Source organism: Streptosporangium sp. G12 (assembly GCF_052983175.1).
Genome location: NZ_JBRIQO010000044.1, coordinates 1 through 54,190, shown reverse-complemented (window position 1 = coordinate 54,190; position 54,190 = coordinate 1). Strand labels below are relative to the sequence as shown.

56 protein-coding genes and 6 pseudogenes are annotated in these 54,190 nt (G+C 69.5%); 26 read left to right on the top strand and 36 right to left on the bottom strand.

Features of this window, described 5'->3' with window-relative positions:
* The first annotated feature begins 86 nt into the window (after positions 1 to 86).
* Positions 87 to 1,313 (top strand): amidohydrolase family protein, encoded by a 1,227-nt coding sequence (locus tag ACVCAG_RS42565; protein ID WP_447191511.1) that lies wholly within the window; start codon positions 87 to 89, stop codon positions 1,311 to 1,313.
* A gap of 193 nt (positions 1,314 to 1,506) precedes the next feature.
* On the opposite strand, the gene ACVCAG_RS42560 is transcribed toward ACVCAG_RS42565, so the two are convergent.
* The 3 genes from ACVCAG_RS42560 to ACVCAG_RS42550 form a co-directional block, all read right to left on the bottom strand.
* The gene (locus ACVCAG_RS42560) at positions 1,507 to 1,767 is read right to left on the bottom strand and encodes a DUF1883 domain-containing protein (protein ID WP_447191510.1); all 261 of its coding nucleotides are present in this window, start codon (positions 1,765 to 1,767) and stop codon (positions 1,507 to 1,509) included.
* Positions 1,768 to 1,957: 190 nt separating this feature from the next.
* Positions 1,958 to 2,596 (bottom strand): DUF4158 domain-containing protein, encoded by a 639-nt coding sequence (locus ACVCAG_RS42555; protein WP_447191509.1) that lies wholly within the window; start codon positions 2,594 to 2,596, stop codon positions 1,958 to 1,960.
* Between the two features lie 495 nt (positions 2,597 to 3,091).
* Entirely contained in the window at positions 3,092 to 3,595 is a 504-nt protein-coding gene (locus ACVCAG_RS42550; RefSeq protein WP_440088982.1) for a MarR family transcriptional regulator, read from the bottom strand.
* A 109-nt stretch (positions 3,596 to 3,704) separates the two neighbouring features.
* Between ACVCAG_RS42550 and ACVCAG_RS42545 the strand changes: the two genes are divergently transcribed.
* Positions 3,705 to 4,145 (top strand): MarR family winged helix-turn-helix transcriptional regulator, encoded by a 441-nt coding sequence (locus tag ACVCAG_RS42545; RefSeq protein ID WP_440088980.1) that lies wholly within the window; start codon positions 3,705 to 3,707, stop codon positions 4,143 to 4,145.
* Between the two features lie 73 nt (positions 4,146 to 4,218).
* The gene (locus ACVCAG_RS42540; protein ID WP_447191508.1) at positions 4,219 to 4,632 is read left to right on the top strand and encodes a nuclear transport factor 2 family protein; all 414 of its coding nucleotides are present in this window, start codon (positions 4,219 to 4,221) and stop codon (positions 4,630 to 4,632) included.
* A 411-nt stretch (positions 4,633 to 5,043) separates the two neighbouring features.
* Here the strand turns inward: ACVCAG_RS42540 and lepB are convergent, their stop codons facing one another.
* The 3 genes from lepB to ACVCAG_RS42525 all read right to left on the bottom strand — a co-directional run bounded on the left by lepB (position 5,044) and on the right by ACVCAG_RS42525 (position 6,555).
* Positions 5,044 to 5,646 (bottom strand): signal peptidase I, encoded by a 603-nt coding sequence (gene lepB / locus ACVCAG_RS42535; RefSeq protein ID WP_447191507.1) that lies wholly within the window; start codon positions 5,644 to 5,646, stop codon positions 5,044 to 5,046.
* Positions 5,630 to 5,803, bottom strand: coding sequence for a hypothetical protein (locus tag ACVCAG_RS42530; RefSeq protein WP_440088975.1), 174 nt, complete (start codon positions 5,801 to 5,803; stop codon positions 5,630 to 5,632). The genes lepB and ACVCAG_RS42530 overlap by 17 nt, the downstream gene beginning before the upstream one ends.
* Before the next feature lie 353 nt (positions 5,804 to 6,156).
* Entirely contained in the window at positions 6,157 to 6,555 is a 399-nt protein-coding gene (locus ACVCAG_RS42525; RefSeq protein ID WP_440088974.1) for a winged helix-turn-helix transcriptional regulator, read from the bottom strand.
* Between the two features lie 103 nt (positions 6,556 to 6,658).
* Between ACVCAG_RS42525 and ACVCAG_RS42520 the strand changes: the two genes are divergently transcribed.
* On the top strand, positions 6,659 to 7,561 hold the full coding sequence (locus ACVCAG_RS42520; protein ID WP_447191506.1) for an NADP-dependent oxidoreductase: 903 nt from the start codon (positions 6,659 to 6,661) through the stop codon (positions 7,559 to 7,561).
* Between the two features lie 611 nt (positions 7,562 to 8,172).
* Here the strand turns inward: ACVCAG_RS42520 and ACVCAG_RS42515 are convergent.
* From ACVCAG_RS42515 to ACVCAG_RS42500, 4 genes and pseudogenes are all read right to left on the bottom strand, one after another.
* Positions 8,173 to 8,493: a hypothetical protein gene (locus tag ACVCAG_RS42515; RefSeq protein ID WP_447191505.1), complete on the bottom strand. Its 321-nt coding sequence runs from the start codon at positions 8,491 to 8,493 to the stop codon at positions 8,173 to 8,175.
* A gap of 454 nt (positions 8,494 to 8,947) precedes the next feature.
* On the bottom strand, positions 8,948 to 9,472 hold the full coding sequence (locus ACVCAG_RS42510; protein WP_440088971.1) for a ricin-type beta-trefoil lectin domain protein: 525 nt from the start codon (positions 9,470 to 9,472) through the stop codon (positions 8,948 to 8,950).
* Between the two features lie 532 nt (positions 9,473 to 10,004).
* Positions 10,005 to 10,337 (bottom strand): relaxase domain-containing protein, encoded by a 333-nt coding sequence (locus ACVCAG_RS42505; RefSeq protein WP_447191504.1) that lies wholly within the window; start codon positions 10,335 to 10,337, stop codon positions 10,005 to 10,007.
* Positions 10,330 to 10,422: pseudogene (locus ACVCAG_RS42500) on the bottom strand (hypothetical protein); the annotation flags it as partial. The gene ACVCAG_RS42505 and the pseudogene ACVCAG_RS42500, both read right to left, overlap by 8 nt.
* On the opposite strand from ACVCAG_RS42500, the pseudogene ACVCAG_RS42495 reads away from it, so the two are divergent.
* A pseudogene (locus ACVCAG_RS42495) lies at positions 10,396 to 10,623 on the top strand (DUF4158 domain-containing protein); the annotation flags it as partial. The pseudogenes ACVCAG_RS42500 and ACVCAG_RS42495 overlap by 27 nt on opposite strands.
* Before the next feature lie 61 nt (positions 10,624 to 10,684).
* Here the strand turns inward: ACVCAG_RS42495 and ACVCAG_RS42490 are convergent.
* The gene (locus tag ACVCAG_RS42490; protein ID WP_440088968.1) at positions 10,685 to 11,548 is read right to left on the bottom strand and encodes an NmrA family NAD(P)-binding protein; all 864 of its coding nucleotides are present in this window, start codon (positions 11,546 to 11,548) and stop codon (positions 10,685 to 10,687) included.
* Positions 11,549 to 11,637: 89 nt separating this feature from the next.
* On the opposite strand from ACVCAG_RS42490, the pseudogene ACVCAG_RS42485 reads away from it, so the two are divergent.
* Positions 11,638 to 12,553, top strand: a pseudogene (locus ACVCAG_RS42485) (helix-turn-helix transcriptional regulator); the annotation flags it as partial.
* A 30-nt stretch (positions 12,554 to 12,583) separates the two neighbouring features.
* On the opposite strand, the gene ACVCAG_RS42480 reads toward ACVCAG_RS42485, so the two are convergent.
* Positions 12,584 to 12,988 carry a recombinase family protein gene (locus tag ACVCAG_RS42480; protein WP_440089008.1) on the bottom strand — a complete coding sequence of 135 codons (405 nt, stop codon included), beginning with the start codon at positions 12,986 to 12,988 and terminating at the stop codon, positions 12,584 to 12,586.
* Between the two features lie 420 nt (positions 12,989 to 13,408).
* Between ACVCAG_RS42480 and ACVCAG_RS42475 the strand changes: the two genes are divergently transcribed.
* On the top strand, positions 13,409 to 13,918 hold the full coding sequence (locus ACVCAG_RS42475; protein WP_447191503.1) for a pentapeptide repeat-containing protein: 510 nt from the start codon (positions 13,409 to 13,411) through the stop codon (positions 13,916 to 13,918).
* 207 nt (positions 13,919 to 14,125) lie between these two features.
* Here ACVCAG_RS42475 and ACVCAG_RS42470 read toward each other — a convergent pair whose 3' ends face one another.
* The 3 genes from ACVCAG_RS42470 to ACVCAG_RS42460 are packed head-to-tail and all read right to left on the bottom strand — an operon-like array spanning position 14,126 to position 16,481.
* Positions 14,126 to 15,121 carry an RNA polymerase subunit sigma-70 gene (locus ACVCAG_RS42470; protein WP_440088966.1) on the bottom strand — a complete coding sequence of 332 codons (996 nt, stop codon included), beginning with the start codon at positions 15,119 to 15,121 and terminating at the stop codon, positions 14,126 to 14,128.
* Positions 15,122 to 15,149: 28 nt separating this feature from the next.
* The gene (locus ACVCAG_RS42465; RefSeq protein ID WP_447191502.1) at positions 15,150 to 16,052 is read right to left on the bottom strand and encodes an alpha/beta hydrolase; all 903 of its coding nucleotides are present in this window, start codon (positions 16,050 to 16,052) and stop codon (positions 15,150 to 15,152) included.
* A gap of 15 nt (positions 16,053 to 16,067) precedes the next feature.
* Complete coding sequence (locus ACVCAG_RS42460; RefSeq protein ID WP_440088963.1) at positions 16,068 to 16,481, bottom strand: SgcJ/EcaC family oxidoreductase; 414 nt, start codon at positions 16,479 to 16,481, stop codon at positions 16,068 to 16,070.
* 79 nt (positions 16,482 to 16,560) lie between these two features.
* Between ACVCAG_RS42460 and ACVCAG_RS42455 the strand changes: the two genes are divergently transcribed.
* On the top strand, positions 16,561 to 16,995 hold the full coding sequence (locus ACVCAG_RS42455; RefSeq protein WP_447191501.1) for a Tn3 family transposase: 435 nt from the start codon (positions 16,561 to 16,563) through the stop codon (positions 16,993 to 16,995).
* A gap of 278 nt (positions 16,996 to 17,273) precedes the next feature.
* Here the strand turns inward: ACVCAG_RS42455 and ACVCAG_RS42450 are convergent, their stop codons facing one another.
* From ACVCAG_RS42450 to ACVCAG_RS42415, 8 genes are all read right to left on the bottom strand, one after another.
* Entirely contained in the window at positions 17,274 to 18,509 is a 1,236-nt protein-coding gene (locus ACVCAG_RS42450) for an iron-containing alcohol dehydrogenase (RefSeq protein WP_440088960.1), read from the bottom strand.
* Complete coding sequence (locus ACVCAG_RS42445; protein WP_447191500.1) at positions 18,502 to 18,903, bottom strand: Ldh family oxidoreductase; 402 nt, start codon at positions 18,901 to 18,903, stop codon at positions 18,502 to 18,504. The genes ACVCAG_RS42450 and ACVCAG_RS42445 overlap by 8 nt, the downstream gene beginning before the upstream one ends.
* Positions 18,904 to 18,995: 92 nt before the next feature.
* Entirely contained in the window at positions 18,996 to 20,456 is a 1,461-nt protein-coding gene (locus ACVCAG_RS42440; RefSeq protein ID WP_440088959.1) for an NAD-dependent succinate-semialdehyde dehydrogenase, read from the bottom strand.
* A gap of 285 nt (positions 20,457 to 20,741) precedes the next feature.
* Complete coding sequence (locus ACVCAG_RS42435) at positions 20,742 to 21,818, bottom strand: ATP-binding cassette domain-containing protein (protein WP_440088958.1); 1,077 nt, start codon at positions 21,816 to 21,818, stop codon at positions 20,742 to 20,744.
* Positions 21,818 to 22,885, bottom strand: coding sequence for an ABC transporter ATP-binding protein (locus ACVCAG_RS42430; RefSeq protein WP_447191499.1), 1,068 nt, complete (start codon positions 22,883 to 22,885; stop codon positions 21,818 to 21,820). The genes ACVCAG_RS42435 and ACVCAG_RS42430 overlap by 1 nt, the downstream gene beginning before the upstream one ends.
* A complete protein-coding gene (locus ACVCAG_RS42425; RefSeq protein WP_440088954.1) occupies positions 22,885 to 23,796 on the bottom strand; it encodes an ABC transporter permease subunit in 912 nt (303 codons plus the stop codon). The genes ACVCAG_RS42430 and ACVCAG_RS42425 overlap by 1 nt, the downstream gene beginning before the upstream one ends.
* On the bottom strand, positions 23,796 to 24,662 hold the full coding sequence (locus ACVCAG_RS42420) for an ABC transporter permease subunit (protein ID WP_440088953.1): 867 nt from the start codon (positions 24,660 to 24,662) through the stop codon (positions 23,796 to 23,798). Before ACVCAG_RS42420 ends, ACVCAG_RS42425 begins: the two co-directional genes overlap by 1 nt.
* An 80-nt stretch (positions 24,663 to 24,742) precedes the next feature.
* The gene (locus tag ACVCAG_RS42415) at positions 24,743 to 26,116 is read right to left on the bottom strand and encodes an extracellular solute-binding protein (RefSeq protein WP_440088951.1); all 1,374 of its coding nucleotides are present in this window, start codon (positions 26,114 to 26,116) and stop codon (positions 24,743 to 24,745) included.
* 441 nt (positions 26,117 to 26,557) lie between these two features.
* Here ACVCAG_RS42415 and ACVCAG_RS42410 point away from each other — a divergent pair, with 441 nt between their 5' ends.
* The 6 genes and pseudogenes from ACVCAG_RS42410 to ACVCAG_RS42385 all read left to right on the top strand — a co-directional run.
* Positions 26,558 to 27,301, top strand: a complete 744-nt coding sequence (locus ACVCAG_RS42410) for an FCD domain-containing protein (protein WP_440088950.1) — start codon at positions 26,558 to 26,560, stop codon at positions 27,299 to 27,301.
* A gap of 92 nt (positions 27,302 to 27,393) precedes the next feature.
* On the top strand, positions 27,394 to 27,963 hold the full coding sequence (locus tag ACVCAG_RS42405) for a DJ-1/PfpI family protein (protein ID WP_350738673.1): 570 nt from the start codon (positions 27,394 to 27,396) through the stop codon (positions 27,961 to 27,963).
* A gap of 19 nt (positions 27,964 to 27,982) precedes the next feature.
* The gene (locus ACVCAG_RS42400) at positions 27,983 to 28,804 is read left to right on the top strand and encodes an alpha/beta fold hydrolase (protein ID WP_440088948.1); all 822 of its coding nucleotides are present in this window, start codon (positions 27,983 to 27,985) and stop codon (positions 28,802 to 28,804) included.
* A gap of 16 nt (positions 28,805 to 28,820) precedes the next feature.
* A pseudogene (locus tag ACVCAG_RS42395) lies at positions 28,821 to 29,326 on the top strand (IS5 family transposase); the annotation flags it as partial.
* 6 nt (positions 29,327 to 29,332) lie between these two features.
* Positions 29,333 to 29,725 (top strand): SDR family NAD(P)-dependent oxidoreductase, encoded by a 393-nt coding sequence (locus tag ACVCAG_RS42390; RefSeq protein WP_440089005.1) that lies wholly within the window; start codon positions 29,333 to 29,335, stop codon positions 29,723 to 29,725.
* 217 nt (positions 29,726 to 29,942) lie between these two features.
* Positions 29,943 to 30,161: pseudogene (locus ACVCAG_RS42385) on the top strand (DUF4158 domain-containing protein); the annotation flags it as partial.
* A gap of 45 nt (positions 30,162 to 30,206) precedes the next feature.
* On the opposite strand, the gene ACVCAG_RS42380 reads toward ACVCAG_RS42385, so the two are convergent.
* Complete coding sequence (locus ACVCAG_RS42380; protein ID WP_447191498.1) at positions 30,207 to 31,193, bottom strand: NAD-dependent epimerase/dehydratase family protein; 987 nt, start codon at positions 31,191 to 31,193, stop codon at positions 30,207 to 30,209.
* A gap of 65 nt (positions 31,194 to 31,258) precedes the next feature.
* Between ACVCAG_RS42380 and ACVCAG_RS42375 the strand changes: the two genes are divergently transcribed.
* The 3 genes from ACVCAG_RS42375 to ACVCAG_RS42365 all read left to right on the top strand — a co-directional run bounded on the left by ACVCAG_RS42375 (position 31,259) and on the right by ACVCAG_RS42365 (position 33,451).
* Positions 31,259 to 31,861 carry a WHG domain-containing protein gene (locus ACVCAG_RS42375; protein WP_440088945.1) on the top strand — a complete coding sequence of 201 codons (603 nt, stop codon included), beginning with the start codon at positions 31,259 to 31,261 and terminating at the stop codon, positions 31,859 to 31,861.
* Positions 31,862 to 32,213: 352 nt separating this feature from the next.
* A complete protein-coding gene (locus tag ACVCAG_RS42370) occupies positions 32,214 to 32,585 on the top strand; it encodes an AAA family ATPase (RefSeq protein WP_440089004.1) in 372 nt (123 codons plus the stop codon).
* A 206-nt stretch (positions 32,586 to 32,791) separates the two neighbouring features.
* Positions 32,792 to 33,451: a hypothetical protein gene (locus ACVCAG_RS42365; protein WP_440088944.1), complete on the top strand. Its 660-nt coding sequence runs from the start codon at positions 32,792 to 32,794 to the stop codon at positions 33,449 to 33,451.
* A gap of 65 nt (positions 33,452 to 33,516) precedes the next feature.
* Here ACVCAG_RS42365 and ACVCAG_RS42360 read toward each other — a convergent pair whose 3' ends face one another.
* On the bottom strand, positions 33,517 to 33,783 hold the full coding sequence (locus ACVCAG_RS42360) for a DUF1883 domain-containing protein (RefSeq protein ID WP_440088943.1): 267 nt from the start codon (positions 33,781 to 33,783) through the stop codon (positions 33,517 to 33,519).
* 80 nt (positions 33,784 to 33,863) lie between these two features.
* A complete protein-coding gene (locus ACVCAG_RS42355) occupies positions 33,864 to 34,097 on the bottom strand; it encodes a hypothetical protein (protein WP_440088942.1) in 234 nt (77 codons plus the stop codon).
* Positions 34,098 to 34,143: 46 nt separating this feature from the next.
* On the opposite strand from ACVCAG_RS42355, the gene ACVCAG_RS42350 reads away from it, so the two are divergent.
* Together ACVCAG_RS42350 and ACVCAG_RS42345 are read left to right on the top strand one after the other, a co-directional pair.
* Positions 34,144 to 34,497, top strand: a complete 354-nt coding sequence (locus tag ACVCAG_RS42350) for a hypothetical protein (protein ID WP_440088940.1) — start codon at positions 34,144 to 34,146, stop codon at positions 34,495 to 34,497.
* Positions 34,498 to 35,179: 682 nt separating this feature from the next.
* Positions 35,180 to 38,005, top strand: coding sequence for an AAA family ATPase (locus tag ACVCAG_RS42345; protein ID WP_440089002.1), 2,826 nt, complete (start codon positions 35,180 to 35,182; stop codon positions 38,003 to 38,005).
* 145 nt (positions 38,006 to 38,150) lie between these two features.
* Here the strand turns inward: ACVCAG_RS42345 and ACVCAG_RS42340 are convergent, their stop codons facing one another.
* The 3 genes from ACVCAG_RS42340 to ACVCAG_RS42330 form a co-directional block, all read right to left on the bottom strand.
* Complete coding sequence (locus tag ACVCAG_RS42340) at positions 38,151 to 39,512, bottom strand: S1 family peptidase (protein ID WP_447191497.1); 1,362 nt, start codon at positions 39,510 to 39,512, stop codon at positions 38,151 to 38,153.
* 235 nt (positions 39,513 to 39,747) lie between these two features.
* Entirely contained in the window at positions 39,748 to 39,909 is a 162-nt protein-coding gene (locus tag ACVCAG_RS42335; RefSeq protein WP_447191496.1) for a hypothetical protein, read from the bottom strand.
* A 58-nt stretch (positions 39,910 to 39,967) separates the two neighbouring features.
* Positions 39,968 to 40,198 carry a hypothetical protein gene (locus ACVCAG_RS42330; RefSeq protein ID WP_440088937.1) on the bottom strand — a complete coding sequence of 77 codons (231 nt, stop codon included), beginning with the start codon at positions 40,196 to 40,198 and terminating at the stop codon, positions 39,968 to 39,970.
* A gap of 131 nt (positions 40,199 to 40,329) precedes the next feature.
* On the opposite strand from ACVCAG_RS42330, the gene ACVCAG_RS42325 reads away from it, so the two are divergent.
* Complete coding sequence (locus ACVCAG_RS42325; RefSeq protein ID WP_447191495.1) at positions 40,330 to 41,994, top strand: YncE family protein; 1,665 nt, start codon at positions 40,330 to 40,332, stop codon at positions 41,992 to 41,994.
* 356 nt (positions 41,995 to 42,350) lie between these two features.
* On the top strand, positions 42,351 to 43,154 hold the full coding sequence (locus tag ACVCAG_RS42320) for a phosphotransferase (protein WP_440088935.1): 804 nt from the start codon (positions 42,351 to 42,353) through the stop codon (positions 43,152 to 43,154).
* A 288-nt stretch (positions 43,155 to 43,442) separates the two neighbouring features.
* Here the strand turns inward: ACVCAG_RS42320 and ACVCAG_RS42315 are convergent, their stop codons facing one another.
* A complete protein-coding gene (locus ACVCAG_RS42315; protein WP_440088933.1) occupies positions 43,443 to 43,616 on the bottom strand; it encodes a calcium-binding protein in 174 nt (57 codons plus the stop codon).
* Positions 43,617 to 44,007: 391 nt separating this feature from the next.
* Between ACVCAG_RS42315 and ACVCAG_RS42310 the strand changes: the two genes are divergently transcribed.
* Entirely contained in the window at positions 44,008 to 44,370 is a 363-nt protein-coding gene (locus ACVCAG_RS42310; protein ID WP_440088932.1) for a hypothetical protein, read from the top strand.
* Here the strand turns inward: ACVCAG_RS42310 and ACVCAG_RS42305 are convergent.
* A complete protein-coding gene (locus ACVCAG_RS42305) occupies positions 44,367 to 44,753 on the bottom strand; it encodes a hypothetical protein (RefSeq protein ID WP_440088931.1) in 387 nt (128 codons plus the stop codon). The genes ACVCAG_RS42310 and ACVCAG_RS42305 overlap by 4 nt on opposite strands.
* 155 nt (positions 44,754 to 44,908) lie before the next feature.
* On the opposite strand from ACVCAG_RS42305, the pseudogene ACVCAG_RS42300 reads away from it, so the two are divergent.
* Positions 44,909 to 45,307 (top strand): annotated as a pseudogene (locus ACVCAG_RS42300) (arsenate-mycothiol transferase ArsC); the annotation flags it as partial.
* 593 nt (positions 45,308 to 45,900) lie between these two features.
* Here ACVCAG_RS42300 and ACVCAG_RS42295 read toward each other — a convergent pair.
* From ACVCAG_RS42295 to ACVCAG_RS42285, 3 genes are all read right to left on the bottom strand, one after another.
* A complete protein-coding gene (locus ACVCAG_RS42295; protein ID WP_447191494.1) occupies positions 45,901 to 47,316 on the bottom strand; it encodes an MFS transporter in 1,416 nt (471 codons plus the stop codon).
* Positions 47,313 to 47,897 (bottom strand): WHG domain-containing protein, encoded by a 585-nt coding sequence (locus tag ACVCAG_RS42290; protein ID WP_440089000.1) that lies wholly within the window; start codon positions 47,895 to 47,897, stop codon positions 47,313 to 47,315. The genes ACVCAG_RS42295 and ACVCAG_RS42290 overlap by 4 nt, the downstream gene beginning before the upstream one ends.
* Before the next feature lie 129 nt (positions 47,898 to 48,026).
* Positions 48,027 to 48,809 carry a cellulose binding domain-containing protein gene (locus ACVCAG_RS42285; RefSeq protein WP_447191493.1) on the bottom strand — a complete coding sequence of 261 codons (783 nt, stop codon included), beginning with the start codon at positions 48,807 to 48,809 and terminating at the stop codon, positions 48,027 to 48,029.
* A gap of 237 nt (positions 48,810 to 49,046) precedes the next feature.
* Here ACVCAG_RS42285 and ACVCAG_RS42280 point away from each other — a divergent pair, with 237 nt between their 5' ends.
* A complete protein-coding gene (locus ACVCAG_RS42280) occupies positions 49,047 to 49,199 on the top strand; it encodes a hypothetical protein (RefSeq protein WP_447191492.1) in 153 nt (50 codons plus the stop codon).
* Positions 49,200 to 49,399: 200 nt separating this feature from the next.
* Here the strand turns inward: ACVCAG_RS42280 and ACVCAG_RS42275 are convergent, their stop codons facing one another.
* Positions 49,400 to 50,365, bottom strand: coding sequence for a WYL domain-containing protein (locus ACVCAG_RS42275; protein ID WP_440088925.1), 966 nt, complete (start codon positions 50,363 to 50,365; stop codon positions 49,400 to 49,402).
* Positions 50,366 to 50,607: 242 nt separating this feature from the next.
* Here ACVCAG_RS42275 and ACVCAG_RS42270 point away from each other — a divergent pair, with 242 nt between their 5' ends.
* Positions 50,608 to 51,729: an epoxide hydrolase family protein gene (locus tag ACVCAG_RS42270; RefSeq protein ID WP_447191491.1), complete on the top strand. Its 1,122-nt coding sequence runs from the start codon at positions 50,608 to 50,610 to the stop codon at positions 51,727 to 51,729.
* 347 nt (positions 51,730 to 52,076) lie between these two features.
* Here the strand turns inward: ACVCAG_RS42270 and ACVCAG_RS42265 are convergent, their stop codons facing one another.
* Positions 52,077 to 52,559, bottom strand: coding sequence for a hypothetical protein (locus tag ACVCAG_RS42265; protein ID WP_440088921.1), 483 nt, complete (start codon positions 52,557 to 52,559; stop codon positions 52,077 to 52,079).
* 168 nt (positions 52,560 to 52,727) lie between these two features.
* Here ACVCAG_RS42265 and ACVCAG_RS42260 point away from each other — a divergent pair.
* Positions 52,728 to 54,190 (top strand): BTAD domain-containing putative transcriptional regulator (locus tag ACVCAG_RS42260; RefSeq protein WP_447191490.1); only part of this gene is annotated, 1,463 nt, incomplete at its 3' end.

Below are 54,190 nucleotides of genomic sequence, written 5' to 3'. Positions count from 1 at the left end.
ACCCAACACAGATGCATGTCGTAGGTATTTGCATATCAACTGATATACGATTGGGTGGCGAGAACCAACCATGAGCGAGGTACTTCATGACTGTAACCGCCATCACCGGGGCCAAGGTGTTCGACGGGATCGACACCCACGCGCCGACCACGGTGCTCATCGACGGCAGGCAGATCGTCTCCGTCGGCGGCCCGGTCCCCGGGGGAGCCGATGTGGTCGACGGATCGGGCGGCACCCTGTTGCCCGGTCTGATCGACGCCCATGTCCATACCAACGCCGGCGCGCTCGCGCTGGCCCTGACCTTCGGCGTGACGACCGAGCTGGAGATGCAGGGCACCAACACCCGCGACAACCGTCGGCACATCAGCGACAACGACGCCCTGGCCGATGTGCGCTCCTCCGGGTTCGGCATCACCCCGCCCGGTGGGCATCCCAGCGAACTGTTCCCCGAGGGCTCCCGCCCCGGCCCGCCGCCCGGTGCCAGGCCCGCCGGCGAGCCGCCGCTCATGCCCTTCTCCACCACTCCGGAGGAAGCGGTCGCGTTCATTCCCCAGCTGATCGAGCGCGGCTCGGACTACATCAAGTTCATGGTCGACGACGGCAGCGTCGAAGGACACCCCGGCCTGCCCATGCTCGACCAGGCCACCCTGAACGCGGGCGTGGCCGAGGCCAAACGGCACGGCATGCTCACCGTCGCCCACACCCTCACCCTGGACGCCACCCGCATGGCCATCGAGGCGGGCATCGACGGCCTGGCCCACGTCTTCATGGACCAGCCGCACACCGATGAGATCATCTCCCTGCTCAAGGACTCCGACACCTTCGTCGTCCCCTGCATCGTCCTGAACGCCTCCATGATGGGCATCACCGGCGACGAACTCGCCGACGACCCCCGAGTCGCCTCCCGCCTGGACGACGACTGGATGACCACACTGCGCTCCAGCTTCGGCCACTACCCCCAGGGCAAGATCTCCCACGTCCTGGACACCGTGCGCGCCCTGCACGACGCAGGCGTCGACATCCTCGCCGGAACCGACGTCTCCGTCCCTCTACCCTTCCTCGGCGGCCTCGCCCACGGCGCCAGCATCCACCACGAACTCCACTACCTCACCCGCGCCGGCCTGAGCCCACTCCAGGCCCTGCGCGCAGCCACCTCCACCACCGCACGCCGCTTCAACCTCACCGACCGAGGCCGCATCGCCGAAGGCCTGCGCGCCGACCTTCTCCTCGTCGACGGCGACCCCACCACTACCATCACCGACACCCTCAACACCCGCGCCATCTGGCGCCGCGGCACCCTCCTCAAAGCCTAATGGGAGCTACCGGTTCTGCTGTTCGGGCAGACTCGGTGCCTGGTAGCCACTGGTGAGTGAGCACTCTCATCGCCTGGGCCTTGAGTCCTGGGGTCAGATCGTGCCCTCGGGGTTGGGGAACCTGCGGACAGCCGTTGGCGCTGAGAACGATCACGATCCTTGGCGCTGGCGGGCTGAGGGCGGAACCGCGCTGTCAGTCGAAGATCTCAGCGACCCCGACCTTGATCCGGTGGGCGTTGGTGTCGACGAGATACCAATAGTCGTCGTAGGGGACCTCCAGGACGACAGGGCTGACGTTGCAGAAGCCGTCGTGGTAGTTGTACGCGTTCCCGTCGAGATATACCTGGTAGTCGTCGACATCCATGAGACACACCCGGGCGGCCGAACCGCGCAGCTCCACCTCAAAGCAGGCGCCGCCCGCGCACGATCCGATGTCCCAGTAGAGATGGTCCACACGTCATTGGTAGCCGCTCGCGCGGTGAGCGGGAAGCCGTCCCCGGGGATGGCTCTCTGTCCAGCTAGGGCCTCGTCGACCGCGCGGGGCACCGGGGAGCGGCGCGGTCATCGTGAGCGGCGGCCGACGTGGCGCTGCAGGTGCCCCATGCCGCCGGGGTAGGCCTCGCCGAGCGCGGCCGCGACGTCGGTCAGGCGCCGGTACAGCTTCTCGTGGTGCCAGTGCGGCCCAGCTCGCCTTCGCGCAGCTGCTCGGCGAGCTCCTGCAGCAGCGCCATCCACCCGGCCGCAGTCGAGACGGCCGGTGCGCTCCGCTCGGCAGGCGAAGGAGCCGGGCGGGTCTGCGCGACGGTCTGGCGGATCACCTCGCGTACCGGCTCGCTGCGCGCGGCGCCGACGGCGATGTCGCGCTGCAGCCGGGCCTCGGCCGAACGCACCTCCCAGGCGCGGTTGCGGCACGATTTGGAGCAATAGTCGAAGTCGTGATAGCCGTAGACATCGCGGATCATCCACGCGTGCTCATAGACCGTCTTCGGCCGCTCCCCGTATCGTTTCACCTGCGAGGGGTCCCCGATGCCCAACTGTTCGGCCAGGTAGTCCACCACCGGCCACGGCACCGCCGGGGGGTCCTCCAGGAACAAGCCCTTGTGCCGGGCCGTCCCGATCTGGATCGCCACGCCGAGGCGGTGTGAATCCTGGCGTGAGCGCGCGATCACTTCCCGGTCGAAGGCGTCCAGGAAGAAGAACTTCTCCATGTCCGGCAGCGACGGCATCTCACTGAGGGTCGCGTACGCCGACCTCTGCTCATCAGACAGAAACTCTGCGGGCATGACCGACGACCGTAGGCACACCACCCAGCGCCCGGTAACAACCGGAAGCACACCACACGTCCAGATCTTGAACGGAAATGATCACCCGCAGGACGACCTGCCGGAGCGTCCACCTAAGTTACTCGCGGGTACCGCCAACGGCTGTCCGCAGGTTCCTCAACCCCGATGTCCGCGCCGACCGTTATCTGGGGTTCTCAAGCGAAGTAGCTGGTCAACGGCTTGAAGGTCGATAAGGCACGTAAGGCAAGTAGGCCACCGCGGCTGCCCGCCAGTGGGCCGGGAGGAGCGGGTGATGCAGCGTCCGCGGGCGAAGCCGAGGGCCAACGGTCTTGACTTGCGAAGTCCGCGACCAGATGCAGGAGCTGCGAGAACAGTGTAAAAGCAGGCTCGTGCCGACACGATCCTCTTCCGCTCCGCGCGGCTGAGGTTCGTCGCCGCTCGAACTTCGCAGGTGACAACTGCAGGACGAATGTTGTCGCCAGGGCTGGTTTCGTGTCAGGAGGTTGGGGGGTGCGGTGCCTGCTGGGCATGGTGGTCCAGTAGGCGGGTGAGCAACTGCACGAACTGGTCGCGTTCGGCAAAGGTCAGCGGGGCGAGCAGTTCGTCGTGGAGGTCGTCCAGGACCTTGTCGAGGCGACGCAGGTGCCGGCGGCCTTGGGCGGTGATCGTGATGACGTTGCGGCGGCGGTCGTCGGGATCCGGTGCCCGCCCGACGAGGCCGCGCTCGGCCAGTTCGTTGAGGACGCCGACCATGTCGCTGCGGTAGATGCCGGTGCGTCGGCTCAGCGTCGCCTGGCTGCCCGGACCGTGCTCCTGCAACGAAGCCAGCACGGCGTAGTGCCACTTGCGGGCGTCAACCTGGGCCAGTCCCTCGTTTATCAGCCGGTCCGACTGCGCGGTCATGCTTGACAGCAGGCGGCTGGCCCGTCGGCGCAGTCTGTCCGGCGTCTTCGTCTCGCCGTGGTGGGTCATGTCCGCGGCTTCGGCTCTGCTGGTCATGAAACCGATCCTACCGGGTTGCGTTAGTCGGACTAACGATGTAATTTCGTTCGTGGGAGAAACGTTAGTGGACTAAACGTTAGTTACGGAAACGGATTGGAAGGTCATCGTGACGACCGCAGCCCAGACCTTCAGTACCGCTCTCATCGGCCAGACCGAGAAGGCGCTCAACGCGATCCTGGACCGGCAGCTCGCCGGGACCGGCATCACCGAGCCCCAGTGGGTGACCCTCACGCTGACCGTGATCGGCGGCGGGACCATCGACCGGGCCGAGCTCATCCACCGGGTCAGCGGCGCCACGCAGTTCAGCCAGACGTCGGTGGCCGAACGCATCGCCGAACTGACCGCCGCAGGATTCCTGCGCGACGGAGGGGATGGCCGCGTCCAGGTCACCGACGAAGGGCACAGGCGCTGGACGCAGGTCCGCGCCGCGATCGGCCCGATCACCCAGGAACTGTGGGGCGACCTGCGGACCGAGGACCTGGCCGCCGCAGGCCGCGTCCTGAGCACCATCCTGGGCAGGGCCAACGCGGTGCTGGCCGCCCCCTGAACCCCTTACTCCTCGAAACCCGCCACCCGGCACGAAGACAACATCGCCACCCTGCAGAAAGAAAGAGGAAGTCATGTCCACGGACATTCTGATCGCCGACCGTATCGAAATCGCCGACCTGCTCACCCGCTTCGCGCTCCTGCTCGACGAGAAGCGGTGGGAGGACGCGGGCACCGTCTTCGCCGACGATGTGGCCGTGCACTCCCCCCGCGGGGGCGAACTCCACGGGATCGACAAGGTTGTCGACTTCATGCGCCAGAGCGAGGTCGAGGGGCAGGACACCCAGCACACGACCACCGACCTCTTGGTGGACGTCAACGGCGATCAGGCGGCCGTCTCGGCGAACTCGACCGTGTACTACTACCGCGATGGCCAGGCACCCCACTTCACCGGCGGCCTGCGACAGCACTTCACCGCAGCCCGGACGCCGGCAGGCTGGCGTCTGCGCGAGGTGCGGATCACGCCCGCCTGGACACGTGAGAACTGATCTCTTCCAGGAGGTTGTGGACGTCGCGGCGTGTGGCACATGTCTGACTACAAAGAGTCATCCAAGATAGCCTCATGTCCCCTGACGTGACCTACTTGCCTGACAACCCCAGATAACGACCGCGCCGACCGCGGCACCCTTACCGCCAATGATCGTGCTCGGCCGCCTGATTGTGTACAGAACCGCGTTCCGTCCCTGGTACTGGTCGCACGTCCGCTCGCGGCCCGCTGCTCGCGTTTCGTCGCCCGGGCCGCGCGTGGGCCGACACAATGGCCCGGCGCTCGGGTCGGTGTCACCAGGGGCAAAGTAGCTCAGCGTGAGGTCTGACCGGACAGGACGTTAGCTCTGTCCGGTCTTCCGAAACGCATCCGCCCAGCTCAGCGCCCTAGTATCAGTTCTCATTAGAATCAGTCATTTGTCTCCGGTGAACGCCTGGGCGAACGTGTCCGGCGTCGAGAGGACGGTCACCCGGGATAGGGGCCACCAGATCGCCACGGCGCGGCCGGTCACATCGTCCTGCGCGATCGTCCCACCGCCTTCCTGCTCCTTGTGGTCGCGGGAGTCCCGGGAGGCCGAACGACGGTCGCCCATGACCCACAGACGACCCTCGGGAACGACCTTCTCGAACTCTTCCTTCGAGGGGAAGTCGTCGGGATGGAGGTGGTTTCTCTCGTCGAGCGGGATCCCGTTCACGGTGATTCTCTTCTTGGCGTCGCAGCACGTGACGGTGTCACCGCCGACCGCCATGACTCGCTTGATGGTGTCCTCTCCGTCCCAGCCCTTGAAGACCACCACATCACCACGCTCGGCCGCGCCATGCAGCTTGTTGACGACCACACCGTCGCCCTCGCGCAGGGTGTTCTCCATCGACTCCGACGGGATCCAAAACAGCCGAAAGACGAACACCTGCAGCAGCATCGCCACCATGACACTGCAGACCAGCAGAAACAGGCTCTCGCGCACGCGCCCCTTGCGGAACGGCTTTTTCTGCTTGTTCTCAGACCCGGCCGTCATGAGACGCCTCCATCGCGGGTTCGATCCCGGAGCGGGCGGCGGTGAGGGTCTTGTGGACGACGCCGATCGAGACCTTCACCCCGGCGGCGATGGTGCGGATGGATTCGCCACGCTGGTGGCGGGCGAGGATCGCGGCGCGCTTGTCGTCGTCGACCACGGGGCGGCGGCCGCCGACGCGGCCGCGCTTGCGGGAAAACGAACGGCCGGATGAACACTTTGACAAGATACGGCGGCTCGCTTGGACGTACTTCCGCCGACGTGCATCAAACGACCGTTAAATGAACGCCCCAACAGGCCGTCAGCCCGCCTCCCGAGCGGGAAACGGGCCGGTGGCCAAGGCATACCGCGTCGCGGGCATCAAGGGGCCGAAAACCCCTGCCGGCCTTCTTGCCGGGGCTTGACGAGCATCGGAACGGAAATCCGCGCCAGCGAACCGTCGTGACTGACGTTGGCGTGACTTTTCGTTCGGATGCGTCTGAGGCCGCTATGAGGTGGTCGGCGTCCTGTGTTTCAGGGGCGTGCGTCGAATTGGGTGCGGGCTTCGAAGACGCGGTCCATGTGCGTCTCCGCCCAGTCCTTGATCGCGATCATGACCGGGAACAGTTCATGGCCGAGCGGGGTGAGCGCGTAGTCGACGCGGACCGGTACCGAGGCGGTGACCGTGCGGGTGACCAGTCCGTCGCGCTCCAGCGTCCGCAGGGTCTGGGTGAGCATCTTCTGGCTGACGCCGGCGATGCGGTGGGCGAGCTCGCCGTGCCGCTGCGGGCCGCCGGCGAGCGCCGGGATCACCAGCGCGACCCACTTGTCGGTGAGTCTGCTCAGCAGCTCACGGGTCGGACAGCCTGCCAGGAACGCGTCGTAGTCGCGTTTGGCCTGTTCACGGCGTTGTGCCGCGGTCGTCGTCGCCATTTTCCCTCCTGCGGTGCCCTAGGCACTTTACGGTGCCTACTTTCTCACAGTTCCTTTGATTCGTACGGTCGTGTGATCACGAGGTCCCACGAAGGAGACGGCGATGCGCGCAGTCAGCTATTCACAGTTCGGAGGGCCGGAGGTCCTGCACGTGGCCGACGTGCCGGTGCCTGAGCCCGGGCCGGGGCAGGTGCGGGTGCGGGTCGCCGCGTCCGTTGTGCACCCGGTCGACCTGATGGTCCGCTCCGGCCGGTTCCCGGCTCCGCTGCCGACCGGTTTGCCGTACACGCCCGGCTGGGACGTGGCCGGCACCGTCGACGCTGTCGGCCCATCGGTTGAGGAGTTCGCGATCGGCGACGAGGTCATCGGCTTCTCGCCATGGCTGCAAACCACGGTCGGTGCCCACGCGGAGTACGTGGTGCTCGATGCCGCCTGGCTGGCCTCCGCACCCACCGGCGTCCCCGCCACCGAGGCGGCGACTCTGCCGACCAACGGCCTCGCCGCCGCCCAGGCGCTCAACCTGCTGGCGCTCCCGGCGGGTTCGACCGTGCTCGTCACCGGCGCCGCCGGGCAGGTCGGCGGGTTCGTCCTGGCGCTGGCCCGGGCGAGCGGCCTGCACGCCACGGGACTCGCCGGAGCCGACGACCGTGAGTTCGTCGAGGCGCTGGGCGCGGCTTTCCTGCCGCGCTCCGGCGATCCGATGGGGACGTTCGACGCGGTCATCGACCTGGCGGTGATCGGCCCCTCGCTGCTGGACGTCATCCGCGACGGCGGCGGCTACGTGGCCGCGTCACCCCCGCTTCGCCCGGAATCGGTGCGGGGAATCCGGACGTTCGCGCTGGAGGTGCGACCCGACGGATGCCGGCTGAGCGAACTGGTCAAACTCGTCACCAGCGGCGACATCCCGCTCCGGGTTGCTGGCGTGTACCCCTTCGCTGACGCGGCGGCCGCCCACGACCGGCTGGCCCAAGGCGGCGTGCGCGGCGGCGTGGTGATCGTCCCCTGACCCGCAGCGAAGTCAGGCCGTCGTGATCATGCTCGCGGACCGCCCGAGCACCTGAATTACGACACAGTCCAATACGACAGGGCACCAGACTGGGGTTGCGCAGGCCCGTCCGGACGGAGGCCGGCGGTGTGGTCGGCCCCGTCTTCGTTCACGAGGACTCTTCCTGTTCGGCGGCGGTCTCGGCGGGGTCGGCAGGGTCGACCAGGGTCGACCAGGGTCAGCGCCTGATCGAGCATGCGCCTGGTCTCGGCGGCCAGGGCGGCGCGGACGGGGTGGCCGGCGGGCAGGAACTCAAGCACCTCGTCCTCGATCCTTGCGGAGAGGCCGTTGAGCAGCCCAGCGGTGCCGCGTAGGGCGTCAGCGATGCGGTTGTGGCCCTGGAGTTCGAGGCCCGGAACGAATCCCTCCCATCCGTCAGGGTAGGCGGGCCCGGCCGCCCACTCGATCGGGTCGAGATGGACGCTCATGTCGCGGGGCAGCGCGGCCAGCAGGTCGGCGAGCTAGCCGTTGTGGCTCGGTGGCACGCCGACGACGAAGGAGTTGGCGTGGCGTCGATCGCCGTCGACCGTCACAGCGAGCACCGAAGTGGCGATCGCAGACGGTTCCACCCCCTACGCACCCGCCGACAAATCCCCTGGCGCCTGGCATCGGCAGGGCGTCATCACCAGCGTGCGGGTGCTCTCGTCCAGGTGGGCCACCGTCTTCGATCCCAGGCAGTAGCGGCATCCCAGGACGGCGGCGGCCGCCGAGTCGGACCAGATGCGGTGCTCCCAGGCCGGTGGTGGCTCAGCGGGCGATGGGGGAGGTTCGGCGGGCTCGTGCTCGGCACCGGCCCAGCCCCGGCCGTGGCAGAACCGGCACGCGATGCGCAGCCGGCCCAGCCGCCGGCCGCCTTCGCCCTCGCATTCGGGGCAGGTGATCGGGTCGCTCATCGCCGCCCCGCCCCGGCGCACACGGTACACGCCACCCAGACGCTCTGCTTGGGGCCGCTGCCGTTGCCATCATTTGGCTCAGCGCAGCGCCCCGCCCAAAACGAGCAGGCTCCAGACCGGTTACCTCATCCGCTCCGGCCCTCCCTGCGCTCTAGTTGACCTGGGACGACGCGAAATTAGGCCCGGTACTCCCGAAGCTGCCACCAATTGACAAGTAACTCTCTGCAACAAGCTCACGCAGACTAGAAGCCTGGTCTGACCTGGGGTGTCCTCGAACAGGCGCATGCACCTCGCGCAGGACACGACGATGGGGTCGATCTCGGTGTCGGCAGGCTGCTCGATGGTCGCCGCGGCCGCGATTGGCGCCCGGGACCTCCTTCGGCGGCCTCGGCCGAAGAAGGAGGTCCGCTCCTGGAGCTGGAACAGGCCGTGTGGCTGAGCGTGAGTCAGCCGATCAGGCCAGGGTGTCCTCGATCTTGATCTGGCCGCCGTCGATCACGAACTTCTGGTTGTTGTTGTTCTGGCATTGATACAGGTAGACCTTGGTGTCGTTGGTCCTGACGTTGCTGACGTCCAGGCATATCGGGGTGGCGGAGGCGAGGGTGTCCTTGAGGACGATCTCGCCCTTCCTGATGACCCAGAGCTGATTGTTGTTGTTGTTCTGGCATTCATACAGGTAGACCTTGGTGAGATTGGCTCGGGCGTTGCTGGCGTCCAGGCACATCGGGGTGGCGGAGGCGAGGGTGTCCTTGACCTTGATCTGGCCGCCGTCGATCACGAACTTCTGGTTGGTGTGGTCCATGCACTGCCACAGACGCACCCCGGTGAGATTGGCTCGGGCGTTGCTGGCGTCCAGGCACACCGGGGTGCCGGCGAGAGCAGCGGGGGTAGCCGACTGTTGGGCGGCGGCCGTGGCGGGCAGGGCGGTGGCCGCACTCACGACGATGGCGGCGGCCAGTAGATGGCGTGCAAGCAGCATGGTGCCTCCTGTGCAGGTTGATCAGAACCTGAACACCATCTCGCAACCAACCGTACGCGATCAATTACCGTCGGTTAGAGTCTGGTTATTTGCGAACTCGCTCTCACAGCGGAGTTCGTTGCCGGGCGAGTCGGCCCAGTACTCCCGAAGCTACGGCCAAGTGACCAGCAACTTTCTGTAGTGATCCGGCCTCGGGGAACAATGGGGCAGCCAATAGCGCTAAACGGCGTTAGACCTGGTCAGGGGACCTTCGGATCCGACGTTCCCACTCGCGATAACCGTGCTTATCGCGGGCCAGAAAGCCCTTCCGAACGAGACTGCCAGAGCCTCACGATTCGTAACCGCCTCCTGCTGTCGCTCGCGCGGAGGGCTACTTGTCACTTGGCCGTAGCTTCGGGAGCACCGGGCCAATTAAGGGGGGCGCGCCCCCCTGTGCGCCTCCCGTGCGCGCCCCCCTTGGGCCGCGACGACCATGCCCTGACCGACGCGCCCGCAGCAGGCTTCGAACGCTCCGCCACGTCCGTCGCTCGACTTACCTGCCGAACCCCTGGCTGGGGCCCTTGGTGGTGGGTGGCCGGTGAGAAGGTGTCCGGCTGGCGGCCCAGGCGGCGGCCACCTTGCGCGCGTGCGGGTGCGTCTCCTCATAGGTGAGGCCGTGTTCGGCCGGCAGCTCTTTGATCTGGCCGTCGCGTTTGGAAAAGCGGGTGCGCATCGCCTCGTCGATGCCGACGATTTTCCACGCGTCGGTGTGCGCGTCGCGCTCCCAGCGCAGCCTGAGGTCGACGGTCGACGGTCGACCGGCGCCGGAGGCGGGCCTTGAGGAAGGCGTCGGCGGCGTGGGCGTGGCGGTGCAGGTCCTTGCCACCGGCCGCGACGGCCAACCGTTTCCCGTCACCTCCGCGCACCAGGTTGGCGATCGAGATGTGGGCGTGCAGGTGCGGATCAGACACCTGCCCGTCGACGGGGCGGGCTGTGGCCGGGGGCCGACCGACCGGCTCGGTCTTGCTGTTCAGCTCTCGACGTTGCCGTGGCTGGGGTTCGTGCCGGATGACGTGGTGTCGGCGCCGCCGGTGGCGGTGGCCCGGCTGGCGGAGCAGCTGCGGCTGAATCCTGGGGACCTGGAGGGGTACGGGCAGCGGTCGCACACGCGGTCGGATCATCTCGGAGGTGGGCGTCCCGTTCGAGGGGGGACGTCAGGCAGGTCGGTGACGGTCAGCGGAAGTCGGCGAGGTGGTCGCGGGCCCATTCGGCGTAGCTGCGCGGGGGGCGTCCGGTGGCCTGCTCCACGTCCGGCCAGACCCGCATCAGCGCCGACCAGTCCTGGTCGGCGTAGCCGTCGTCGCCGGTGGCGGCGTCGCCGCCGTACTCGACGAAGCCCAGCATCAGGTCGGCCGACTCGGCGGCGAACCCTCCCTGTGCCTTCATCAGCTCACGGGCGCGCTCGCGGCTGACCTCCTCGTAGCGGACCGGTTCGCCGAGCGCTTCGCCGATGGCCGTCACCTGCTCGCGCACGGTGACCAACCCCGGCCCGGTCAAGGTGTACGCCCTGCCATGGTGGCCGTCCTGCAGCAGCGCGGCGACGGCGACCGCGGCGATGTCGGCCTCGTGGATCAGGTTCATCGGCTCGTCCGCGTACGGGTAGCGGACCACCCGCTCGGCCCGGATGGACGGCGCCCAGATCTGCAGCATGTTCGCCATGAACCCGCACGGCCGTACGTGCGTCCATTCCAGCCCGGATTCCTCAGCCGCCCGCTCCACCCCGTTGGTGTGCAGGCCGGCGGTGACCGACGCCGCCGACAGCACCACGACGCGCTTCACTCCCGCCTGCTTGGCCAGCTCGAGGACCTCGCGGGCACCCTCCTCCACCGAAAACAGGTACATCCGTTCCACGCCGTCCAGCGCGGCGGCCACGCTCGCGGGTGCGGTCAGGTCGCCCTTGACCACCTCAACCTGGGGCGGCAGCTTGGCCGCCGCGGGGTTACGGGTCAGCGCCCGCACGTTCACGCCCGCTTGTACGAGCTGGTCCACCACGTGGCGGCCGACGATTCCCGTCGCCCCGGTCACCAAGATGTTCATGTGCGTTCCTTCCGCTGTGTCGTTCACGAAAGCAACACTGGAGGAAATTCCGGTCAGTTCCTGGCCGGAATGTGAGGGAGTCTGGAATCATGGCGAACACGAGCTCACGCACGCTGCGATTGCCGTCCCTGCTGCAGACCCACCGGTACTGGCCCGGCCTCGAACTGGCCGACCAGTTCGCCGGGAGCGAGCGCACCCTGCGCCGCGACATCGACCGGCTCCGCGAGCCGGGTTACCCGGTCGACGCCAACTGCGGCGTCGCCGGCGGCGGCTACCAGCTGCGATCCGGTACGGCGATGCCGCCCCTGCTGCTCGACGACGAGGAGCCGTCGCCATCGCGGTCAGCCTGCGCACCGCCGCCGGCGGCACCGTCGAAGGCATCCAGGAGACCTCGCTGCGCGCTCTGACCAAAGTCGTCCAGGTGATGCCCCTCACCTGCGCCGCCGCGTGGACGCCCTCCGCGCCTACACGGTCACCGCCCCGGCGGACGGCCCTCAGGTGAACGCCGCCACGCTCACCGTGATCGCTCAGGCGTGCCGCGACGACGAACGGCTCGTCTTCACCTATGCCACCCCATCCGGTGAGCCGGCCGCCAGGCTGGTCGAGCCGCACCGGCTCGTCTCGCTCAAGCGCCGCTGGTACCTGGTCGCCTGAGACCTCGACCGCGCCGACTGGCGCGTCTTCCGCCTCGACCGCCTCACCGATCCGGCCGCCACCGGAGCCCGCTTCCGTTCGCGCGACCTGCCCGCCGCCGACGCCGCCTTCGTCGCCGACCGGCTCGGCTCCCGCCCCACCCGGCACGACATCACCGTCTTCCTCCACGCACCGGCCGACGCGGTCGAGCAGGTCGTCGCCGTCACCGGCGGCCGGGTCGAGCCCGTCGACGACCATTCCTGCCACCTGCGCCTGCAAGTGGACGCCTTCGACTGGCCGGTGCTCATCCTCGCCGCGGTGGGCGCGGAATTCGACGTCATCGATTCCCCCGAGTTCCGCCACCACCTTCGCGACCCAGGCGGGCTCTTCATCGTTCTGTTCCTACTGGACCTCCAGCATCTCCAGGGCAATGCCGTGCGCGGTGAGGTGGTCGGCCAGCGCGGTCAGCTCGGCCGAGTCCCGGCCCAGCCGCTTCATCTCGTACACGGTGAGGATGACTCGGCAGTGCGGGGCGTGCGCCTTGATCTCGCGGCAGGCCTGCAGGGCGGCTTCGAACTTCGGGCGGACCCGCACGCGGGTGGATACCTTCTCGGCGAAGATCTTCTCGCGCGGGATGCCGTGCGCGGCCAGCGCGACCAGCTGGGACTGAAGTTCCTGGGTGAGGTGGGAGCAGCGGGCATAGGCGACGCGGATGTCCGTGGCCGGGGTGTCGGCGGGGATCGACGCCGGCGGCGGGGTGCCTGGCCGCCACAGCCGCCTCGGCCCGCGGTCGGTCGGGGTCGGCACGCGCAGCAGCTTCGCCAGCCGAGGGACTTTGGTGAACCGCCCGGTGTGATAGGTGCCGGAGCGCGACCGACACGGCCCTCCGCTCGGGTCGCTGCCAGCAGCCGCAAAGGAGCGCAGAGCAATAAGTGTCACGCTGTGTGATCGCGAGGGTCGATCATCTCCTGTTCCACTGGGGCCAGCGGACCTGGTGCAATGATCAGCATGGCTGGTAAACCCCTGCTTCTCCGCGCAGCCCTCACGCTGGCCGCGCTCCTCACATCGGCCGCGGCCGGAGCCGCCCTCGCCTCCTCGACCAGGAGGCGGACACCGCCCTTACCCCCACCGGCGGAGCCAGAACCAGCACGGCCGTCCGACGACCTCCCACTCCCCGCGCCGCCGCGCCGCAGGTGGAGGCGGCGCGGGCTGTGGCTGGTCCCGCTCTTGGCATTGATCGCCGCCTGCGCCTGTGCCGCGATCATGTGGACAGGAGGACCAAGTTGGGCGCGCTGGGTCTTAGGCGGCGTTGCGGTTGTGCTGGCGGCCTGCCTCGCGCTCGCAGCCCTCATCGGGCCGGCCGCCCGATGCAACGCGATCCTGACCGGCGCGGAGCCGATGGAAGTGATCCTGACCGGCGCAATCCTGATTGGCGCGGACCTGACCGAGGCGTACCTGTACGGGGCGAACCTGACTGGCGCGACCCTGACCGGCGCGGACCTGACCAAGGCGGACCTGACCGAGGCGTACCTGTACGGCGCGGACCTGGCTGGCGCGACCCTGATCGATGCGAACCTGCGCAACGCGAACCTGACCGGCACGGACCTGACTGGCGCGATCCTGACCGGCGCGGACCTGATTGGCGCGGATTTGAGGGGTGTGCGCGGGATAACTGAGCAGCAGGTGCGGGCGGTGGCCAAGGTTGACTCGGACACGAAGTTCGGGCCGCTGAAGTAGCTCACCACGAGGCTCGGGGGCTCGTCCTGCTCCCCGCGGGAGAGATGGAGCGGGTTGCCCCGCTAACAAGCTGTCCGGGAACACCCGGTTACTCTCAGCTACTTTGCGCCTGGTGGCGGCGACCCGAGCGGAGGGCCTTGAGGACCTGCGTTGGCCGGGTCAACGGCTGTCTCAACTAGACCTACTCCCGCCTCAGCGCGGGGAGTCTCATGACCCCGGGTGCATGGGTGGGAGGCCGAACTTGGCGACCAGGTCGGCGCCGCCGTCGAAGACGAGGATACGGGCGATGCCCGAGTCGGTGACGGTGAGGACGCCGAGTCCGTAAGCGCGGTGGTTCCCGTGGCCGTCGCGGAGGTAGGCGGCAGCAGCGGGCTGTGCGTTGGCGGTGATGGGAGTCATCCGCCAGTCGCCGGGGGATCCGACCGCGTGGGTGAGGTAGCGCAGGCAGGTCAGGCGGCCGGAGAACCAGGTGCGGGTGCCGACCATTTCTATCGCGGCGTCGGCGCGCAGGGCCCGTTCCAGGGCTGTTGTGTCGGCGTTCTGGAAGCCGACGATGTATTGGTCGAGCAGGGCCCGGGCGTGCGGCTCGGTGGGGTCGGTGAGGTGGTTGCGTTCCGGTGCCACCTCGTCGAGGCGGGCGCGGGCCCGCTGTAGGGCGCTCTTGACCGCCGCGGTCGAGGTGCCGAGCATCGCCGCGACCTCGGTGGCGGGGAAACCGAGGACCTCTCGGAGGATGAGTACAGCCCGCTGCCGTGTCGGTAGGTACTGCAGGCTCGCGATGAGCGCGAGCCGGAGACTCTCGCGTGTCTCGACGATCATCGCGGGGTCTGCTGACGGCGGGGTTACCAGCGTGTCCGCGATCGGCTGCAGCCACGCCACGCTGGTGTCGGGCGGATCCGGGGCGGCGTCGGGGTCGTCGGCCGGACCGCCCAGACCGGACGGCAACGCCCGCCGACCGCCCTGCTGCAGCGCGGTCAGGCAGGCGTTGGTGGCGATGCGGTACAGCCAGACCCGCAGCGACGACCGGCCCTCGAAGGTGCCGTAGGACCGCCACGCCCGCAGGTAGGTTTCCTGGACGAGGTCCTCGGCCTCGTCCGCCGACCCGAGCATTCGGTAGCAGTGCGCCAGCAACTCGCGCCGGTACTGCTCGGTTCGGCGGGCGAACTCGCCGGCCTCGGCGACGGCACCCGCTCTGTCCGCCATCACCGCCTCCTGTCCCCCGCCCAGCCAATCACAGGCCGATCCTGGGGCAGACCCAGTGGGCCATCCTACGGATCGCCTCGTCGGCCTCTGGCGCTCGGCCGGCGGCCATTTGGAAGGTGTGCTGCATGCCGGGGAAGACGTCGAGCCGGACGTCGACGCCGGCCCGGCGGGCGTGTTCGGTCAGTCGGCGGGCGTCGTCGAGCAGGACCTCGTCTCCTCCCGCCTGGATGTAGACCGGGCCGAGACCGGACAGGTCGGCACACAGCGGACTGACCAGCGGGTCGCTGGGGTCGCCGCCCTCACCCAGGAAGGTGCCGGCCAACTCACGCACGACTTCGGCGGAGAAGAACGCATCCCGGTCTCGATTGGTCTTGTACGACTCGCCGGTAGCCCGCATGTCCACCCACGGTGAGAAAAGCATCGCCGCAGCCGGCAGGGGCAGTCCTTGTTCGCGGGCCCGCAGCTGGGTGGTGATCGACAGTCCGCCGCCGCAGGAATCACCGGTGAACGCCACGTGGTCGGCGCTGATCCCCCGGTCGTGCAGCAGCCACCGGTAGACAGCGGTCGCGTCATCGACCTGCGTGGGGTGGAGATGGTGGGGGGCGAGGTGGTAGTCGAAGATCAGCGCCCGCGCCCCGGTCGCCTTGGCCAAGTGGCCGAACAGTTTGCGGTGTGTGTAGATCGAGCCGCTGATGAACCCTCCGCCGTGCATGCACAGCAGTACCCGATCCTCGGCCGCTCGTTTCGGTACCGCCCACATCGCGGGCAAACCACCCGCTTCGGTCTCGATGTAGTCCACGTCGCGTGGTTCGGCTGTCAGGTTGCCCCACGACTCGTCGTCGGGCTGCTCCGCGTCCGGCCGCTCACTGGCTGCTCGGATCGCCGCCCAGTGCCTCTTGACGGCTTCGGACTGCTTGCTCGGCATCGCCATGTCTGCCTCCTCGCCTCAGGCGGCGTGTTCGGGACAGTTGTGAAAGGCCTGCACACGCCAGGTGCCGTCCTGTTTGGCCAGCACCCACGTCTCCAGCGCCCGGTTCGCGCCGTCCGGCTCGCTCTGGCCGGCCAGCAGCACGGCCCCCTTGCTGATCACGACGGCGACGTCAGCGCCGACGAACCGGATGCTCTGCACCTCGTGGACGCCCTTGGAGCCCTGGAGCTCACCGGCAAAGAGCGCCGCCATGGTGGCGTGGATCGCGTCTCGGCTGCGCAGGTACGTACCCGGCAGGATCGCGGTGGCATTCTCGGCGTACGGCGCGACGAAGGCAGTCGCGTCGTTGTCGGCCCAGGCGGCATAGACCTCGTCGAGCACGGTGTGTACTTCCTGGTCGGCTTCGACGAGCGAAGCGCTGTCGTGGCTCATGGCAGTCCCTTTCGGTGTCGTGCGTCGGATCGCTTCGCCGCGGCTGATGGATGGTCGCCGTACCGCGAAGCCTTCGACAATGCAGACCCCCGCCAGCCGAAAAGGAATCGCTCGCCCCGACGGCTCTGCCGGCGCACGAGGTGACCGCGCCGCCTACCCGGGCTGCCTCCCGCGCACTGAGGACGATCTTGGAGCCGCGGCCGATCACAAGGCCACAGAGGAACTCATCAACGCGCTGGCGGCGGCGCTGAAGGAGTACGGCGCGCTGCGCCGCACCATCTACGCCGCCCGCTACCTGGCCGACCCCGCCTACCGGCGCAAGATCTGCCGCCAGCTCAACAAGGGCGAGTCGCTGCACGCGCTCAAACGCGACCTGCCGTACGCCCATGAGGGCACCATCCGCGGCCGCCATCTGGAACAGCAGAGTGAACAGGCGTGGTGCCTGACCCTGGTCACCAACGACGGGCGACGAGGCCCGAAGCACCGGCCACCTGCTGGGCGGGTAGTGAAATGATCTTGGGGTGGTGGCCGGCCTGGTCGGGGCCGGGAGCAGATGCGATCACGATTCGGTTGTTCACTCGCGTTGATCTATCCGCAGCGGAATGATGACGTTATGTCACCGCGTGGAGCGAGGTGGGCCGGTGGAGTTGTGGCTGCTGTGGCCGTGGCCGGCCTGGTGGGCGCGCAGCCGTGCGCCAGGCCTGGGAATGGGCGGCTCCCATTAAGGCGTAGCCGACAATCCCGATACCCGGGGTGGGGCAGGGAACTCGTCGTCATGTGAAAGGCCCGTCACTATCTCTGCTCCGGAGTCAGGACGTGTCGGGTCCGGTCCCCGATCCAGGCCGCTTCGAGGATCGCGGTCAGGCTGGCGGTGTCGGTCGGGCCTGGATGGTTCTGGATCAAGCGGGTGACGCCACTGGCCATCTCCGCGAAGCGCGGGAGGTCGGCGCGTGCCACGCCGATGTCCGCCAAGGTGGTAGGGATGCCGATGTCGGCAAGGAGCCCGTCGAGCCAGGTGAGGAACGTATCTGCGGCCTCGGCATCCGAGGCGTCGGTCACGTCGAGCCCGCACACCCCGGCGAGGATGGCCAACCGGTCGCCGATGGCATCCCTGGCCGCGTCCAGCGCGTAGGGCAGCAGCAGCCCGACGCCCAGGCCGTGCGGTGTGTGGGTGGCTGCGCCGATGGGGTACTGGAGGGCGTGCGGAGCCGCGTTGCCCGCGTGGGAAAACGCGAGCCCGGCCAGCATGGACCCATAGGACATGTCCGCGCGCGCGTCCTTGTCGCCTCCGTCCCTGACGACACGGGGCAAGCTGCGGGCGATCCGCTCCGCGGCCAGGAGCGCGTAGTGATCGGTGATCGGGTTGCGGCCGAGGAAGACCTGCTCCACCGGGTCGCGCGGTCCGTGGGCCCGAGGTCGCGCGGTGTAGCTCTCCACCGCGTGACAAAACGCGTCGATGCCGGAGTGGGCAGTGACGGTCGCAGGGCAGGTGTAGGTGAGCTCGGGGTCGACGATGGCGAAGTCGGGCACGATGTGGACGCTGGAGACCCCCACCTTCAGCTCGCGGTCCGGGTCGGTCAACACCGAGACGGGTGTGAGCTCGGAGCCGGTGCCTGACGTCGTCGGGACCGCGACGAGAGGAATCGTCGGCCCCGGCACCTTCGACTCGCCGTAGAAGTCGCGCGGCGTCCCACCGTGGCGCCGGATGACGCCGACGATTTTGGCGAGGTCGATCACCGTGCCACCCCCGATGGCGAGGATCACGTCGGCGTCCACCTCTGCGGCGACCGAGACGGCCAGGGCGACATCGGTGAGTGGCACGTCCGGAGTCGCGTCGGCGAACACCCCGACGACTTCGACCTTCTCCCGCACGGCGGCCACGATCTCGGCCACGCCCGGCTGCCCCAGAAGAACCCGGTCGGTCACGATGAGGACTCGCGAGCCACACTCGGCCACCACTCGTGGGATGTTCTGCGCGACCCCTTCGCCCACTATCAGCTGGCGTGGTCCGCGGACGGTCTCAAGCATGTCGGTGCCTCTCTGGAACGTCGGCGGTGATTTGCTGGGCGGACGTCCAGGTCACCTGCGAGACCGGGACGGCGTCGGCAAGGTTGGCTGCCGGGTGGCGCAGGCGCGCGCCGGGCTCCCGGACTCGGTCGTGCCCGGGCGCCCTCAGGTCCATCGCGATGAAGACCTCGCCCTTGGTGGGCGGGTCAGTCGGGCCGAGGGTCCCGCGGACATCGTCGCCAAGGGCGGTACGAGTCAAGGTCGCGACCAGCACCTCGATCATGAGCCCGAGGGCGTGGCCTTTGGGACCGCCGAAAGGGCTGATCGCCCCATCCACCGCCGCGGCCGCGTCTGTGGCGCGCGCACCGGCGGAGCCGACGGCGTCCCCGGGTGCCGGCGGATTCGTGCCGACCATGGCCCGGGGCCCGCCCCACGGGTGGAGGCCGGTCAGGCCATGTGTGCACAGGACGCGGTGATCCTCGGCGGGCACCCGGAGCGGCGGGCCGGTCACGGTAGGTCGATCGCCGCGTAGGTGACGTCGAGGTACTCAAGGATGCCCTCGTGCGACCCCTCCTTGCCGATCCCGGACTGCTTCACGCCTCCGAACGGAGCCGACGGGTCCGAGATCAGACCACGGTTGATGCCGACCATCCCCGTCTCCAGCCCCTCGGTGAACCGGAGCGCCCGCTGGAGGTCACGGGTGAAGACGTATCCGACCAGGCCGTGCTCGGTGTCGTTGGCCTTCGCCATTACCTCGTCGTCGGACGTGAACGAGATGATCGGCGCCACCGGGCCGAAGATTTCCGCCTCCAGTATCCGCGCCTCTTCGGGCACGTCGACGAGGACCGTAGGCGGGTAGAAGTGGCCCGGCCCCTCCGGACGCTCGCCGCCCACCAGGACACGGGCGCCGCGATTGACCGCGTCGGCGACGAGCTCGTCGATCTTGGTGACCGAGGCCTCGTCGATCAACGCCCCGACGTCCACGCCGTCGTCGAGACCATGGCCCACCGAGAGCGCGCCCATCCGCTTGGCGAAGCGCGCCGTGAACTCCTCGCGCACCGGCTCCTCAACGTAGATTCGGTTGGCCGCGATGCAGGACTCCCCGATGTTGCGCATCTTGGCCACCATGGCACCGTCGAGCGCGACGTCCAGGTCCGCGTCGGCACACACGATCAAGGCCGCGTTGCCGCCCAGTTCCATGGAGGTGCGCAGCACGTTGTCCGCCGCCTGTCGTAGCAGCACGCGCCCGACCTCGGTCGACCCGGTGAACGAAAGCTTGCGGGTCCGACGGTCGGCCAGCAGTGCTGAGACCACCTCGCCGGCACGCTTGGTTGTCACGACGTTGACGACGCCCGGGGGAACGCCGACCTCCTCCATGATGCGGGCCAGGAACAGCATGGTGAGTGGCGTCTGGGCTGCCGGCTTGGTGATCGTCGTGCAGCCCGCCGCCAGCGCAGGAGCGATCTTGCGGGCACCCATGGCCAACGGAAAGTTCCAGGGCGTCACGAAGACGCACGGTCCGACCGGCTTCGGCACGGTGAGGATGCGATATCCACCGGCGGGAGCGGTGTTGTAGCGCCCCTCGACGCGCACCGCCTCCTCGGCGAACCAACGGAAGAACTCGGCGCCGTAGGCCACCTCTCCCCGAGCCTCGGCGAGCGGCTTGCCCATCTCGAGCGTTATCAGCCGGGCGACCTCCTCGGATCGCTCGGTCAGTGCCCGGTACGTCGCGGTCAACAACTCCGACCGTTTTCGCGGCGGGGTCGCCGCCCACTCCGCCATTGCCTTGCTCGCCACGTCCAGAGCGGCGAGCCCGTCAACGACGCCGGCGTCCGCCACCTCGGCGATGGTCTCGCCGGTGGCCGGGTCCTCGACGACAAAGGTGGCTCCGCCGGCGGCGTCGCGCCAGGTGTCGCCGATCCGGAGCCGCCGGTGCTCGGGGGCCAGGACGTTCATCGGGTCACTCATCGCGTCGCCTCCTGTGATGTTCTTGGTGATGTCCAGCGTGACCTCGGCGATCGCGCCACGCGCGTTGACGAACGGGTCACACGGCCTCGTCGGGGCCGAGGTTGCCGAGCGGGTCGAACGTGGCCGTTGGCCCTGGGGCCCTGGCTGCAGGGCGACGCCCCGCGCCACCGATCGCCTTCTCGGGCCATGGCTGTTTCAGCGTCGTCAGGCCGTGCTCACCGGTGACGGTCCGCCGAGGCTCGATCGCCACGTGCGGGCGCATGTTGACGTCGCCGCCCTGCGCGGTTACCTCCCGGCCTCGGACAGCGCCAGCCCGGTGCCCGCGTCGAACAGGTGCGCACGGTCCAGGTCGACCGTGACAAGCAGCCGCTCGCCCGGCGTACCGGTGACGGTGGGTCGTGCCTTGACCTTGAGGATCTCCGTCCCCACTTGGACGTCGACCACCGTTCGGTCACCGAGCGGCTCAAGGCCGTAGAGCTCGCCCGACAACGACGCGTCCCCACGCTGCTCGACGGACAGGTCCTCCGCGCGCAGGCCCAGCAGCAGCGGACGACCGTCCTCAGCCGTGGTCCAGCGGGGCCGCGGCAGCGTCCAGCCTTCCGCACCGACCAGACGATCTCCCTCGGCGTGGCAGGCGAGCAGGCTGATCGGCGGGCTCCCGACGAATCCCGCGACCCACTGGTTGGCTGGACGCTCGTACACCTCGGCCGGCGTTCCGACCTGTTGCACCTTCCCCTCCTTGAGGACCGCGACCTGGTCGGCCATGGACAGGGCCTCGACCTGGTCGTTGGTCACGTAGACGAAGGTTGCCCCGAGGCTCCGGTGGATGCGGGTGAGCTCGGTGCGCATCTCGACGCGGAGCTTGAGGTCGAGGTTCGTCAGCGGCTCGTCCATGAGAAACGCGCGCGGGCGACGGACCAGCGCCCGGGCCAGGGCGACACGCTGCATCTCACCGCCCGACAACTGCGCGGGACGACGCTGCAGCAGACGTTCGATGTGCAGCAGGCTCGACATCTGCTCGACGGCAGCGGCGATCTCGCTCGAAGAACAGCGGCGTGCCCGCAGCGGCGAAGCGATGTTCTCGTACACCGTGTGTCGCGGGTAGAGGGCGTAGCTCTGGAAGACCATGGCCAGGTCGCGTGCGGCCGGGGTGTCACCGGTCGCGTCCTTCCCGTCCAGATGCACCGACCCGGCGTCAAGCTTCTCAAGGCCGGCGATCGCTCGCAGGGTCGTCGTCTTGCCTGCCCCGGAGGGCCCGAGCACGACGAAGAACGAGCCGTCCGGCACGTCCAGCGTCACCCCGTCCAGGGCCTGGACCTTACCGAAGGACTTGCACAGCCCGTGCACCGCCACGGTTCCCATCAGGCCACCAGCTCTTCCGTGCTCACGTCGTAGACCGGCGGGGGCCCGCCGGTGTGCCGCAGCCCGACCGGTGCGTCAGCGGCGAAACGGACAGTCGGTGGCATCCGAACCCGTACGTCGCGCTGGCCGCCGTGGTCAACCACGTAGATGATTTCGTCGCCCAGCCACTCCGCCGAGACCACGCGGGCCGGGACCGAACGTTCCGCCCCTGGTTCTGTGACTTCCAGCGCCTCCGGCCGGACCCCTGCGACCAGGGAACGGTCGCGCGGCAGGTTTTGCGGTGGCGTGAGGACCAGTCCGCTCTTACTGCGCAGTTTCCCGTCGGCCACCTCCACCTCAATCAGGTTCATCGGCGGGGAGCCGATGAATGCGGCGCAGAAAAGACTCGCCGGACGGTCGTAGACCTCCAGCGGCGTGCCGATCTGCTCGACGCGGCCCTTGTTGAGGATGGCGATTCTGTGACCGAGCGACATCGCCTCGACCTGGTCGTGGGTGACGTAGACCATCGTCGTCCCCAGCTCCCCCTGCAGGTGCTTGATCTCCGTGCGCATGTCCGCCCTCAGCTCCGCGTCCAGATTGGTGAGAGGTTCGTCCATGAGGAACGCGCGCGGTCGTCGCACCAGGGCGCGAGCAAGCGCGACGCGCTGCTGCTCCCCGCCGGACAGCCGGTGCGGTCGCCGGTCCAGGAGCGGACCGAGCCGCATCAGCCGGGCGGCCTCGTCGACCCGCTCCTGCACCTCCGGCTTGGGCAGTCCCTCGGCCCGCAGCGGGAACGCCAGGTTGTCGCGGGTTCTCAGATGCGGGTAGAGGGCGTAGAACTGGAACACCATGGCGATGTCGCGCTCGGCGGGCGGCAGGTCGTTGACCAGCGTGTCGCCGATGCGGATGTCGCCCGTCGTCTGCCTCTCCAGGCCGGCTATGGCCCGCAGCGTGGTCGTCTTGCCGCACCCCGAAGGGCCGAGCATCACGAACAGCTCACCGTCGGCGATGGACAGGTCCACGTGATCAACTGCGACCGTCCCGTCCGGGTAGCGCTTGTGCAGGGCGGTCACCTCGATGCCCGCCATCAGCGTCGCACCGCCCCGAGCGTCACACCGGCGACGAGGTGCTTGCGCACCAGGTAGGCGAAGACGAGCACCGGCAGGGCGAAAACCACGGAGGCGGCGGCCACGAGACCCCAGTCCACGGTGGTTCCACCGATGAGGCCGGCGATGGCGGGTGGGGCCGTCCGCACGGTGTCGCTGGAGGTAAGGAAGATGGCGAACACGAACTCGTTCCACGAGAAGATGAGGGCGAAGACCGCCGTCGCGGCGATACCGGGCAGGAGCAGGGGAAGGGTGAATTTCCAGAACGCCTGCAGGCGGGTGTAGCCGTCGAGCATGGCGGCATCCTCGTACTCTGCGGGCACCTCGTCGACGAACCCCTTCATCATCCAGATCGTGAACGGGACGTTGAACGCGGTGTAGATGAGGATCAGGCCGAGCTTGGTGTCGATGAGCCCGAGTTGGCGGTACATGAGGAAGATCGGGATCACGACCACCACGGGCGGCATGAAGCGGGTGGACAGGATGAAGAACAGCTGGTCCTTCTTGGCCTTCACGGCGAAGCGTGAGTAGGCCCAGGCCGCCGGGACCCCCAGCACGGTGGCCAGCGCCGTGGAGACCCCGGCGACCACGACGGAGTTGAGGAACGCGACGGACAAGGTCGAACGACCGCCGCCGGAGGCGACGAACACGTCCTTGTAATGGTCCAGGGTGACCTTGAAGTCGAAGAACTTGGCCGGGATGGCGTAGACGTCCCGGTTCTCCTTGATGGACGTCTCGATCATCCACAGCACCGGGAAGAGCATCACGACGGCCAGCACGGTCAGCAGCGCGACCTCCAGCACGGCGCGGCCCCGGCCGCCGAAGCGGCGCGCGGGGGGCGTGTGATCCCGGACAGGACCTGCGGACACGGCCTCGTCGACGGAGACGGCCATCAGTCCTCCTTGAGCTTGTTCAAGTAGCGCAGGTAGAGCTGCGTGAGGACGATGACGACGAGGACCATGAGGATCCCGTATGCCGAGGCGGTTCCGGTGTTGAAGCCCAGGAACGCGACCTTGTAGACGTGGAACGACAACGTCTCGGTGGAGACCCCCGGACCTCCGCTGGTGAGGATGTAGACGAGGTCGAACAGCCGGAAGGCCTCGATGGCCCTGAACAACACGGCGATGAGGAGCAGCGGCCACACCAGCGGAAGAGTGATGGTGCGGAACCGGAACCACTCGGACGCCCGGTCGATCGAGGCGGCCTCGTACAAGTACTTGGGGACCGCGGTAAGGCCCGCGAGTGCGATGAGCATGATGAACGGCGTCCATTGCCAGGTGTCGACCACGATCAGGGAGATCAGTGCCGTTCGCTGCCGGGTGAGCCACTCCACCTGTCCCAGGCCGAGCGAGCCGAGCATGCTGTTGATCACGCCGAACTGCGCGTCGAGCATGAATTTCCAGAACAGCCCGACCACGACCTGCGACAGCATCATCGGAACCAGGAACAGAGTGGTCAGCAGTCCTCGCCCGTGCGTGCGCCGTGAGATCAGGTAGGCGATGGTGAAACCGAGCACGGTCTGCAGGGTGACCGCGCCGACCACGTAGATCAACGTCGTGAAGGCCCTCAGGTGGACCTGCGCCGACGTCAGGATGGCGGTGTAGTTCTCGAACCAGACGAAATCGGCGGGCCCCCCGCGGGTGGCCGAGTAGTCGGTGAAGGACAGGTACAACGCCCACAGCAACGGGAACACCGACATGGCGAGCAACAGCAGCAGCGCCGGGGAGATGAAGGCCACGGTGAGCCAGCGGTCGCTCAACCGGCGGGACCGACCCGGTGCAGGCGGCGTCGCGGACGCCACCTGCCCGGGGCGGTCGGTCGTCAGAGGGGCGGGGTCACTCACAGTCCGCCGCCGCCCTTGCGGTTGCCGGAGTCGAGCACGCCCTGCTGCTCCTTGGCGATGTCGTTGAGCGCGTCCTTCGGCGTCTTCGCGCCGTTGAGAGCCGCGTTCACGTTGGTGTTCTCAATGTCGACGAGGCGCGCGTACTCGGGCACGTTCCACATGTCCCGCATCCGCGAAACCGAGTCGGTGTACACCTGGTTGAACGGCCCGGCGTTGAGGAACTCGGGCGACTCCAGGGCGTCCGTACGCGATGGCACGCCACCGGCGGCGGCCCACTTCTTCTGGATGTCGGCCTGCTCGAACCACTTCATGAAGTTCAGGGCCTCCGCCTGGTTCGCCTCGGGGGAGTAGGCCGACACGTGCATCCCCATGCCGCCGAGAGGCACCAGGTTCGTCTTCTGGCTCGGCAGGGTGGCAAAACCCAGCTTGTCGAGAATCTCCTCCCGCGTGGTGCCGAGCGTCGACTGCTTCGGGTCAAGCAGGCCGCCGCTCGCGGCGATCCAGTTGAACGCGATGCATGCCTTGCCCTGGGCGACCGCCGCGTTCACCTCGTCGATGAACCAGTTGCCGGAGCCCTTGGCGGTCAGCGGCTTCATCTTGTTGACCAGGACGTCCATCGCCTCCTGGCCCGCAGCGTCGTTGATGACGCCGTCGATCTTGCGCGTCTTGGAGTTCCAGAGGTTGCCGCCGTAGACGCCGTTGACCGTGTTGTAGGTTACGGCCGCGGCGTCGGAGCCGTTGGCCTGGTGGAAAGCCAGCCCGCTGACGCCAGGGTTGTCCGCCTGGCACTTCTCGGCGACTGAGATCATCTCGTCCCACGTCTGCGGTGGCTTGTCGCCGATCAGGTCCTTGCGGTAGATCATCGTCCAGGTGTCGCCGAGCAGCGGCAGTCCGTACAGGCTGGCGTTTTCGTCGCGCTTGCCGGTCTCCGCCTGGGGGTACTGGCCGTAGGCCGCCAGGAGGTACGGGTTGTAGGCCTTGACGTCGATGTTCTTCTTGACGAAGTCGGTGAGGTCGAGGATGTTGCCGTTCGTCACGGCCTCGCCGATGTGCTGCGAGTCCAGGATCGGGATGTCGAAGTCGGTCTTGTGCGCTGCGAACTGGGTGAACATCGCGTCGTGCCAGTTCGCGTTCGGCACGGTGTTGACCTTGATGGTCACGTTCGACCGCTCCTTGGTGTACTCCGCGTTCGCGAAGTCTTCCAGCGCGTGGGCGGGGGGCCAGTCGAACCAGATGAAGCTGAGGGTCAGCGGGTCCTTGGTGAGCTCCGGGATGGTCGCCGGTGCCTTGGGGGCGCTCGCCTCGTCCTGGCCGCCGCCGCAAGCCGCCACGGTCGTGGCCACTAACATGGCCGCCGTCGCCAGCTGCACCTTTCGACGGGGAACGGACAGTCGTCCTACTCGCTGCGGATACCGCATCTTCTTGCCTGCTTTCTGGGGGGGACCTCTGGAGCCTTGCTGCGTGCTTCGCCGAGCAGTTGCTGGGTTGTTCAGGCGTGCTGCCGGCTGTCGCAGGGGCTGACCCGCAGACCGGCGTCACGAGTACGCCGCGACGTAATGGGGCTTCAAGCAGTCGAGAGAAGTCCTTCGGTCCTTGTGCGGCCCGGTGGCGAATCGAGTAGGACGTCGAGCATGCTCATGGGAGCTCCAACTGATCGAAGCGGAGCGATGGCGGGCGGTTCCCCGACGGGTGAAGGATGGGTGGCATCCGTCACCTTTCCTATACGATCCGAGTAGGGGCGTCAATATCCCGCAGCATTGCGACCGATGTCAACAAGTTCTCGAAGACGCAGGAAAGGACCTCACGTCACGATGGACGACGAAGTGATGATCGTGCGGCGCCGTGGGGCCATGACGGGCGGAACGCCGCCGGGAAGATCTCGCGGCCGGCTTGCCGACGAGGTGTACGACACGCTGCTCGGACAGCTGATGTCGCTACGGATCGAGCCTGGCTCCCGCGTCACGATCGACGCCCTGGCGCGAGAGCTGGGGGTCTCGCAGACGCCGATCCGAGACGCTCTGAACCGCATGGAGGCCGAGGGCCTGGTCGTGCGTGTGCCCCATGCCGGCTATCGCATTCCCCCCCAGATCACCCGTGACCGATTCGAGGACATGCTTGAGATCCGCCTGCTCCTCGAGCCGGCAGCGGCGCGCAGATCCGCCGAACGCGCATCCTCGAAGCAGGTGGCCGGTCTGCGACGAATGCTGGAGGAGATGGCGGAGCTGGAGGGGGGCGACGGGCCCATGGCCTATGGCGCCTTCGGGCTGCGCGACGCCGCTTTTCACGATCTCGTCGCCCTGAGCGCGGGGAACCAGGTCATCCGCGAAGCGCTCGCTCGCCTGCACACGCACGTGCACCTGTTCCGGCTTCTCCACGACACCCAGGTCACTCACTTGGCCATGGCCGAGCACGAAGAAGTTCTGGCCGCGATCGCCGCGCGCGACCCCGACGCCGCCGCCTACGCCATGCGTCGGCACATCCTGCTGTCCGGCGAGCGGTTCCGGCGATTGTTCGACGAGGCCGAGGGCGCGGACGGAATGGCGGTAAAGGCTTGACGGGCGGTCTGGGCCGAGGAATGCTAACCCAATCGGATCGGATTGGATCGGATTGGATCCACTTCACCCGCCCCAGATGCGAGGAGAAGCAGGTGCCCAGAGCACTGCTCCTGACCGGCGACGCCGCCGAGGAGCTCGACACCATGTATCCCTACTATCGCGTGCAGGAGGGCGGCTGGGACGTTGACGTCTCGTCACGGACGATGCGTGACGTTCAGCTGGTCATCCACGAGTTCGACCCCAACTCCGACGCCTACGTGGAGAAGAACGGCCGAAAGTTGCCGGTCGACGTGCCCTGGGCCGAGGTCGACGTCGAGCGCTATGACGCCCTCATCATCCCTGGGGGACGTGCCCCCGAGTGGATCCGGGTCGACGCCGACGTCAGGCGCATCACCGAGCACTTCTTCGCGCGCGACCTCCCGATCGCGCTGGTGTGCCACGGCGCGCAGGTGCCGGCTGTGTACGGGCTGCTGAAGGGTCGAAAGACGGCGTGCTTCCCCCCCATCACCGGTGACATGGAGAACGCGGGCGCGACGGTCATCGACGCTCCCGACGTCGTGGACGGCAACCTCGTCTCCTGCCGGGGGTGGCCCGACATGCCGCAATTCGGCAGGGCGATGATGGAGCTCTTTTCGAAGTCCATCAACTCCGCATCGGCATGAGCACACCGGACCTGTCTCGGTGACGGCACTTCGGACCGTCACCGTCGACGGCTCCCCCGTCCACGTCCTGGAGAGCGGCACCGGGCCCGCGGTGCTGATGCTGCACGGCTCCGGACCCGGTACGACCGGATCCGGCGCCTGGGCAACGACGGCACAGGCGCTGGGCACGTCCTGGCACCTGGTGGCTCCTGACCAGGCGGGGTTCGGCCGTACACCAATCCCGGCAGGCTCCAGGGGTGGGCTCCGGCTGTGGACGGAGCAGGCCGCGGGCCTGATGGATGCTCTCGGTGTCGAGCACTACGCCGTGGTGGGCCACTCCATGGGCGGTGCCGTGGCGCTGGCGCTGGCGGCCGCGCGCCCCCAGCAGGTCACCCGTGTCGTGGCGGTCTCGACGATGGGCGCCCCCGGGGCGCCGCTGTCCGCCGAACTCGACGCGATCTGGGCCGCCCCCGCCGGCCCGCTCGGGGCACGAGACATGTTGAGTCGCCTCGTCCTCGACCAAGCGCTCGTGACCGAGTCGGCCGTCGCCGCCCGTGCAGCCGCGATGCGAGCGGGGGCGGCCGCATTCGCGTCGTTGTTCCCTCCACCCAGGGCACGTTGGGCCGACGAGCTCACCCTCTCGGCGCAAACGCTGGCAGGGATCCGCGCGCCCGTGCTGCTCGTCCACGGCGCCGAGGACCGAGTCACCCCGCTCGGGACGGCAGCCCTGCCCCTGCTCGAACACCTGGCCGATGTCCGTCTGCACGTGCTCGGCCGATGCGGGCACGTGCCGGCGCTCGAGCACCCGCACGACTTCAGGCGACTCCTGTCGTGCTTCCTCGGCCGGGAACGAGGTCACTGATTGCTGCGACAGGTCCGCAGCCCGTGCTCAAGCAGATGAGCGCTACGGCCCCTGGCAAACCATCTACCAGCGCTTTCGCCGCTGGTCAGCCGACGGCACCTTCACCCGGCTCCTGCAGCACGTCCAGGTTCACGACGACGCCGTCGGCCAGGTCGACCGGTCGGCCATCTGCGTGGACTCCACCATCGTGCGCGCTCACCAACACGCGGCCGGAGCCCGTAAAAAGGGACCCACCACAGGACATACGGACAGCAACCCGGTCAGAGCGATCAGGACCGACAGGCGCTCGGGCGCTCGCGCGGCGGACTGACCACCAAGATCCACCTGGCCGTCGACGGACGCGGCCTGCCTCTGACATGCATCCTCACCGGCGGCAACGTCAACGACTGCACCCAGTTCACCGCCGTGATGGAGGCCATCCGCGTGCCCCGCACACGGCCCGACCATGTGATCGCCGACAAGGGCTACAGCTCCCGCACCATCCGCACCTACCTGCGCCGACGCGGCATTGGTACCACCATCTCGGCCGTGACCATCGCCTGCCCACTGCTCTTCCACAAAACAGGTCCTAGCGCCCTTCCCCGCGACCCGAGCCATGACGAGGCAGTGGCCGAGGTCATCGCTCGACATGGTCGCATCGACATCCTCGTGAACAACGCTGGACGTAGCCACGTCGGCGCCGTGGAGGAAACCGGCGAGGCCGGGCACCGGGCCCTGTTCGAGGTCCGCTTCTTCGGCCCCGCCGCGCTGACCCGCGCCGCCCTCCCCCACCTGCGGGCACGGCGGTCCGACGCGATCGTGCAGGTCAGCAGCGTGGGAGGACGATTGTCGTTCGCGGGAATCTCCGCCTACAGCGCGACGAAGTTCGCGCTCGAAGGCTTCTCCGAAGCGCTACGGGCCGAGGCCGCCCATTGGGCGTAACCGTGTTCATCGTCGAGCCGGGCAACTTCCGCACCGGACTGCTCGCCGCGTCCGGCGAGAGATTGAATGAGACCGAGGGTCGCGCGCGGCGCCGGCGGGCAGCTCGCTGTCCTTGAACTGGGCCACGCCTGGCCTGGCGTGACATCGGATCATCCCGGCGACGTGGGCGTGTACGACCCTGTTGCCTAATTCTGGTCGCGTCGGCGTGTTCGCATGAGTGGCCGAGCTGAGGCAGTCCTTCCGGCTGGATCGCGCGGCGCTTGGCGCGCTGGCCGGCAAACGCCGCCCGGACACCCGCTTGGGGTGGGCGGTGCAGTGGGGCACGGTGCGTGTGCTCGGGGTGTTTCTGACCGAGGCCCCCGCTGAGGTCCCGGGAGCGGTGAGGTTCGTCGCTGAGCAGCTGGAACTCGATCCCAGGTGCTCGGCCGGCGGCAGCAGACGGCGTACGAGCACGCCTGGGAGATCCGGGAACTGCTGGGGGCTATCGGCCTTGGCTCTCAGCAGCTGGCCGCACGTGAGGCGTTCCACCTGGCCGCTGACTTTCCGGGTGGTGGTGCCGATACCAGTTCAGTGTTGCGGATACGGCCTGGTCGTGGGGGGTGACGTTGACGGGTCCGAAGGCATTGCGGAAGGCGGAGTCGTCGGAGATGAATGGCCGGTCGCGCTGATACCAGGTCTCACCGAGTTCGCGGACGATGGGGTTGAACAGCCCGATGAGGCGCTGTGTGGTCCGACCGAGCCCGGCGATCCTGGGGGTGTCGCCGATCGCGGACCACACGTGGTCGAGGAATTGGCGTCCGGTGATCGCCTCGGCGGCTGGTAGGTGCCAGGCGCGCCCGTCGGCCTGTTGGTGTTCCCCGAGGGTGACCAGTGCAGCGGCGATGTCGGGGAGGTAGTTGAGGGTGTGGGGCTGGTCGAGGTCGCCGACCCAGCGGGCGGTCTTTCCTTTCAGTGCGGCGGCGAAGATGGTCGGGCCGAGGACGGTGTTGACGCCGCCGGGCCCGTAGTAGTCCGATGCCCGGCCTAAGGTGGCGCGGACCCGGCCGGATCGGTGAGCGTCGAGGATGAGCTTGTCCACCTCAGCGCGGGCGCGGCCTTTTGGGAAGCCCGCGGTGTGGGGCAGGTCCTCGGTCATCGGGCCCTCGACCGGCCCATAGACGTAGAGGTTGTCGGCCATCACCAGTTTGGCGCCGGCGGCCTCGACTCCGGCGAGCACGGTTCGGGTGAGGGCGGGGAAGTTCTTGGGCCAGCGCGTGTAGCCGGGTTGTGCGCATTGGTAGACGACGGCGGCGCCGTCGCAGGCGGCGATCGCGCCGTCGAGCGTGGTGATGTCGGCGCGGAGGTCGTGTGGGCCGGTGGCCGCGCCGCGGCTGACGGCTCTGACGTGGTGGCCGCGGGCGGTGAGTTCGGCCACGACGGCTTTGCCGAGTGCTCCGGTGGCGCCGAGTACAACGTGCAGTCGGGACATGACGTCCTCCAGTTTCAAGATTTAATAACGCTGTTACGTAACTAAGTTATGATACTCTGAGCGATATGGCAAGGCCCAGAATCCGTGACTACGCAGAGCTCCGCCGTGACCTGGTCGACGCCGGTGGCCTGCTGTTGGCCGAGCAGGGGCCGTCGATGTTGAGCACCCGCCGAGTCGCCCGGCAGGCGGGCGTGTCCACCACGGCGGTCTACAATCTCTTCGGCGACAAAGCCGGCTTGGTACGCGAGATGTTCCTGTCGGGGTTCGAGCGTCTCGCCGAGGCCTTCGCCGCCGTACCACGCACCAACGATCCCGTCGCTGACCTGTTGGCCCTCGGCCACGCCTACCGCGCCACCGCTCTGGCCAACCCACATCTCTACGAGCTCATGTTCGGCCGGCCGGTCCCCGAGTTCCGGCCCGATACCGAGACCGCCGCACAGATCCAACCCACCTTCGACAGCTTGGTCACCGCCGTCACCCGCTGCGTGGAAGCAGGCTTGTTCGCGCCCGCCGAGCCGTACGACCTGGCCGTCCAGTTCAACGCCCTCGCCCATGGGCTGTGCAGCCTCGAACTGCGCGGCGCGCTCGGAGACCCCGCGCAAGGCCGCCGCCACTGGGACGAGGCCTTCGAGACGATGGTCCGCGGCCTGTCCGCCACTCACCCGTGATGCGGTACAGGGGCGAAACCCCCTCGTCAGTCCATTCCACGCCGCCCCGGTGCCCAGAACGGTCTCACCACGAGAGCCCCCGTAGCGATGAGGAAATTTTCAACGAAGTTGCATCTGACCTGCGATAACGCAGGAGCATCCGACTGGCGTCTCGGTTTGATCACGGTGCTGGTCATGACACCAAGGACTGTTCGTGACCCGGGTATCGGCCAGGGACTACGGCCGTTGCTTCGTATCGCCGGCTCCGGCGTCCGGCTCGGTGATGCTGGTGTCGTGGTCGCGGAGCATGCGCATGACGGTGGCCGGGGCCGACAGATCCTGCATCTGATGCAATTGGGCGGGGTCCCGCCACATCGGCCTGTGCTTCGGGCCGCCGGGTGTCGGCAAGACGCTGTCGGCCCGGCAGTACGCCCAACGGGACGAACTGGAGACGATGCTTCAAGCCTGGCGGACCAACTCCACCGCCGTCCGCGAGCGAACCGACCTGCACACCCTGCTCTACACTCCGACGGTCGCCAATTCTCCGCGCCTCATCGACAAGGACCTGGTCCGCCTCGGTGAGCACCTGGCCGTCGTCCGTCTGCAGCCACTGGGCGGCGCTCGGGCTCACCCTGTCCGCCGACGACTTCACCGACGCCGAAGCCATCGCCGCCGTCCACCGCATCACCAGCGGCAACTTCCGGCTCGTGCAACGGCTCTTCGCTCAGATCGCTCGCACTCTTGACATCAACACCCTAAAGATGATCACCAAGGAAGTCGTGGAGACCGCTCGCGAGTCCCTCGTCATCGGCATACCGTGATCAACGCTAAATAGCGCTGATAGTTCACCGCCACCGAGCGCCCAAGGTCACAGCCGAGCAGGCGAAACCTGCGTCCGGCCAGTGTGCGACTCCGGCACGTTATCCGGTACATCACCATCGGCGTGGTCCGGTGAGCCCGGCCGCGCGGAAGGTGTCCGCGCTGCGCGGCGGCGGCGTCGATCTGGCCGCGGCCGCCGACGCGTTCCTGTCGACACCACGCCTGGCCAACCCCAACACCCACCGCGCCTACGCCGGCGCCATCGACCGCACCGTTGCCGTGCTCGGCGCGGACCGGTCGCCGGCCGAGATCTCCGGCGATGAGGTCGGCGACGCGCTCACCCGGCTGCGGGGAACGTGCGCGCCGGCGACCTGGAATCGCAACCGCGCCGCGGTCTCCTCCTGGCTCACCCGGTGCCAGACCAAAAAACGCTGGGCCGCCCCATCGGTCCCCGCCGACCTCGATCGCCGCCGGGAAACCCCCGACGAGACCAAGGGCGTCGCCAAGACCACCATCCACCGGCTCCTGTCACGCCGGGACGTCCCGCTGCGGGAGAAGACCCTGTGGCGAATGCTGTACGAAACCGCGGCCAGGGCCTCGGAGATTCTCGCCCTCGACGTCGAAGACCTCGACCTGCGCCAGCTGCGCCACTCAGCGGCCACCCACCTGGGCGACGCCGAGGTACCGCTGCAGCTCATCATGGGCAAAACCCGGCACAGGAACCTCCGCGCCGCCATGCGCCACGTCAAACCCATCACCGAAAACCTCGCCCCACCCCGCCGACGTCACTGACGTCCGCAGTCCGTCATCCAGCCCAGCGGGCTGCAGAGTCACGGGCCCTCGTCCCTGATCACCGGTCAGTCGTCGAAGAGCTGGACGACGGTGACGTTCTTGACCCGGTCGTAGCTGTCGACGATCAGGTACCAGTAGTCGTCGTAGGGCACCTCCAGGCTGATGGGGCTGTAGTCGTAGAAGCCGCCGTGATATTGGTAGGCATCCTCATCGAGGTACGCCTGGTATTCATCGCTGTCCATGAGGCAGACCCGGGCGGTCGAGCCGCGCCAGTCCACCTCGAAGATGGCGCCGGCCCCGGTTTCTCCGAGGTCCCAGTACAGATGCCTCACACATCGTTTGTAGCTGGCCACGTACGGGGCGGGAAGCCGCGTCCCGGAAACGGCAGCGTGGTCACCCGCCGGTCTGCGAATCAGCGATCGCGTGGTTCTGCTCTGCGGGCGGCGAGCTGGTCGTTGGCGGCGGCCTCCATGCTGGTCAAGCGCGCGTGGACTTCGCCGAACTGTTCGTCCAGGCGCGTACGCGGCTGCTCCAGCGCGGTGGGGGCCGGAGCCGGGTGGACGTGCACCGTGGGTCGGAGGTGGATGCCGCGCAAGGCGAACACCGACAGCACGCCCCGGTACAGGACGGTAATACCGGCGACCAAGGAGCAGATCGTCCGGGCAGCCGTCGAGGTACTCGACGGCGAGGGCGTGAACGGGCTGAACATCCGCCGTTTGGGCACACACCTCGGGTCGGCCGCATCGGCGGTGTACTACCACGTCAAGAGTAAGGACAAGCTGGTGGTCCTCGCCGCCGACCACGTGTTCGGCGAGATCCCGCTGCCCGGCACCGCCTTCGGGTGGCGAGAAACCGCCGCGTCGCTGGCGCGTGGAGCGTATGCCATGGTCGTGCGGCACTACTGGTTGATCCCGGCGATGAGCACGCACCTCATCTACGGCCCCGGCAAGGCCCGCTTCGACGAACAATCCCGACGATCTACTAGTCGGCGGGGTTCACCCAAGCCGGGGCCGACCAGGCAGCCGCTACCGTGCTCATGTTCGTGATCGGCGCCGCGCAGGGCCACGCGGCACAGGCGGCCTGGCAGGCGCACCTCCGACGAAACCGGGAGCTCTGGGCCGTCACCGGCGCGAGCCCGGCCTCGAGGTGCCCGGTCTGCTCCGGCCAGATCGTCCTGGCATCGACCGGCCGCCCACCGCGCTACTGCGGCACCCCTTGCCGGAAGGTGACCCATCAATCAGGAGTCCGAGTGGCGGCTCACCGGAGCTATAGGAGTTCCAGGCCTTCATGGTCATAGTTGCGGGCGCATGGCCGTGGTTAAAGTGCCGTCATGCGTGTCGGCCCTCCTGACCCCGGCGGTGACATGGCTCTCCGGCAAGTCCTGCACATTCGCCACCTCGGCCATGGCCCGGGGACTCATGAATTCCGGATGACCGTCGACGAAAAGGGAGACCGCCCGGCGAGTTCTTCGTCATAGGCGAGTCAGGCTCGCAGCGGCGTCACGCACGCACCCGGACAGGGCGCACCTCGACGACGAGTTCGGCGTGGAAGCCGGTCGGCGGCTCGAAGCCGCACATCTCGCGATGACGCGGGGACACGCCCTGCCCGGGTGACGGCGGGGCGGCCGCCGCTCCGGCCCGCACGGCCGGTCGGCCGAGATCGGACGGTGCAAGCGGAAGGGCTCGCCGGGCCCGGCCGGAATCGCATGAGGCATTCGGGGTGATCGAGATGATGGGGTACGCGCTGTCCGAGGTGGAAGGCCGCGCCCGCGAACTGGCCGCCCTCGACCGTTTCCTGACCTCGCTGCCCGACGGCGCCGCGGCCCTCGTCCTGGCCGGCGACGCAGGCATCGGCAAGACCACGGTATGGAACCATGGCGTCGCCCGCGCCGGTGCCCTCGGTCACCGCGTCCTGTCCTGCCGGCCCGCCGAGGCCGAGACCATACTGACGCTCAGCGCGCTGGCCGACCTGCTTCACGGCGTGCTTGAGGACGCGGGCGACATGCTTCCGCCGCTCCAGGCACAGGCTCTGGAGGTGGCGCTCCTCCATCGGACGGAGGCCGAGGGGCCACCGCTGGCCGCGCGTGCCCTCGGCGCCGCCGCGCTGTCGGCGGTGCGGGCCCTGGCGCGGAAGGGTCCCGTGCTGCTGGCGATCGACGACGTGCAGTGGCTGGACGAGGCCAGCGCACAGACGATCGCCTATGTGGTGCGCCGCCTGACGGAGGAGCCCGTGGGCCTGCTCGTGGCGATGCGGGCCAGGCCTCCGGCCGCCGCACCGCTGGGGCTGGCTCAGGCGCTGCCCGCCTCCCGCGTCGGCATGATGTGGCTGGGATCCCTCGGCCTGGGCGCGCTGCGCCGGATGCTGCTGCGGCACACCGGTGAGGAGTGGAGCATGCCGGCGCTCCGCCGCCTCCACCAGGCCTCGGGAGGCAACCCGCTGTACGCCCTGGAGATCGTACGGTCCCTTCGCCGCACCGGCGCCTACCCGGGGCCCGGTGAACCGCTTCCCGTTCCCGAGTCGGTGGCGAAGCTGATGGGTGAGCGGATACGTGCGCTGGGCGAACCCGTCGTCGACGTGCTGCTGCATGTCGCCCTGCTGGCGCACCCGACGGTTACGACGGTGCGGGCGGCGATCGGGGTGCCGGAAGGGCGGCTGTCCTCCCTGACGGTGGCGGAGGAGTCCGGCGTGATCGAGGTCCGGCAGGGCCGGATCGGTTTCACCCACCCGCTGCTGGCCTCCGCCGTCCGCGCGGTGACCTCGTCCGAGCGTCACCGGCGGGTACGACGGCGGCTGGCCGAGGTGGTCTCCGATGTGGAACAGCAGGGCCGGCACCTGGCGCTGTGCGAAGACGGGCCGGACGAGAAGGTCGCGGCACTGCTGGAACAGGGGGCTACCGGCGCCTGGCACCGGGGAAGTCCGGCGGCCGCCGCGGAACTGTGGAACCTGGCGGCGGCCCGTACCCCGCCGGGCGATGTGGACGGTGCCCATCGGCGGACGGTCGCCGAGGCGCGGTGCCTGCTCGCCGCCGGTGACGCCGCTCGCGCCCGTCGCGTGCTGGAGGCGGTGGTGGCGGCCCGGCCGCCGGACCCGCTGCGGTCCCGGGCGCTGCTGCGGCTCGCCGAGGTCGTCTTCTACGAGGGCGGCACGGTCGAGGCGGGCCGGCTGTGCCGGCGCGCGCTGGTCGGTGCCACCGGCCACCCGGACCTGCAGGCGGAGCTGCACCTACGCCGGGCCTGGTTCAGCACCCACGACGCGACCGAGCAGCTGGCCGCCGCCGAGGCCGCCGCCGAGGTGCTTCAGCGGCCGGGGGCGTGTCCGGAGCCCGTGTTGCTGTCGTGCGCCTTGTCCGTACGGGCGATGTACCGGCTCACCAACGGCCTGGGCATCGCCCATCGCGATCTCGAGCGCGCCGCCCGCCTGCTGCCGGCGCAGCCGTCGCGGCACTGGGCCGAGACGTGGAGCCGGCAGAGCCTGGGGGCGTGGGCCAAATGCGTGGATCCGGCCGAGGCGCGCAAGCGCTTCGCGGTCGAGCTCAGCCTGGCCACCGAGTCCGGTGACGAACCCGCGGTCGGGCACGCGCTGATGCACCTCGCCGAGATCGACTGCTGGCTGGGGGACTGGCCGCGGGCCCGTCAGGAGGCGCGGCGGTCCATCGAGGTGATCGAACTGACCGGCCAACGGCGCTGGCTCGGCTTCGGCCGATACGCCCTGGCCCTGGTCGACGCGCATCTCGGTCGCGTCCGTGAGGCCGAGGCCGCCGCCCGGAATGCGTTGGAGCAGGCCGGGGAGTCCGGCGACCCGTACGTGGCCGCCCTGCTGCGGCAGGTCCTCGGCTTCGTCGCGCTGTCCGCGGCGGATCTCGAGCGGGCCGACCATCACCTGAGCCAGGCGGACGGACTGGTCGGCGCCATGAAGATCAAGGAACCGGCGCGCTACATGTTCCACGGCGACCAGATCGAGGCCGCGGCCGCCACCGGCCGGACGGCGCGGGCGCGCAAGCTGCTCGCGCGGCTGCGGAACCGGGCCGAGGTCGCGCCGCGTCCCTGGCTGCTGGCGATCCTGCCCCGTAGCGAGGCGGTCGTCGCCGCGGCCGAGGGCGACCTGGACCGGGCGGCCCGCGCCGCGCAGCGGGCCTTGGACGCATGCGCCGCCCTGCCGATGCCCTTCGAACGCGGGCGCGCCCTGCTGGTGTACGGCAAGGTCCTGCGGGCGAGCAAGCAGAAGATTTCGGCCAGGGACGTGCTGACCCAGGCCGAGCAGACCTTCGACGAGCTGGGTGCACCGCTGTGGTCCGCGCAGGCGGCGGCCGAACTGCGCAGGTGCGGGCAGCGCCGGGTGCCCGATCGCCAGCTGACGCCCACCGAGCAGGAGATCCACCGGCTGGTCGCGTCCGGCCTGACCAACCGTGAGGTGGCCGGACGGATGTTCATCAGCGCCAAGACCGTCGAGGCCAACCTCACCCGCATCTACCGCAAGCTCGGCGTGCGCAACCGCAGCGAGCTGGCGGGGCTCGGTACACGACCCGAGGCCGCCGGCAGCTCCCGCGCCGACTGAGCCGATGCTCCCCGTAGCAGACCGGGGGCGGCGGGCGGACGTTCACGCGGTCGTGGCCGGGGTCCCGTCCGTTCAGGGGACTCCGGCCACGACCTCCCCCGGGCCCGGACAAGCGCTCCGGCGCGGGGGATCGGGAGACCTGGGGCTAGCCGAACTGCACCTTCACGCCGAACTGGTTCTCCGCCCGCTCGATCGGGCTGAAGAACACGTCGAGGGTGACCGGGTCATACCCGTGATGAACGCCTAATGCCTGGTTGAGCACGTACCAGGGGCCTCCGCTGTCGCCCGGCAGGCTGGCCGCCCCCGAGACGCCCACCATGTTCGAAGCGGTCTTCGTGCAGCCGCCGCAGCCGCCCCACGCGAACTGGATGCTCACGCTCGGGTTGTTGATCGCGCCGCAGGTGGTTCCGCTGGTCCGCCCGAAGTGGCAGACGTAGGCCCCCGACATGTAGCCGGAACTGGCGATGCGGGACGTCACGGTGCGTCGTGTGCTGAAGGTGTCCCAGAACTCGGGGACGTCGTCGTGGCCCGTGGTGGTGTGCCACTCCACCTCTCCGTTGGCGCCGATGTGCTCGCTGACGAACGGCGCGGAGAAGGTCGAGACGACCCCGCCGACGGAGTTGTTCTGATCCATCTGGTTGATGCCCTCGCAGTGCGCGGCGGTGAGCACGCCCTCGGCCTGGTCGCTGGTGCGCCGGACGACGAAGGCCGAGGTGCACGCGTAGGCGCCACCGCTGCGGAGGATCGACCCTCCGTACCCGGTGCTGGGAACGGTCAGCCTGGCCCCGGGAGCGAGTTCCTTGATGGAGAAGTCGGAATCCCGCAGGGCGAGCCGGCCTCCGGCCACGCGGGCGGTCAGCTTGTCCCGCAGTGCCCGCCCGCGCAGGTCCGGCTGTTCCCGCTGAAGCGCGAGTGTGAGTCCAATGCGCTGCGTCACCAGGTCGAAGTCCGAGCGGACTTGCGTGAAGCCCAGGTCCTTGGCCGCCGCGTGCAGCGCGTTCTGCCGGGCGACCATCTCGTCGAACGAGTACTTCATCCCGCCGGTCAACTCGACCTCGGGAATGGTGCCGGCCCGCACCGAGTCCGGAATCCGGCCCTTGAAGTAGAGGGTGGCCGGCCTGTTCGCGGTGAAGTCGAACCGGCCTCCGGCGTACGACTGCGCCCGGACGTCCTCGGGCAGCGACTCCACGAGTTTCGTGATCCTCTGCTGGATGGTCAGCCGCCGCTTGGCCTCGGAGACCGAGACCTTCGCCAGGCCCGCGACGGCCGTGGCGTCCCGCTCCAGGGCCTCCTCGGGGGTGGTGAGGGCGCCGTCGTCAGGTGGGGAGGTCTCCGCGGTCACGTCGGGGGCGACATTGGAAACGGGGGGCGGGTCGGCGTGCGCGGGCAGTGCCGGCAGGGCCAGCAGGCTCCCGATGACCAGGAGACCAGCCGCGGCCGTGCGCGGCGTGGCGCGCCGGGCGCCGCTTGTGGCCCGCCCGGTTCTCACGCCTGATGCGAGTCGCATCCGTCGTCCTCCAGTTGCTCGATCGGCGCGCCCGGCCCGCTGCCGGGGCGCTTCCAGGAGCAACGATGGCGTTGGGCCCACCCCCGAGTAATCGGGGAAATCCCTATCGAATGCGGCAGATCGGACAGCGACTCGCTACGGCTCCAGAATCTTGTTCCATGGCGATGTACGTCTCGCTCGGCCAGGGCCGTTACCGGGCCACGGAGCACACTCAGGGACCGTGGGATCCACGGCATCAGCACATGGGAGCGGTCACCGCGCTGCTGGTGCACGAACTCGACCGCGTCCCGAGCCGCCTCCCCGGCCTTCCGGCGGCCTCACGGTCGAGGCGTACGTCGAGCCCTTCGGTGAAGAGAGCCGAGACCAGAAGGTCGTGCAGGTAGGTCGGTGACTGCATGGCCGCCTCTCGAAGGAGGGGACGTCTCGCGAGACGCCCCCTCCTGGTGGAGGGTGGATTACGGGGTGCCGGGCCTGATTCTGACGTAGAAGGCGTCGGAGGGGTTGTTCTGCACTCCTCCTTCGCGGGTTCCCCTGGTGAACACGCGATAGCGGGCGTAGAAGGCCCCCAGGTCACGACCGGCGGCCTGGTTGTGGAGTCCGCTCGTGTTCGAGTCCTGCGCCGCGACCGCGGGTGGCGCGGGCGGCTCCTCCCCCAACCGGACGTCACCGACCTTGAACGTCCGCACGGTGAGGCCCTCCGAGAACGCGCTCTCTCGACCGGGGCGGGGTGTACTTGATCACGGTTCGGTGTCGTGCGATCGGCCGATCTTGACGTGGGAGCACCCATAAGACGTTATTAGAACATATGTTCCCATTCATGCAGGAGGTCCTCGTGCGCCATCCGCTGGTTCGCCGATTAGCCGCTCACTGCGGCGCCGCCGGCCTGCTCACCAGCCTGCTCACCGGCCTGCTCACCGTCGCGGCCCCCGCCGCCTCGGCGGCCGACACCACGACCGACCTCGGGGTGACCTTCGGCTCCTATGCCGCCGACCTGGCCGTCGGCGGCGGCCGGGTGTTCGTCGCCGCCGAGGACCGGATCATCGTGGCCGACACCGGCGGAAACCTCACCGGCGGCGTCGTCACCGGCCTGTCCGACATCCGCGAACTGGCCATGAACGCGGACGACACCCGCCTGTACGCGGCGCTCACCGGTTCGAACGAGGTGGCCGAGATCGACACCGCGAGCCTCGCCGTCACCCGGCGGATCGACCTGTCGGCCCACCCGTGCCCGCAAACCCTGGCGCTGCTGGGCGAGCGGTTGTGGGTGGGGCACGGGTGCGACGACGGCCATGGCGGCGTCGTCGGCCTGGATCTGGGCGCGGCCGCACCGGCGCCGGTGGCGGTCGGGGGCGAGCACCTGAGCGCTCCCGTGCTCGCGGCCGCCGGCGACACGCTCGTGGTCGGCCGGACCGGCCTGCACCACGCCGACATGCTGGTCTACGACGTCGGCGGCGGCACCCCGGAGCTGCGCGGCACGATCGACGGGAGGAAGTGGCGCATGGACTACCTGCGCGACCTCGCCCTGACCTCCGACGGCACCACCCTGTTCGCCGCGGCCGACGCCCCCGGGCACTTCTCCAGGTACGACACCACGACCCTGGCCGCGACCGGCACCTACGGCGACGGCTGGGACGGGTATCCGTCGGCCGTGGCGCTCGGCGCGGGCGGCGCCTACGTCGCCGCGGGACGCCAGTGGGGCAGCACCGACCTCACGCTCTACGACGCCGCGACCGGCGCGGCGATGTTCGCGGCCGACCAGCCGGACGCCGAAACGCTCCCGGACGGCGTCGCGTTCTCCGGCCCGGACGTCTTCGTGCTGCTGCGGAGCTCCGCGGGCCGGCTGCTGCTGTGGCGGGTGACGGGCGTCGCGCTGCCGGCGTCCGATCTGACGGTGACGGCCCCGGCGCGCGCGTGGGCCGGCTCGCCGGTCACCGTCGAGGGGCGGCTCACCCGCGCCGACGGCAAGGCGCTCGGGCTCAAGCCGCTCGCGGTGACCCGGCGCCTGCCCGACGGGAGGAAAAAGCAGATCACCGGCGTGACGACGCAGAAGAACGGCACGTTCACCTTCGAGGACACGCCGCCGGACATCGGCGAGGTGACCTACTTCGTGTTCTGGGACGGCGACGACCGCTACCGCCGAAGCAGCGCCTCCGCCACCGTGATGGTCAGGCACGTGTCCACCCTCACCATGGAAGGACCGCAGTCAGGCGTCGTCGGCACGGCCATGGAGCTGACCGGCGTGCTGACGGCGGGTGGCGAGCCGCCCTCGCCGGGGGCCACGCTCACCGTGCAGCGCAGCGTGTACGTCGACAACGTCAGCGGCGGAAGCGTCAAGCTGCCGCCGGTGAGCGTGAACGCCGACGGCACGTACATGTTCACCGACACGCCCGCCATCGCCGGCAGGTACAGCTACCTCGCGTTGTGGTCGGGGGATGCCACGGCCGGGCCGGCCAAGGCCGTCTATCAGATCATGGTCGAGTGACCTGACGGCCGTGCCCGGCCGTCGGGCCGGGCACGGTCACCCACAGCTGAACCCCGGCTTCTACGACACCTTCGTCAGCGCAGGTCAGACGGTGCCTCGTTGGAAATCTCCTCATTGCTACCGGAACCCCTACCTGGTGACACAACTCTTCACGACACCCCGACTTCGCTTTCTCCTCGGGTGGGCCGAGAACGTGCCGGCATCGCCTTCCGCCGCATCTTCATCCACACCGGCATCGAGTCTTGCCGCTCACCGACTCCCAGCGCCACCCGCGTCACCGCCTGCCTCGTACCCGGGGCCCGACCGGCGACTCAAGATGATCTCGTTGCTGCGGTTTTGGCCCCGATACTGGGACGATGCGCGAGAACACAGGCCTGCATGGCGACGTGCCGCTGTCCGGCGGGCGGATGACCGGCGGGGTCACCCGACGTGGTCACGTGGTGCGGCGGCCGATGGGGCCGTGGTCGCCGGCGGTGCACGAGCTGTTGCGGCACCTGGAGGCCGTCGGGTTCGACGGGGCGCCGCGGGTGCTGGGCACCGAAGGGGACACCGAGGTGCTGAGTTTCCTGGAGGGAGAGGTGGCCTCCGATCCGGAGTGGGAGCCGGGCCGGGGCGCCCGGCTTCCCTCCTGCGCCCGAAGCGAGGAGGGCTTGGCGGCGGTCGGCCGGCTGCTGGCCCGCTTGCACCGTGCCGTCGGTGGGTTCGTCCCGTCCGAGACCGGCTACCGGTTCCGGCCGCACCCGCGCGGCCGGGAACAGATCGTCTCACACGGCGACCTGGGGCCGTGGAACACCGTCTACCGCGGCGATCTGCCGGTGGCGTTCATCGACTGGGACGCGGCCGGGCCGATCGAGCCGGTCACCGAGCTGGCCGCGGCAGCCTGGGCGTTCCTGCCGATCGCCCGTCCAGGGCAGCTGCGTGAGTCCGGGTTCGATCCACTGCCCGACCTGGCGTCCCGGCTGCGGATCCTGGTCGACGCCTATGGCCTGACGGACCGCCTGGCGATCCTGCCGGCACTGCGAAGGACGAAGCTGGAGCAGGCCGGGCAGGTGGCCGACTGGCCGATCGGCCCGGCGGACTCCGCCGTGTCGCTGGAGTTCTTCGCAGCCGAGCTGCGGCTCTTGGAGGAACTGCTGCCGGAGTTCCAGCGGGCGTTGTAGAGGCACGGACGAGAGCGATCATTGCCCCCGTCCCGCGGGCTTCCTTCAAGGCGACCGGGGATGTTGGGTTGGGTCGGACCGGGGCACCCTGCCGTGACCACTCCCGGCGGGTTTCCCCGTCCGATCCAATACGGGGTGTCGGCAAGACTCGCACCATCAGCCCCAAGCCAGGCGTTCGCGCAGCTCAGCCGGCCTGAGCCAAAAGGACGGAACATGCGTTCCCGAAAAGGCCGGGCGTCCCATCGGACGCCCGGCCCGCCACCGGCCCTCTCCCGCGAGGCCGGTCGCTCAGAACTCGCAGTTCTCCTCGGTCTCGCCGGTGCAGGTGTCGGTGTCGGCGCCGCCGTCGGTCGTGTCGTTGCCGCCACGGCCGTTCAGGAAGTCGTCGCCGGTGCCGCCGACGAGGACGTCGCGGCCGCGGCCGCCCCAGAGGGTGTCGTTGCCGGCCGAATCGCTTCCCACGCGCCGCAAGAAGCTCAGTCCGCATAAGCCCAAAACCCGCAGTCGATCGTGCATGGGATCGCATTCCCGCTGTTCGGAGGTTGGAGGGAAGGCGCGGGAACGCGCCAGACGGATCGAGTCCTATATATCGGATAAAGGGTCGTTATCACGTACATCGCCGACATCATGGCACCGTTGACCGGCAGCGGCGCTAAGACGGCGGCCGCGCGACCCGGTCACATCGTCCAGTACTAGTTAAGAGGCCCGCTCACCGCTTGTGCCGCGGGCCTGCGTGAAAATTTCAGCCTCGACGTGCGCGGATGCCTGCCCGCGCCCCCGGCGCTGGTCGGTCCGACCTGCCCGGTCTTATGGTGACAATCTCGAACCTCCGGCCTCCCGCGAGAGGGACACCATGGCACTCAGCGTTCGTCATCCTGCCCGGGTTCTGCGCCTCGTCCTCGTCATCGCCCTGACGCTGACCGCCGGCGCGGTGCTGTTCGCTCCCACCGCCCTCGCCGCCACCTATCGCTCGGCCACCTCCTCGGGCTGGGGCCCCAGCCCGAATGCGGGAAGGGCGGCCGCCGAAGGCAACGCCCGCGCCGCGCTGAACCAGCAGGCCGCCGCGGCGGGCGAGGTCTGCTCAGGCGTGTCCGTCACCACCAGGCACCTCTACACCGCGCCCGACGGTTCGGCGTGGATCTATGAGGCGACCGCGTCGGGCAATTGCGTGGTCCCGCTGCTCACGTCGCCGCTGTCGCGCGCCGAGACCCGTTAGGGCGGCACGAGCCCATACGGGGTGCCACCGAAACACGGCAGAGACACGGGGCTGAGGAACAGCGGAACAGCCATCGGCGATGAGAAAAAACTTGCTGCCTGTGTGGCCGTGAGCTGCTCGGCGACGACGTAGGGGTCGGTCGCCTCCCACGCCACCTCAGTCCAGGAGGCGTTCTCGGCGACGTCGACGGCCGCACGGCAGGCCGGGACGCCATGCTCGCGAGGCCGGTCTCCCATCGACTCCCAGCACGAGGCGCAGCGCACGAACGCCACCTTCTCGGCCATCGCCGGGTCGGTGTCAGCCACGGCCGCCTGCCCACCTGCGGACGAGTCGGCGGTGTTGACGAGTGCGATGGCGACCGGGCCGGTGAAGACCACGCGCATGAACGAGGGGGTCCGGCGGCGAGGCCGGGTGGGTCACGGCGGCGGGCACCGCCGGTGGCGGTGTCGATGACCGAGACGGTGTCGGCGCCCCTGGAGGCTCTCAGCGCCGCCACGACCGTCGCTGCGCCCAGGGTGGTGTTCGGTGCACCCGCAACGGCGCCCGCTCACCGCTGGGCGCCGCGCTGTGGGCGGCCCGCAGCCACATCCCGGTCACCTCCGCCGGAACCCACCCCGGCCCCTACCTCAACCCGCGAGCCGTCAGCACCGCCCGCCGCCACGGCCTGCACCTGGGCCGCTCTCACACCGCCCACATCCGCGACGTGCTCGACCCCGGCGACCTGGTCGTCGCCGTCTGCGACAAGGCCTATGAGGAACTGGGCCCCGACCCCCGGCGCGTGCACTGGTCGGTTCCCGATCCCGGGCCGATCGACACCGACGAGATCTTCGAAGATGTCATGTCCCAGCTCACCGAGCGCGTCGACCGGCTGACCGCCCTGACCGCCACCCCGGCGGCGCCGCCCCGAGATGGCGGCCCTCACTCCCCGGCGCCGTAGAGCCCGCCATGATCCGTGCGCGGCGAGCCTCACCATTTTCGCCGAGCGGTGCGCCATGGCGGCGTGCCTGCGCCGCTTTCGCAGACAAGGACCCGTACGCCATGGATCCGATCTTGCACTTGCAGGACCTGCACCTGCGTCTCGGTGACCGGTTCATCGCCCGGGGGTGCACCTGCGGGTCCGGCGCGGTCAGATCGCGGCTGTGACCGGCCCGAGCGGCAGCGGCAACCGAACCCCGCCGGTGATTCGGGCACGCGCCCACGCCACACCACGGCCCCCCACCGAGACGGTCGCTCCACCGAGCCGGGCCGCAGAGGCCCGCAACGCGCGCTGCTCGTCCTCACGCGGCCGGACGACCCGCCGTGGGCCGCTGGCTGCTGTGGCCGGTGACCCACATCCGGGATGTCCGCACCGAGTTCCCGGTCAAGCGGGTTTTGCCTCTCAGCCGTGCGTGTTCTCAAAAGTCGTGACCGTCTCCATTGCCGAGGACACGATCTTCTCGCAAGCCGGGTGACCCGCGCAGATCGGCTTACTTCGGGGTTAGGGACACGTTCGGGGGAGGCCGTCACAGGTGACGCGGCAGCCCGCCGCCGCTACCGGCGGGCGGCGTGAGAGGGCAGCCTGGCCGCCGCCGGGACGCCGAGCGCGGCGACGGCGGCGAGAAGCAGCAGCGTGGGCCCCATCGCGCCGCCGAAGGCCGCGGCCGTCCACCGCGGTCCCCCGCCACCGGCGTGTCCGGCGGCCAGGCCGGGCGCGATGAGCGTGATCGACGTGGTGGCCAGGGCGATGCCCAGCGCCGGGCCGATGTTCATGACGGTCTGCTTCAGTCCGCCGGACACGCCCGCGTCGTCGGCGGATGCCTGCTGCACGACGACGGCCGTCGCCGTGACCATCACCGTGCTGAAGCCGGCGCCCAGCATGAGGAACGCCCCCGTCATCACCGGCGAGGCCGCCGGCCGGTCCGCGCCGGCCAACAGCAGCATTCCCAAGCTGACCAGGGCCATCGCCGCCAGGGCCGTCCGTCGGGGACCCTGCCGGCGCAGGAGCACGGCGGCGACCGGCGCGCCGACCACCATCATCACCGCCGGCGGCAGCATGCGCAGCCCGGCCTGCAGCGGGTCCAGCGCCAGGACCTCCTGCAGGAAGTAACTGCCGACGAACAGTGCCCCGAACATCGCCGCGGCGGCTGTCAGCAGGACCGCCAGCGCCGCGGTCAGCGTCCCCGACGCGAGCACGTGCCGGGGTATCAGCGGGTGGGCGGCGATCCGCTGGTGCCGGACGAACGCGCCGCCCGCCGCGACGGCCGCGGTCAGGCTGAGCGCGGTGCCCGCGGTCCATCCCGCGCGCGGTGCCTCTGCCAGGGTGTGGACCAGGCACGCCAGGGCCGCGGCCAGCAGGCAGGCGCCGGTCAGGCCGAGCCGGCCGGCACCGACACCGGTGCCGCGCGGTGCCGGTGCGCGGACGGCCAGAGCCGCCACGCCGATCGCGAGCGCGGGGGCGATGTTCAGGAGGAACACCGAACGCCAGCCGAAGTGGGCGGTCAGCGCGCCGCCGAGGAGCGGGCCGACGGCGGCCGCCAGGCCGATGGCGCTGTTGCGCACCGCGATGGCCATCGGGAGCCGGTCAGGCGGGAACGCGGCGCGGAGCATCCCGAGGGTGGCCGGTTGCAGCAGCGCGCCGAAAAGTCCTTGGGCGACGCGCAGGCCGATGACCCAGCCGATGCCGGGTGCCAGCGCGATCGCCGCCGAGGTGGCGGCGAAGCCCAGGGTCCCGGCGGCGAAGACCTCCCGGTGACCGTAGCGGTCGCCGAGCCTGCCGGCGAGGACGAGCAGGGCGGCCACGGCGATGAGATAGCCGGTGCTGGTCCACTGGACCTGCGCGAACGAGGCGTGCAGGTCCCGTTGCATGGCGGGCTGGGCGATGGTGAGCACGGTTCCGTCGAGAGCGACGATGGCCGCCCCCGTGACGCTGCCGGCCAGCGTGAGGTGGCGGTGACGTCCCGGTCTCACCGCGGTTCCGGCCCGAGGTGCGCCTCCAGCGCGGCCCGCAGCAGCGATTCGAGCTCGGTCGATCCGGTGGTCAGCTGCAGGCTGCCCCAGGCCCACAGCTGGGCGATGCCGTGCGCGTTCGCCCACAGCACGCCCGCGGCGATCCGCGGGTCCACGCCCGGCCGCAGGCCTGCCCGGGTCAGCAGATCCACCACGACGTGGAACAGCGGCAGGCTGGCTTCCCGCAGGCCCAGATGGTTGCTCTCGAGCAGGTCGTGGCGGAACATCAGCTCATACATGCCGCGGTTGGCCAGCGCGAAGCCGAGATATGCCCGGCCCAGCGTCGTCAACTGCGCGCGCGGATCCGCCCGGCCGTCGTCCAGCGCCCGGACGACCTCGGCGCCCAGGGCCGCGAAGCCCTCCCGCGCGATGGCGGAGAGCAGTTCCAGGTGGGTGGGGAAATAGCGGCGCGGTGCGCCGTGCGAGACTCCGGCCCGACGGGCGATCTCACGCAGTGACAGCGCCTGCGTCCCCTCTCGGGTCACCAAATCCACGCCGACCTCTACCAGGCGGGCCCGCAGCCCGGCGTCCTCCTCGCGCATAGACACTGTCTACCAGCGTCCAGTAGACAGTGTCTACCCACCCGTGGATCGACGGGACGCCCCCATGCCCGCTTCTGGGGGCACCGCCTCTCTCAACAGGGCGGTGCGGCGCTGCGGGTGGCGGGTGCGCTAGTCGTTGTCCTGCTCGACGGCCTCCCACAGGAAGGCGCTGCTGCCGGTGATCTGGCTGCTGCGGGAGTCGAACGTCGCCGAGCCGTTCACCGCGTCGTCGTCCTCGGCCGCCGTCACGGTGAGAGGTTGAGGGATGTCCCAGTTGTCCGGGGTGAAGGTCAGCGGCGGTCCGGCGGACAGGTCCGTGTCGCCGTAGACCCGCGCGGTGCCCACGATGACGTTGCCCGGGGGCCGCTGGCTGAGCCGTACCTGGACGCTCGCCGTGCCGCCCTCGGGCACCGTGAGGTCGGAGGGGGAGATGAGGATCCGCAGCCGCGGGGGTGAGGGCGAGGGGCTGGGTGAAGGGGTGGGACTCGGCACTAGCTTGACCGTGCACGGCACGCCGTTGAGGGCGAAGTCCGTCGGCGGCGGGTTGCTGCCGGTCCAGGTTCCGTTGAAGCCGATGTTGAAGGTCCTTCCGGAACTGATCGATCCGCCCCACGCGGGGTTTCTGGCGGTGACCCGCTGGCCGCTCTGGCTCCACTGCGCGCTGAAGCCACCGGTGATCCGCTGGGTGCTCGGGAAGGTGAAGGTCAGCGCCCAGCCCGTGAGCGGGTCTCCGGTGTTGGTGATGTCGATGAAGGCGGTGAAGCCGCCCGACGAGGTGCCCCAGGTGTGCGAGGTATAGGTCACAGCGCAACCGACCGCCGCGTCGGCCGAGGTTGCCGTGCCGCCTATGACGGCCCCGGCCGCGAGCAGCGCGGTGGCCGCGGCCGACGTCAGAACCCTGTTCCGTGACAAGCCCTTACCGAGTTTCACTAATGACCGACCTCCCGTTGAGACACCCCGTTGGCCGCCGCCCGTCTGCGTCGGCGGTTTCAGGTTCGGACGGTTCTCGGAGGATGTACAGACACCGTCGTCGCCCGTACGGTCACCGCCTCCTCTGAGCCCGTGCGAGACCTGGGGAAGAGCCTTCGAGACCTCGGGAAACGCCGCCCTCGTCCCCGCCGTCCAGGCGGGGGCGGCAGGCGGAACCGGATGAAAGATTCACGCGGCGCCGGCGGGCCGCCGGTGACGATCAGCACGTCCTCGCCGCGTCCCAGCACCGGCTGGAGCCGCACCACGACCACCGACATCACCACGGCGTCGAGCACCGTCACCCACCAGGGCCACGACGGCAGGAGAAAGTAGTAGAACAGCCAGGACGCCGGCGCGATGTACAGCGCCACCCGCAGCCGTCGCACGTCCCGGTCCAACCCACTTTCGATCAGGGCTTTGGCCGGCTCGCCGCCCTTTCGGCGCCCGTCTCGTCCGTCCACCCGGGCCGCCGACCTCCCGGAGGTCGGCGGCCGGATCCCGCGGGTGGAGGCGCGTCGCCGGATGCGCACCGGTCATCCGGCGGATGGGCCGAGCGCGTGGCCGATGCGCGCGTGCAGCGTTCCGAAGCGCTCGACGAGCTCGGCCGGTTCGTGGACGGTGAACTCGAAGCCGAGCAGGGTCACGTGCAGGGCGAGCCCGTCGAGGGAGTCCGAGCCGACCCACAGGGTGCAGCTGCGCTCGTCGACCGCTTCGATCACCCCTGTTTCGGCCGATACCCGTTCGGCCACCCGTGCCGCCGGGGCGTACATGGTGAACCGCGCCCGGTGGCGATATCGGCCGACGCCCACGGCCCAGGACGCGTACCCGCCGATGTCGTCGGCGGGCGGCTCGCGGGGACTGAACCGGGGACCGGCCGGGGTCCGGGTCCGCAGCCGGTCGACCCGGAAGGTCCGCCAGTCCGCCCGGTCGAGGTCGTAGGCCACCAGGTACCAGCGGTGCCCGGCGTGGACGAGCTTGTACGGCTCGACCGTGCGGGTGCTCTCGGTGCCGTCATGGCTGCGGTAGTCCATGCGCAGCCGCTGGTGGTCGCGGCAGGCCGCGGCGATCGTGGTCAGCGCCTCAGCCGAGACGACCGCGCCCGGCCGGTGCTGGGCCACGATGGCCGCGTCCAGCGTCGCGACCCGGTATCGCAGCCGGGGAGGCAGGACCTGTTCCAGTTTCGCCAGAACCCGCATCGACGTCTCCTCGATCCCGGCCACCGTACCGTTGGCCGCGGTGCGCAACCCCACCGCGACCGCGACGGCCTCCTCGTCGTCGAGCAGCAGCGGTGGCATGGCGGCCCCGGCACCCAGCCGGTATCCGCCGACGTTCCCGATCGTGGCGTGCACCGGATAGCCGAGCTCGCGCAGCCGATCGATGTCACGGCGCACGGTGCGCACCGTCACCCCCAGCCGCTCGGCCAGCTGCGGACCGGTCCAGTCCCGGCGCTGCTGCAACAACGACAACAGCCGGAGCAACCGGGCGGACGTCTCAAGCATGCCCCCATTGTGCATCGCAACGAGGACAGTGGCTGACCTCGTTGGCTGACATGATCGTCTCAGTGACCGCCGCCGACCGGAGCAGACGCCGGACGGCGTGGTGCCGGCGGGTCCTTCGCCCGGAACATCGGTCACGGGTCTTCAGGCGGGTTCGCGACCGGGCCCAGCGACGCGAACACGCCCAGTCAGGGCACCACCCCGCGCACGCGGCCGAGCGCTTCGTGCCGACACAGAGGAGTCGTGTGTTGAACAGCGAGATCAAGCCGTTCCAGGTCCACATTCCGCAATCCGAGCTGGACGATCTGCAGCGGCGCCTGTCCGCCGTTCGCTGGCCCGGCCAGATTCCGGACGTCGGCTGGAGCCGCGGCGTGCCGGTGGATCATCTGAAGGAACTGACCGAGTACTGGACCACGACATACGACTGGCGCGCGACGGAGAAGCGGCTCAACCGGCACCCGCAGTTCACCACCCGGATCGACGGGCTGGACCTGCACTTCATGCACGTCCGCTCACCCCACCCGCAGGCGTTCCCGCTGATCCTCGCGCACGGCTGGCCCGGGTCGATCGCGGAGTTCCTGGATGTGATCGAGCCGCTGACCGACCCCGACGACCCGGCCGACGCCTTCCACCTCGTGATTCCCTCGCACCCGAACTTCGGGTTCACCGGGCCTGTCGCGGCGGGCTGGGACGCGCGCCGCATCGCCACCGCCTACGCCGAGCTGATGTCCAGGCTCGGCTACGACAGGTACGGGGCGCAAGGCGGCGACTTCGGCTCGATCATCGTGCCCGACCTCGGGCGGGTGGACCCCGAACACGTCGCCGGTGTGCACGTCAACGCGGCCACCGTCGGGTTCATCCCTCTCGGCGACGTGCCCGCGGACACGGTCCTCACCGACGCCGAGCAGGCCAGGCTCGACCGGATGAACCAGTTCCTCTCCGACGGCAACGGCTACTTCCAGATCCAGGCCACCCGCCCGCACACGCTCGGCTTCGCCCTGGCCGACTCCCCGGTCGGCCAGCTCGCCTGGATCGGCGAGAAGTTCCACGACTGGTCCCACCCCGCGGGCTCGATCGGAGCCGACCACGTCATCACCCACGCGATGATCTACTGGCTGACCAACACCGGCACGTCCTCGGCCCAGATGTACTACGAGTCCATGCACACCGGCAACTGGCCCACGCCTTCCCAGGTGCCCACCGGCGTGGCCAACTTCGCCGAGGACATCGCGATCCGCTCCTTCGCCGAACCACTCAACAACATCACCCGCTGGACCGAGTACGACCGCGGCGGGCACTTCGCCGCGCTTGAGGTTCCCGACTTGTTCGTGGACGAGCTGCGCACCTTCTTCCGTACCATCCGCTGAACATCCGGCCACCGTGTCCCGGCTGGAGCTTCGACCGGGAACGCCCTGCTCCTCCTGAAGGAGGAGCAGGGCGTTCCTCGCATTGCGGGAGCAGTCCCCGAGACGCATCAGACCTCGTCGTGCGGAATGTCGGCGAGCTTCTCCGGGACCAGGTAGCGGGTGGACTCGCCGGCCCGCAGCACGGTCGGCGGCAGGCCGATCTCGGTGTCGAGGCTTCCGTGGGTGGCGGCGGTTTTCCGCGCAGGTGCGGGGCCATCGGCGGCATGGCCCCGTCGACGACGGCCGCGCCGCCGATGCTCTTGCCGCGCTGCCCCGCGGCGGCAGCGCGGCCTCGGCTCCGAGGGCGGTTACAGAGCGGTCATCTCAAGGCTGACCACGTACGAGTACGCCGTCTGCTCGGTCCCGGTGAGGGTCCTCGTGATGGTCCTGGTGGCGCCCGTGGCGAGCCCGGCGCACGTGCTGCCGAGGGCGGTCACCGTGCCGAGCAGGTCGCCCTGCCCCCAGGCCGGGCCGTCGGTCTCGCGCAGCTCGAAGGCCACGTCCTGGGTGCTCTGGATGATCGAGGTCGGGTCTTCGAAGTCGCCGGGATCCCCGTCGCCACCGGCGTTCATGCCGAAGTAGTTGGCGTTGAGCGTGGGGAACAGGTTCCCACCGACCAGGAACCGGACCTCGTCCCGGCCGTCCCGGTCGGCCACGTTGCCGGCGTCGATGTCGTACAGTTCCACGCGGCACGAGCCGGCCATGGCGGCCGCCGGGGTCGCGGCCAGCGCCATCGGCGCCACCAGACCTCCGGCCAGGGCGAGTGCGGCGATCACCTTACGAGAATGCATGCTGCTCCTCCTGGAGACGCTGACGTTCCGCGACCGTCGCGAAACGCGGCATCAGAGTCGCGGACGCGGCGTGAGCACATCGTGAGATCACAGGTCAACGGCATAGAGCACACGATCTCCGTGCCTTCTGACACAGCCGGGCGGCAGGCACGCGCCTACCGTCCTCGTATGGGAGACTCCTTCAGCCTGCTGCTGCTCGGCACGCCCGAGCTGGCTGTCGGGGGAAGGCCGGTGCGGATCCGTTCCGCCAAGACCCGGGCGCTCCTGTGCTACCTCGCCACCACGCCGGGGGCGCGCTCGCGGGCCGAGCTCGCGGGGCTGCTGTGGGGCGAGCGTCCCGACGCCAACGCCAGGGGCAGCCTTCGGCTGGCACTGTCGGAGCTGCGCAGGGACGTGGGCGGCTGGCTCGACATCACCCGCGACCACGTCGGCTTGCGCGCCGGCGACGGCTGCTTCGTGGACTACCGGCAGCTCACCCGGGACCCGACGGTGGCGGGGGCGCTCCGGTTGTGGCGCGGGGAGTTCCTGGACGGTCTCTCCTTCGGGGACGCGCCCGCGTTCGCCGGGTGGCTGGAGTGCGAGCGGCGGCGGGCCCGGCTGGTGCTGCGCGAGCTGCTCGTGCGCGCCGGGCCCGCCGCCTGCGAACACGTCGTGCGGCTGGCCAGGATCGTGACGGAGCTGGACCCGTACGACGAGGAGGCCCACCGGGTGCTGATCGCCTCCCTGGCCGGGTCCGGGAACCGGGCCGCGGCCCTGGCCTGCTACGAGGAGCTGCGCCTGCGGCTGGCGCGCGAGCTGGGCGTCGATCCCGCACCCGAGACCCGCGCGCTCCGCCGGGACCTCACGCCCCGGCCCGCGACCGTCCGCCGGGCCGCCCCGCCGGTCCCCGGGGCGGAGCTGGTCGGCCGCGAGTCCGACATTCGCCGCCTGCGTGCCCTGCTGTCCCGGGAACGCCTGATCACCCTGTCGGGCCCGGGCGGCATCGGCAAGACCCGCCTGGCCATCGCCGCGGCGGAGGCCGGGGACCGGGATGCCGCGTCCCTCTCCCCCGCGAGGACCTCCACGGGGACCGGGAGGCACGACGCCGACTCCCCTTCCTCCGCGAAGCCCGGTGAGCACGACACCGCGTTCCCCTCCGCGACGGATGTCGCGTTCGTGTCTTTTGTCGGGGTACGGGCGGAGGCGGCCGTGACGACGCTCGCACGCCGGCTCGGCGTGGACCTCTCCCCGCCGCGGCCCGCCGCCGAGCTGCTGCTCGCCGCCCTCGCCGGTCGCTCGACGCTGCTGGTGCTCGACAATCTCGAACATCTGCCGTCCTTCGACGGGGTGATCGCGGAGATCCTGCGGGTGGCGCCGGGCCTGCGGGTGCTGGCGACCAGCCGGCGGCGGCTGGACGTGCCCGGACAGGTGATCGTCCCGGTGGAGGGGCTCGCCGAGCCGGCCGCCGAGGCGTTGTTCGTCGCGCGGGCGCTCAAGGCCCGGCCGGGGTTCGACCCCGAGCGCGAGGCCCCGCTGGTGGCCGCGATCTGCGCCGCGACCGGCGGGCTGCCGTTGGCGATCGAGCTGGCGGCCGGCCTGCTGCGTGCCGTGCCGTGCGCCGACCTGGCCGAACGCCTGGGCGTGGACACGGG

Bases quoted from the DNA above. Each gene is read 5' to 3' on its own strand.
- ACVCAG_RS42565 (WP_447191511.1), top strand. From the start codon at position 87: ATGACTGTAACCGCCATCACCGGGGCCAAGGTGTTCGACGGGATCGAC.
- ACVCAG_RS42555 (WP_447191509.1), bottom strand. From the start codon at position 2,596: ATGCCCGCAGAGTTTCTGTCTGATGAGCAGAGGTCGGCGTACGCGACC.
- ACVCAG_RS42550 (WP_440088982.1), bottom strand. From the start codon at position 3,595: ATGACCAGCAGAGCCGAAGCCGCGGACATGACCCACCACGGCGAGACG.
- ACVCAG_RS42540 (WP_447191508.1), top strand. From the start codon at position 4,219: ATGTCCACGGACATTCTGATCGCCGACCGTATCGAAATCGCCGACCTG.
- lepB (WP_447191507.1), bottom strand. From the start codon at position 5,646: ATGACGGCCGGGTCTGAGAACAAGCAGAAAAAGCCGTTCCGCAAGGGG.
- ACVCAG_RS42525 (WP_440088974.1), bottom strand. From the start codon at position 6,555: ATGGCGACGACGACCGCGGCACAACGCCGTGAACAGGCCAAACGCGAC.
- ACVCAG_RS42520 (WP_447191506.1), top strand. From the start codon at position 6,659: ATGCGCGCAGTCAGCTATTCACAGTTCGGAGGGCCGGAGGTCCTGCAC.
- ACVCAG_RS42515 (WP_447191505.1), bottom strand. From the start codon at position 8,493: ATGAGCGACCCGATCACCTGCCCCGAATGCGAGGGCGAAGGCGGCCGG.
- ACVCAG_RS42510 (WP_440088971.1), bottom strand. From the start codon at position 9,472: ATGCTGCTTGCACGCCATCTACTGGCCGCCGCCATCGTCGTGAGTGCG.
- ACVCAG_RS42490 (WP_440088968.1), bottom strand. From the start codon at position 11,548: ATGAACATCTTGGTGACCGGGGCGACGGGAATCGTCGGCCGCCACGTG.
- ACVCAG_RS42470 (WP_440088966.1), bottom strand. From the start codon at position 15,121: ATGGCGGACAGAGCGGGTGCCGTCGCCGAGGCCGGCGAGTTCGCCCGC.
- ACVCAG_RS42465 (WP_447191502.1), bottom strand. From the start codon at position 16,052: ATGGCGATGCCGAGCAAGCAGTCCGAAGCCGTCAAGAGGCACTGGGCG.
- ACVCAG_RS42460 (WP_440088963.1), bottom strand. From the start codon at position 16,481: ATGAGCCACGACAGCGCTTCGCTCGTCGAAGCCGACCAGGAAGTACAC.
- ACVCAG_RS42455 (WP_447191501.1), top strand. From the start codon at position 16,561: ATGCAGACCCCCGCCAGCCGAAAAGGAATCGCTCGCCCCGACGGCTCT.
- ACVCAG_RS42450 (WP_440088960.1), bottom strand. From the start codon at position 18,509: ATGCTTGAGACCGTCCGCGGACCACGCCAGCTGATAGTGGGCGAAGGG.
- ACVCAG_RS42445 (WP_447191500.1), bottom strand. From the start codon at position 18,903: ATGGTCGGCACGAATCCGCCGGCACCCGGGGACGCCGTCGGCTCCGCC.
- ACVCAG_RS42440 (WP_440088959.1), bottom strand. From the start codon at position 20,456: ATGAGTGACCCGATGAACGTCCTGGCCCCCGAGCACCGGCGGCTCCGG.
- ACVCAG_RS42435 (WP_440088958.1), bottom strand. From the start codon at position 21,818: ATGGGAACCGTGGCGGTGCACGGGCTGTGCAAGTCCTTCGGTAAGGTC.
- ACVCAG_RS42430 (WP_447191499.1), bottom strand. From the start codon at position 22,885: ATGGCGGGCATCGAGGTGACCGCCCTGCACAAGCGCTACCCGGACGGG.
- ACVCAG_RS42425 (WP_440088954.1), bottom strand. From the start codon at position 23,796: ATGGCCGTCTCCGTCGACGAGGCCGTGTCCGCAGGTCCTGTCCGGGAT.
- ACVCAG_RS42410 (WP_440088950.1), top strand. From the start codon at position 26,558: ATGGACGACGAAGTGATGATCGTGCGGCGCCGTGGGGCCATGACGGGC.
- ACVCAG_RS42380 (WP_447191498.1), bottom strand. From the start codon at position 31,193: ATGTCCCGACTGCACGTTGTACTCGGCGCCACCGGAGCACTCGGCAAA.
- ACVCAG_RS42375 (WP_440088945.1), top strand. From the start codon at position 31,259: ATGGCAAGGCCCAGAATCCGTGACTACGCAGAGCTCCGCCGTGACCTG.
- ACVCAG_RS42345 (WP_440089002.1), top strand. From the start codon at position 35,180: ATGATGGGGTACGCGCTGTCCGAGGTGGAAGGCCGCGCCCGCGAACTG.
- ACVCAG_RS42340 (WP_447191497.1), bottom strand. From the start codon at position 39,512: ATGCGACTCGCATCAGGCGTGAGAACCGGGCGGGCCACAAGCGGCGCC.
- ACVCAG_RS42335 (WP_447191496.1), bottom strand. From the start codon at position 39,909: ATGCAGTCACCGACCTACCTGCACGACCTTCTGGTCTCGGCTCTCTTC.
- ACVCAG_RS42325 (WP_447191495.1), top strand. From the start codon at position 40,330: ATGCAGGAGGTCCTCGTGCGCCATCCGCTGGTTCGCCGATTAGCCGCT.
- ACVCAG_RS42320 (WP_440088935.1), top strand. From the start codon at position 42,351: ATGCGCGAGAACACAGGCCTGCATGGCGACGTGCCGCTGTCCGGCGGG.
- ACVCAG_RS42310 (WP_440088932.1), top strand. From the start codon at position 44,008: ATGGCACTCAGCGTTCGTCATCCTGCCCGGGTTCTGCGCCTCGTCCTC.
- ACVCAG_RS42305 (WP_440088931.1), bottom strand. From the start codon at position 44,753: ATGCGCGTGGTCTTCACCGGCCCGGTCGCCATCGCACTCGTCAACACC.
- ACVCAG_RS42290 (WP_440089000.1), bottom strand. From the start codon at position 47,897: ATGCGCGAGGAGGACGCCGGGCTGCGGGCCCGCCTGGTAGAGGTCGGC.
- ACVCAG_RS42280 (WP_447191492.1), top strand. From the start codon at position 49,047: ATGAAAGATTCACGCGGCGCCGGCGGGCCGCCGGTGACGATCAGCACG.
- ACVCAG_RS42275 (WP_440088925.1), bottom strand. From the start codon at position 50,365: ATGCTTGAGACGTCCGCCCGGTTGCTCCGGCTGTTGTCGTTGTTGCAG.
- ACVCAG_RS42265 (WP_440088921.1), bottom strand. From the start codon at position 52,559: ATGCATTCTCGTAAGGTGATCGCCGCACTCGCCCTGGCCGGAGGTCTG.